52 protein-coding genes and 4 pseudogenes are annotated in these 50,224 nt (G+C 72.8%); 25 read left to right on the plus strand and 31 right to left on the minus strand.

Annotation, left to right across the window (positions count from 1 at the left end):
• Positions 1-452, minus strand: a 452-nt coding sequence (locus tag AB0P35_RS32285; protein WP_363518007.1) for a multicopper oxidase domain-containing protein, incomplete at its 3' end; no start/stop codon positions are given.
• Positions 453-661: 209 nt separating this feature from the next.
• A complete protein-coding gene (locus AB0P35_RS32290; RefSeq protein WP_363518009.1) occupies positions 662-1,066 on the minus strand; it encodes a hypothetical protein in 405 nt (134 codons plus the stop codon).
• A 218-nt stretch (positions 1,067-1,284) separates the two neighbouring features.
• On the opposite strand from AB0P35_RS32290, the gene AB0P35_RS32295 reads away from it, so the two are divergent.
• A complete protein-coding gene (locus AB0P35_RS32295) occupies positions 1,285-1,920 on the plus strand; it encodes an HAD family acid phosphatase (RefSeq protein WP_363518011.1) in 636 nt (211 codons plus the stop codon).
• A 56-nt stretch (positions 1,921-1,976) separates the two neighbouring features.
• Here the strand turns inward: AB0P35_RS32295 and AB0P35_RS32300 are convergent, their stop codons facing one another.
• Entirely contained in the window at positions 1,977-5,999 is a 4,023-nt protein-coding gene (locus AB0P35_RS32300; protein ID WP_363518013.1) for a hypothetical protein, read from the minus strand.
• 202 nt (positions 6,000-6,201) lie between these two features.
• Between AB0P35_RS32300 and AB0P35_RS32305 the strand changes: the two genes are divergently transcribed.
• The 4 genes and pseudogenes from AB0P35_RS32305 (at position 6,202) to AB0P35_RS32320 (ending at position 7,602) form a co-directional block, all read left to right on the plus strand.
• Positions 6,202-6,390, plus strand: coding sequence for a hypothetical protein (locus AB0P35_RS32305; protein WP_363518015.1), 189 nt, complete (start codon positions 6,202-6,204; stop codon positions 6,388-6,390).
• A 50-nt stretch (positions 6,391-6,440) separates the two neighbouring features.
• A complete protein-coding gene (locus AB0P35_RS32310) occupies positions 6,441-6,650 on the plus strand; it encodes a hypothetical protein (protein ID WP_095877894.1) in 210 nt (69 codons plus the stop codon).
• Positions 6,647-7,018, plus strand: a complete 372-nt coding sequence (locus AB0P35_RS32315; RefSeq protein WP_363518017.1) for a fic family toxin-antitoxin system, toxin component — start codon at positions 6,647-6,649, stop codon at positions 7,016-7,018. Before AB0P35_RS32310 ends, AB0P35_RS32315 begins: the two co-directional genes overlap by 4 nt.
• Before the next feature lie 103 nt (positions 7,019-7,121).
• Positions 7,122-7,602 (plus strand): annotated as a pseudogene (locus AB0P35_RS32320) (SDR family oxidoreductase).
• A 19-nt stretch (positions 7,603-7,621) separates the two neighbouring features.
• Here AB0P35_RS32320 and AB0P35_RS32325 read toward each other — a convergent pair.
• The 6 genes from AB0P35_RS32325 to cpt all read right to left on the minus strand — a co-directional run bounded on the left by AB0P35_RS32325 (position 7,622) and on the right by cpt (position 12,318).
• The gene (locus AB0P35_RS32325; RefSeq protein ID WP_363518019.1) at positions 7,622-8,728 is read right to left on the minus strand and encodes a cytochrome P450; all 1,107 of its coding nucleotides are present in this window, start codon (positions 8,726-8,728) and stop codon (positions 7,622-7,624) included.
• The gene (locus AB0P35_RS32330; RefSeq protein ID WP_363518021.1) at positions 8,725-9,639 is read right to left on the minus strand and encodes a hypothetical protein; all 915 of its coding nucleotides are present in this window, start codon (positions 9,637-9,639) and stop codon (positions 8,725-8,727) included. The genes AB0P35_RS32325 and AB0P35_RS32330 overlap by 4 nt, the downstream gene beginning before the upstream one ends.
• A gap of 16 nt (positions 9,640-9,655) precedes the next feature.
• Positions 9,656-10,843 carry a hypothetical protein gene (locus AB0P35_RS32335; RefSeq protein ID WP_363518023.1) on the minus strand — a complete coding sequence of 396 codons (1,188 nt, stop codon included), beginning with the start codon at positions 10,841-10,843 and terminating at the stop codon, positions 9,656-9,658.
• A gap of 115 nt (positions 10,844-10,958) precedes the next feature.
• Complete coding sequence (locus tag AB0P35_RS32340; RefSeq protein ID WP_363518025.1) at positions 10,959-11,114, minus strand: hypothetical protein; 156 nt, start codon at positions 11,112-11,114, stop codon at positions 10,959-10,961.
• Positions 11,115-11,315: 201 nt separating this feature from the next.
• The gene (locus AB0P35_RS32345) at positions 11,316-11,726 is read right to left on the minus strand and encodes a hypothetical protein (protein WP_363518027.1); all 411 of its coding nucleotides are present in this window, start codon (positions 11,724-11,726) and stop codon (positions 11,316-11,318) included.
• A 61-nt stretch (positions 11,727-11,787) separates the two neighbouring features.
• Positions 11,788-12,318: a chloramphenicol phosphotransferase CPT gene (cpt, locus tag AB0P35_RS32350; RefSeq protein ID WP_363518029.1), complete on the minus strand. Its 531-nt coding sequence runs from the start codon at positions 12,316-12,318 to the stop codon at positions 11,788-11,790.
• Positions 12,319-13,016: 698 nt separating this feature from the next.
• Here cpt and AB0P35_RS32355 point away from each other — a divergent pair.
• The 4 genes from AB0P35_RS32355 (at position 13,017) to AB0P35_RS32370 (ending at position 17,417) form a co-directional block, all read left to right on the plus strand.
• Positions 13,017-14,258 (plus strand): alpha/beta fold hydrolase, encoded by a 1,242-nt coding sequence (locus AB0P35_RS32355; protein WP_363518031.1) that lies wholly within the window; start codon positions 13,017-13,019, stop codon positions 14,256-14,258.
• 12 nt (positions 14,259-14,270) lie between these two features.
• Entirely contained in the window at positions 14,271-15,860 is a 1,590-nt protein-coding gene (locus tag AB0P35_RS32360; protein WP_363518033.1) for an alpha/beta fold hydrolase, read from the plus strand.
• Positions 15,861-15,906: 46 nt separating this feature from the next.
• A complete protein-coding gene (locus tag AB0P35_RS32365; RefSeq protein WP_363518035.1) occupies positions 15,907-16,806 on the plus strand; it encodes an aminoglycoside phosphotransferase family protein in 900 nt (299 codons plus the stop codon).
• Positions 16,807-16,904: 98 nt separating this feature from the next.
• Positions 16,905-17,417: a DUF5709 domain-containing protein gene (locus AB0P35_RS32370; protein WP_363518037.1), complete on the plus strand. Its 513-nt coding sequence runs from the start codon at positions 16,905-16,907 to the stop codon at positions 17,415-17,417.
• A 7-nt stretch (positions 17,418-17,424) separates the two neighbouring features.
• On the opposite strand, the gene AB0P35_RS32375 is transcribed toward AB0P35_RS32370, so the two are convergent.
• Positions 17,425-17,754: a metalloregulator ArsR/SmtB family transcription factor gene (locus AB0P35_RS32375; protein WP_257019611.1), complete on the minus strand. Its 330-nt coding sequence runs from the start codon at positions 17,752-17,754 to the stop codon at positions 17,425-17,427.
• A 353-nt stretch (positions 17,755-18,107) separates the two neighbouring features.
• On the opposite strand from AB0P35_RS32375, the gene AB0P35_RS32380 reads away from it, so the two are divergent.
• The gene (locus tag AB0P35_RS32380) at positions 18,108-19,172 is read left to right on the plus strand and encodes a protein kinase family protein (protein WP_363518039.1); all 1,065 of its coding nucleotides are present in this window, start codon (positions 18,108-18,110) and stop codon (positions 19,170-19,172) included.
• Between the two features lie 31 nt (positions 19,173-19,203).
• Here AB0P35_RS32380 and AB0P35_RS32385 read toward each other — a convergent pair whose 3' ends face one another.
• From AB0P35_RS32385 to AB0P35_RS32405, 5 genes and pseudogenes are all read right to left on the minus strand, one after another.
• On the minus strand, positions 19,204-19,608 hold the full coding sequence (locus AB0P35_RS32385) for a hypothetical protein (protein WP_363518041.1): 405 nt from the start codon (positions 19,606-19,608) through the stop codon (positions 19,204-19,206).
• A gap of 47 nt (positions 19,609-19,655) precedes the next feature.
• The gene (locus AB0P35_RS32390; protein ID WP_363518043.1) at positions 19,656-20,198 is read right to left on the minus strand and encodes a hypothetical protein; all 543 of its coding nucleotides are present in this window, start codon (positions 20,196-20,198) and stop codon (positions 19,656-19,658) included.
• Between the two features lie 54 nt (positions 20,199-20,252).
• Positions 20,253-20,690: a DUF4259 domain-containing protein gene (locus AB0P35_RS32395; RefSeq protein ID WP_363518045.1), complete on the minus strand. Its 438-nt coding sequence runs from the start codon at positions 20,688-20,690 to the stop codon at positions 20,253-20,255.
• An 82-nt stretch (positions 20,691-20,772) separates the two neighbouring features.
• Positions 20,773-21,651 carry a PhzF family phenazine biosynthesis protein gene (locus tag AB0P35_RS32400; protein ID WP_363518047.1) on the minus strand — a complete coding sequence of 293 codons (879 nt, stop codon included), beginning with the start codon at positions 21,649-21,651 and terminating at the stop codon, positions 20,773-20,775.
• A 95-nt stretch (positions 21,652-21,746) separates the two neighbouring features.
• Positions 21,747-22,112, minus strand: a pseudogene (locus AB0P35_RS32405) (RICIN domain-containing protein); the annotation flags it as partial.
• 134 nt (positions 22,113-22,246) lie between these two features.
• On the opposite strand from AB0P35_RS32405, the gene AB0P35_RS32410 reads away from it, so the two are divergent.
• A complete protein-coding gene (locus tag AB0P35_RS32410) occupies positions 22,247-22,387 on the plus strand; it encodes a hypothetical protein (protein ID WP_363518049.1) in 141 nt (46 codons plus the stop codon).
• A gap of 64 nt (positions 22,388-22,451) precedes the next feature.
• Here AB0P35_RS32410 and AB0P35_RS32415 read toward each other — a convergent pair whose 3' ends face one another.
• Positions 22,452-22,907 carry an Lrp/AsnC family transcriptional regulator gene (locus AB0P35_RS32415; RefSeq protein ID WP_363518051.1) on the minus strand — a complete coding sequence of 152 codons (456 nt, stop codon included), beginning with the start codon at positions 22,905-22,907 and terminating at the stop codon, positions 22,452-22,454.
• 94 nt (positions 22,908-23,001) lie between these two features.
• Between AB0P35_RS32415 and AB0P35_RS32420 the strand changes: the two genes are divergently transcribed.
• The 3 genes from AB0P35_RS32420 to AB0P35_RS32430 all read left to right on the plus strand — a co-directional run bounded on the left by AB0P35_RS32420 (position 23,002) and on the right by AB0P35_RS32430 (position 26,439).
• Positions 23,002-23,811 carry an LLM class flavin-dependent oxidoreductase gene (locus tag AB0P35_RS32420; protein ID WP_363518053.1) on the plus strand — a complete coding sequence of 270 codons (810 nt, stop codon included), beginning with the start codon at positions 23,002-23,004 and terminating at the stop codon, positions 23,809-23,811.
• On the plus strand, positions 23,808-24,242 hold the full coding sequence (locus AB0P35_RS32425) for a nucleoside deaminase (protein WP_363518055.1): 435 nt from the start codon (positions 23,808-23,810) through the stop codon (positions 24,240-24,242). Before AB0P35_RS32420 ends, AB0P35_RS32425 begins: the two co-directional genes overlap by 4 nt.
• Positions 24,243-24,438: 196 nt before the next feature.
• Positions 24,439-26,439, plus strand: coding sequence for a PASTA domain-containing protein (locus AB0P35_RS32430; RefSeq protein WP_363518057.1), 2,001 nt, complete (start codon positions 24,439-24,441; stop codon positions 26,437-26,439).
• A 43-nt stretch (positions 26,440-26,482) separates the two neighbouring features.
• Here AB0P35_RS32430 and AB0P35_RS32435 read toward each other — a convergent pair whose 3' ends face one another.
• The gene (locus AB0P35_RS32435; protein WP_363518059.1) at positions 26,483-27,109 is read right to left on the minus strand and encodes a TetR/AcrR family transcriptional regulator; all 627 of its coding nucleotides are present in this window, start codon (positions 27,107-27,109) and stop codon (positions 26,483-26,485) included.
• A 71-nt stretch (positions 27,110-27,180) separates the two neighbouring features.
• Between AB0P35_RS32435 and AB0P35_RS32440 the strand changes: the two genes are divergently transcribed.
• Positions 27,181-28,803 (plus strand): FAD-binding oxidoreductase, encoded by a 1,623-nt coding sequence (locus AB0P35_RS32440; RefSeq protein WP_363518061.1) that lies wholly within the window; start codon positions 27,181-27,183, stop codon positions 28,801-28,803.
• Between the two features lie 34 nt (positions 28,804-28,837).
• Here the strand turns inward: AB0P35_RS32440 and AB0P35_RS32445 are convergent, their stop codons facing one another.
• Both AB0P35_RS32445 and AB0P35_RS32450 read right to left on the minus strand, forming a co-directional pair.
• A complete protein-coding gene (locus AB0P35_RS32445) occupies positions 28,838-29,749 on the minus strand; it encodes an SDR family oxidoreductase (RefSeq protein WP_363518063.1) in 912 nt (303 codons plus the stop codon).
• Entirely contained in the window at positions 29,746-30,366 is a 621-nt protein-coding gene (locus AB0P35_RS32450) for a helix-turn-helix domain-containing protein (RefSeq protein ID WP_363518065.1), read from the minus strand. Before AB0P35_RS32450 ends, AB0P35_RS32445 begins: the two co-directional genes overlap by 4 nt.
• Before the next feature lie 284 nt (positions 30,367-30,650).
• On the opposite strand from AB0P35_RS32450, the gene AB0P35_RS32455 reads away from it, so the two are divergent.
• Positions 30,651-31,565: an ABC transporter substrate-binding protein gene (locus tag AB0P35_RS32455; protein ID WP_363518067.1), complete on the plus strand. Its 915-nt coding sequence runs from the start codon at positions 30,651-30,653 to the stop codon at positions 31,563-31,565.
• Between the two features lie 99 nt (positions 31,566-31,664).
• On the opposite strand, the gene AB0P35_RS32460 is transcribed toward AB0P35_RS32455, so the two are convergent.
• Positions 31,665-31,943 carry a hypothetical protein gene (locus tag AB0P35_RS32460; protein ID WP_363518069.1) on the minus strand — a complete coding sequence of 93 codons (279 nt, stop codon included), beginning with the start codon at positions 31,941-31,943 and terminating at the stop codon, positions 31,665-31,667.
• Between the two features lie 11 nt (positions 31,944-31,954).
• On the opposite strand from AB0P35_RS32460, the pseudogene AB0P35_RS32465 reads away from it, so the two are divergent.
• Positions 31,955-33,979 (plus strand): annotated as a pseudogene (locus tag AB0P35_RS32465) (LamG-like jellyroll fold domain-containing protein); the annotation flags it as partial.
• 854 nt (positions 33,980-34,833) lie between these two features.
• Here the strand turns inward: AB0P35_RS32465 and AB0P35_RS32470 are convergent.
• The 3 genes from AB0P35_RS32470 to AB0P35_RS32480 form a co-directional block, all read right to left on the minus strand.
• Positions 34,834-34,995 (minus strand): TetR family transcriptional regulator, encoded by a 162-nt coding sequence (locus AB0P35_RS32470; protein ID WP_363518071.1) that lies wholly within the window; start codon positions 34,993-34,995, stop codon positions 34,834-34,836.
• A 169-nt stretch (positions 34,996-35,164) separates the two neighbouring features.
• Positions 35,165-35,761, minus strand: a complete 597-nt coding sequence (locus AB0P35_RS32475) for an NAD(P)-binding domain-containing protein (RefSeq protein ID WP_363518073.1) — start codon at positions 35,759-35,761, stop codon at positions 35,165-35,167.
• A 40-nt stretch (positions 35,762-35,801) separates the two neighbouring features.
• Positions 35,802-36,620 (minus strand): 3'(2'),5'-bisphosphate nucleotidase CysQ, encoded by an 819-nt coding sequence (locus AB0P35_RS32480; protein WP_363518075.1) that lies wholly within the window; start codon positions 36,618-36,620, stop codon positions 35,802-35,804.
• A gap of 139 nt (positions 36,621-36,759) precedes the next feature.
• On the opposite strand from AB0P35_RS32480, the pseudogene AB0P35_RS32485 reads away from it, so the two are divergent.
• Positions 36,760-37,023, plus strand: a pseudogene (locus AB0P35_RS32485) (LysR family transcriptional regulator); the annotation flags it as partial.
• A gap of 48 nt (positions 37,024-37,071) precedes the next feature.
• Here the strand turns inward: AB0P35_RS32485 and AB0P35_RS32490 are convergent.
• Together AB0P35_RS32490 and AB0P35_RS32495 are read right to left on the minus strand one after the other, a co-directional pair.
• The gene (locus tag AB0P35_RS32490) at positions 37,072-37,356 is read right to left on the minus strand and encodes a hypothetical protein (RefSeq protein WP_363518077.1); all 285 of its coding nucleotides are present in this window, start codon (positions 37,354-37,356) and stop codon (positions 37,072-37,074) included.
• A gap of 342 nt (positions 37,357-37,698) precedes the next feature.
• Positions 37,699-38,832, minus strand: a complete 1,134-nt coding sequence (locus AB0P35_RS32495) for an NAD(P)/FAD-dependent oxidoreductase (RefSeq protein ID WP_363518079.1) — start codon at positions 38,830-38,832, stop codon at positions 37,699-37,701.
• 110 nt (positions 38,833-38,942) lie between these two features.
• On the opposite strand from AB0P35_RS32495, the gene AB0P35_RS32500 reads away from it, so the two are divergent.
• Positions 38,943-39,671 (plus strand): TetR/AcrR family transcriptional regulator C-terminal domain-containing protein, encoded by a 729-nt coding sequence (locus AB0P35_RS32500; protein WP_363518081.1) that lies wholly within the window; start codon positions 38,943-38,945, stop codon positions 39,669-39,671.
• 276 nt (positions 39,672-39,947) lie between these two features.
• Here AB0P35_RS32500 and AB0P35_RS32505 read toward each other — a convergent pair whose 3' ends face one another.
• Together AB0P35_RS32505 and AB0P35_RS32510 are read right to left on the minus strand one after the other, a co-directional pair.
• Positions 39,948-40,109, minus strand: a complete 162-nt coding sequence (locus AB0P35_RS32505) for a hypothetical protein (protein ID WP_363518083.1) — start codon at positions 40,107-40,109, stop codon at positions 39,948-39,950.
• A 29-nt stretch (positions 40,110-40,138) separates the two neighbouring features.
• Complete coding sequence (locus AB0P35_RS32510; protein ID WP_363518085.1) at positions 40,139-41,014, minus strand: LysR family transcriptional regulator; 876 nt, start codon at positions 41,012-41,014, stop codon at positions 40,139-40,141.
• Between the two features lie 122 nt (positions 41,015-41,136).
• On the opposite strand from AB0P35_RS32510, the gene AB0P35_RS32515 reads away from it, so the two are divergent.
• Positions 41,137-42,135: an NADP-dependent oxidoreductase gene (locus AB0P35_RS32515; protein ID WP_363518087.1), complete on the plus strand. Its 999-nt coding sequence runs from the start codon at positions 41,137-41,139 to the stop codon at positions 42,133-42,135.
• Positions 42,132-42,374, plus strand: a complete 243-nt coding sequence (locus AB0P35_RS32520; protein ID WP_363518089.1) for a hypothetical protein — start codon at positions 42,132-42,134, stop codon at positions 42,372-42,374. Before AB0P35_RS32515 ends, AB0P35_RS32520 begins: the two co-directional genes overlap by 4 nt.
• A 148-nt stretch (positions 42,375-42,522) precedes the next feature.
• Here the strand turns inward: AB0P35_RS32520 and AB0P35_RS32525 are convergent, their stop codons facing one another.
• Together AB0P35_RS32525 and AB0P35_RS32530 are read right to left on the minus strand one after the other, a co-directional pair.
• Entirely contained in the window at positions 42,523-42,852 is a 330-nt protein-coding gene (locus AB0P35_RS32525; protein WP_363518091.1) for a hypothetical protein, read from the minus strand.
• A 231-nt stretch (positions 42,853-43,083) separates the two neighbouring features.
• A complete protein-coding gene (locus tag AB0P35_RS32530; protein WP_363518093.1) occupies positions 43,084-43,446 on the minus strand; it encodes an avidin/streptavidin family protein in 363 nt (120 codons plus the stop codon).
• 534 nt (positions 43,447-43,980) lie between these two features.
• Here AB0P35_RS32530 and AB0P35_RS32535 point away from each other — a divergent pair.
• From AB0P35_RS32535 to AB0P35_RS32545, 3 genes are all read left to right on the plus strand, one after another.
• Positions 43,981-44,373, plus strand: a complete 393-nt coding sequence (locus AB0P35_RS32535) for a helix-turn-helix domain-containing protein (RefSeq protein ID WP_363518095.1) — start codon at positions 43,981-43,983, stop codon at positions 44,371-44,373.
• Between the two features lie 45 nt (positions 44,374-44,418).
• Entirely contained in the window at positions 44,419-44,691 is a 273-nt protein-coding gene (locus AB0P35_RS32540; protein WP_363518097.1) for a hypothetical protein, read from the plus strand.
• Positions 44,692-44,837: 146 nt separating this feature from the next.
• The gene (locus AB0P35_RS32545) at positions 44,838-45,632 is read left to right on the plus strand and encodes an STAS domain-containing protein (protein WP_363518099.1); all 795 of its coding nucleotides are present in this window, start codon (positions 44,838-44,840) and stop codon (positions 45,630-45,632) included.
• 680 nt (positions 45,633-46,312) lie between these two features.
• Here the strand turns inward: AB0P35_RS32545 and AB0P35_RS32550 are convergent.
• Both AB0P35_RS32550 and AB0P35_RS32555 read right to left on the minus strand, forming a co-directional pair.
• Positions 46,313-47,422, minus strand: a complete 1,110-nt coding sequence (locus tag AB0P35_RS32550; protein ID WP_363518101.1) for an SRPBCC family protein — start codon at positions 47,420-47,422, stop codon at positions 46,313-46,315.
• A gap of 3 nt (positions 47,423-47,425) precedes the next feature.
• Positions 47,426-48,268 carry a histone protein gene (locus AB0P35_RS32555; protein ID WP_363518103.1) on the minus strand — a complete coding sequence of 281 codons (843 nt, stop codon included), beginning with the start codon at positions 48,266-48,268 and terminating at the stop codon, positions 47,426-47,428.
• A gap of 425 nt (positions 48,269-48,693) precedes the next feature.
• On the opposite strand from AB0P35_RS32555, the gene AB0P35_RS32560 reads away from it, so the two are divergent.
• Positions 48,694-50,013: a GAF domain-containing SpoIIE family protein phosphatase gene (locus tag AB0P35_RS32560; RefSeq protein ID WP_095877776.1), complete on the plus strand. Its 1,320-nt coding sequence runs from the start codon at positions 48,694-48,696 to the stop codon at positions 50,011-50,013.
• The last annotated feature ends 211 nt before the right edge of the window (positions 50,014-50,224 follow it).

Consider the following 50,224-nt stretch of genomic DNA (forward strand, 5'->3'; position numbering starts at 1 on the left):
GACGTGCCGGTCGGCCCCTCCGTCGAGGCCGCCGCACGCGCCGAGGCGGCCGCGGGCCCGGGCCCCGGGGGGGGCCCGGGCGCCCCCCCCCGCCACCTCCGTTTCCCGGTCGGCAGCGGCGGGACCGGTGACACGGCGAGGCTCCGGTCGGTGCGGGTGACGTGAGTGGTCAACAGCGCCTCGTCCGGGTCCGGCGGAATCGGCGGAACGGTGATGTAGTGCTCCAGCACCGGCAGGTCCGCAGGTTTGCGGCCGCCGTCGATCCACCGCTCGTACTGCGCCTGGTAGCCGGCCGCGTCGATCGGCTGCCTGTTCAGCACCTGGAAGTTGACGAGGTGGACGTGCATCGGGTGGGCGTCGTGATTGGGATTGATGTACTCCCAGATCTCGGTGGAGCCCGCCTTGATGAAGTCCTGGGACGGCTCCATGAACGGCACCGCGTTGAACGTCATGGTGCTGAAGAGTTGAAACGTCCAAGGGATACCCGGGGCGGCGAAGGGAGCCGGCGCAGCACGCCGGGCCGGTCCGGGAAACACCACTCGTTGGGCCGATTCGTCCGAAGTCACTCGACCGGAATCGACGTTCTTCAGCGAGGTCTCCCGGCGGTCCGCCCGGCGCCCGGAACGGCGCCGGGCGGTGCCGGGCGGCGGGAACGACCGGTTCAGCAGCCGGTGTTGTGCACGCCCGGCGTCTCGAAGTCGCCCTGGCCCTCGGCGGCCAGGACGCCGTAGATGGTGCTGCAGCCCAGCTGCTGGTTCTTGAACTCGTAGACCTTGGTGTCGCCCTTCTTCACCGTGTAGGCGTTGCTGAGGTGCGTGGTGTTGCCCTTGCGGTAGCCGAACTTCACGGTGACCGCGGAACCGCCGGTCTTGCCGTAGACGAGCCGGACGGTGTGGCCGCCGTCGGTGATGGCCACGCAGAACGAGCCGTTGGACAGCGAGGTGCAGGACGGGCCCGCGGCGCGGGCGCCGACCGCCGACTCGTCGGCCGAGGCCGGCGCCGCCATGCCCGCGGCCGCGAGGAGAGTGGTGGCGAGCACGACGCCGGCCCGAGTGTGGTTACGCATGAGGAGAATCCTCTTCCTGCAGACAGCTGGATCGATCACCAACCACCTTACCTGCGGGTAACTACGCTCAATGAACCGGGCCCGGCGGAGAACTGACGCGCAGTGAGGAGAGGGGGGCACCCGGGGGTCGGATTCCGCAACGATCTTCGTCCGATGTCTACCCACCGGTAACCCTGATGGGCCATCCTGCTCCCACGTTCGAGCGAAGGAGCATGAGCATGGCAGGTAGGTCCGGGATCCGGTATCTCGCGGTGGTGGCGGCCACGGGGGCGGTGCTGGCCGTCGGTGCGGCGCAGCCGGCCGCCGCCGCGGAGCAGGCGCCGAGCGCGCCGGCCGCCGCGCAGAGCCTCGGCCGCCCGAGCGTGCCGTACGAGACCTGGCTGAAGGACGTCCAGGTCGTGGCCGACGCGGCGGGTGCCTATGTGCAGGCGAGAGTGCCGCAGGCACCGGTCGGGTACCGGCCGGCGGTCGTCCTCGACATCGACAACACCTCCCTGGAGACCGACTACACGCCGTCGTACCCGACGCCGGCGGTCGCGGCGGTGCTGAAGGTGGTGCAGGCGGCGCACGACCGCGGGGTGAAGGTCTTCTTCGTCACCGCCCGCCCGGACTTCGTGGACGCCTTCACCCGGTACAACCTGACCAAGGTCGGCTACCCGGTCGACGGGCTGTACGGCCGGTCGTTCTGGGACCTCTTCCAGGAGACGGGGGCGTTCAAGACCGCGAAGCGCCAGGAGATCGAGCGCAACGGCTACACGATCATCGCCAACATCGGCAACAACACCACCGATCTGGTGGGCGGTCACGCCGAGCGGACCTTCAAGCTGCCCGACTACGGCGGCGCCCTCTCCTGATCGGGTACGGGAGGCCGGCCGGCGCCGGGTGTGCGGCACCACGTCGAGGGCGCGCTCTAGCCGGGTCGGCCGGCCGACCGGGCGTCGGACAGGGCCGTCCAGCGGCGGCGGCTGCCCTGGGCGTGCAGGCGGGTGCCGATCCGGACGGTCTCCCGGGTCATGCCGGGTGCGCCGCTGAGTTCGGCGGTCGCCAGCAGGTGGGCCGCCGGGTCGTCGTCGCGCTTGCGGATGCTGGCCCGGATCAGCAGCCGCTGGAGCTGCTCGGGGCCCCGCCACGAGGCCTCCACCAGGGACTCCCACTGGGCCCGGTCGGCCCGGCCGGCGAGGAGGGAGACCGGCCGGTACCAGCGTTTGGTGAGGCCGGCCACGGAGCCGGTCGGCAGTCCGCTCAGCCGGTCGGCGACCGCGCCGAAGAGCAGCACCGCCTCGCCCGGCGAGCTGAGGGCGAGCCGTTCCAGCAGGCGTCCGACGACGATCACGTCGGCGACCTCGCCCGCTTCGGCGAGCCGCACCAGGGCGGCCCGGCGGGCGGCCGTCGCCCGCCGCGGGGTGTCCAGCGGGTGGTGCAGGCAGAGCAGGCCGGTCAGGCAGGCCCGGGCGACGCCTTGCGCCTCCTCGACCCATCGCCGGCTGTCGCCGGTGTGCCGTGGCGCGGTCACACCGCCGGCGAAGTCCCGCAGGTCGTCCTCGAACCGCCGCCACTGGTCGGTGGCGAGTTCGCCGCTCGGCGTGTGCTCGACGACCGTCCGCACGAGCATGAGCAGCGCCTTCAGCCGGAAGGGGTGTCCGCCCTTGGCGAGCGTCTCCCGGAGCCGTTCGGCCTCCGGCGGGTCGAGGACGCCCCGGGCGGCCAGCCCGGCCCGTAGCTGGAGCGGCTGACGGGCCATCTGGTCGCCGTAGGCGCCGGTCCAGGTCAGGTCGCAGAGCCGTTCGAGGGCGGCGGCGTGGCGGCGCAGCGCGGCCGTCAGCCGGGGGTCGACGCCCTCCGGAGCGCCGTCCTGAGTTCCGTTCCGGCTGACGCGCGGGCCGCCGCCGGTCTGCCGGTCGTCGGCGCCGGAGAGGCGGAGCGCCGGGCAGAGCCAGCCCGGGTCGAGGTGGGGGTCGATCATGCCGTCGGCGAAGAGCAGGTCGAGCAGTTCGGGGTGGTCGGGCAGCAGGCGCTGTAGGGAGTGGGTGACGATCCGGTCCACCCTGGTCTCCCGGTACGGTCCGGGCGCGGCCTCCCGGGCGCGGTCCTCGCGCCACAGCCGCAGGGCGTCCAGCGCGTGGCGGTGTCCGCTGGTGGCGGCGGCGACCAGGAGGGTGGCGGCGCCGGCGTCGTCCAGCCAGATCCGGCGCAGTGCGGCGGCGGACCGGGGGCGGCCCTCGCGACGCCGTTCGGCGCCGGCCGCGGCGGCGGGCCAGGCTTCGGCGGCGAGCCGGGCGGCGGTCGCGGTGTCCAGGTGGCGGCTCCAGGTGTGCACGGCCAGTCCGTGGGCGTCGTCGGTGGGCCGCGGGCGGTCCAGCGCTCTGAGCCGGCCGACCAGCCAGTCGCGGACGACGGCGGTGGCGGCGGGTTCCGGTCGGGCCGTCCGGGTGGAGGGTGTGTCGCCGCCGACGGTGTCGGCGGTGGGGCGGTCCGCGGTGAGGAGCGGCCGCAGGTAGCCGTCGGTGAAGAGCAGCCAGGTGGCCGGGCGGGCCTGGGCGAGGACGGCCGCCAGGTGCCGGGTGGCCTCCTCGGTGGTGGCGCCGAGGGCGAGTTCGCCGACCGCGCGGACCTTGGCGTGGGAGACCAGCGACTGCGGGTCGCGGGCGGCGTCGGCGAGGACGGCGGCCGCGTCCGGCATCCGGGCCGCGGGCCGGGCGAGCCAGCCGCTCGCGGTCAGCCGGCCGAGCGCGGACTGGAGTTCCATGCCGTCCTGGCCGGTGGGTGCGGCGCCCGGCCAGCGGTGCCGGACGATCGGGCGGGCCAGCCGGTACGGGCGTTCCGGCCAGTCGTGCCGCCTGGCGGCGAGGCGCAGCGCGCGGGCGAGGGGCAGGAGTTTGCGGGTGGGGTCGGCGAGGAAGGTCCGCAGTCGCGGCCACACCCAGTCGGGGCGCTTGTCGGCGAGTGCCTCCAGCAGCTGCAGGACGCGGGTGGTCTCGGCCTCCTGGCGGGTCAGCAGCCAGGCCCACAGGCAGACCGTGCCCTCGCAGCGCGTTCCGCGGCAGCGGCCGGGTGCGGCGGGGCAGCTGCCGTCCACGACGGCGACGACGCTGTCGGTGAAGCTCTCGGCGAGCCTGGTGAGCACCTCGACCAGCGGCCAGCGCAGTGTGCGTTCCCCGCCGCGCCACAGTGCGACGAGTTCGGCGGCGAGCCGCTCGCCGTCCCGGTGGCAGGTGGCGGGCAGGGCCTCCAGGTAGACCCGGGCGAGCTCGGTGGGGAGGGCGGCCACCAGGGGGGTGAGCACCGCCCGGAGTGCGGGCCCGGGCGCGGGCAGCCTCGCGTACACCCGCAGCAGCAGGGCTCGCAGCCCGTGCAGTTCGTGGTCCTCGCCGCGGCCCTGCGCGGTCTCGGCGGCGAGTTCGGTCAGCACCGCGGTGCACTCCTCGGCGGCCCGGCCGCCGCCGCGGCCCGCCTGGACGAGGGCCTGCTCCGCGACGGCGAGGCGGAACTGGTCGTGCGGGTGCTCGCGCAGCCAGTCGAGCAGCAGCCGGATCGGGTCGCCCGTCCCGCCGGCGGTGAGGCGGCAGAGCCGGCGGCCGGCGGCGAACTCGAACAGGGTCTGGTGGGTGTAGGCGTACTGGCTGTCCGTGCCGGACTCCTGGCGGTCCAGCACACCGCGGGCGACCAGCCCGAGCAGGTCGGCCCGTGTCCGGGCCGCGTCGTCCGCGGAGCCGGTGCCCGTTGGCGGACCGGTGCCGATCCTGGTCTCCGGGATCTCCAGCCGACCGTCTTCCAGCATGAGTTCGGCGAGGCTCTCGCCGGCCTCCGACAGATCGGCCGTGCCGGGGCCCTCGGCCGAGGTGCCGGCGCGCCGGTCCTGCCGGACGCGGTGCTGCCAGTAGAGGTCGTAGAGCGCCGTCGCGTCGATCTCCCGCACGTCGGGCGGCCTGGGGGCGAACACCTCGAAGAGCATCCGCAGGGTCAGCGGGGCCTGGCACACCTCCCGCATCGGCAGGCCCTTCACGGCCGCGCCGGTGACCGTCCGGCAGATCTCGTCGACGGAAACCTCGGGCTGCCCGCCGTAGAACCAGCGGGCGTGCGAGCGGACGGCCGCCTCCTGCTCGCGCGGACTGTACGGACCGAGCTGCTTCCAGACGAGGTCGAAGTCCTCGACGGCGGGCCGCAGGATGCGGGCCTCGCGTTCGCGGCAGGTGAGCAGCACGGGCAGGCCGTGCTCGGCGGCGAGCGCGAGGACGTCGGCGAGCAGGGCGAGCCCGGTCTCCTCGGCGACCAGCAGATCGGTGGTGTCGAGCAGGAACACCGCCCGCCGCGCGAGGTGCCGGCAGGCCGCGCGGAGTACCGCGAGGGGCAGTGGCGCGCTCTCGCCGCCGTGCTGCCAGAGGTCTCCGGCCCGCAGGAAGTAGGGCCGGGGCCCGTCGGAGTCGGCGGCGAGCTGCCCGTGCAGCCGCCACAGCAGGGTGGTCTTGCCGGCGCCCGGTGCGCCGGTGACGCAGCCGGAGCCGCCCCGGCGCAGCAGCGCCAGCAGTGACCACTCCAGGTCGCGGGGGACGGCGAGGGCGTTGAGGTCGAGCACCGCCTCGCCGGGGGCCGAGCCGCCCTGGTGGCCGGCGGCGGCGACGGCGAGCCGGCTGTAGCGGTCGAGGGCGGCGACCTCCGCGGGTTCGGCGGCGGGCGCGGTGTCGCGTTCGGTGAGCAGGCGCCGCAGGAGCGCGGAGTCGTCCCGGTGCAGGCCGATCCGGGCGGCCAGCTCCATGGCGCGTTCGTACGGGATCGCGAGGTCGCCGGTCTGGTGCCGGGAGACGGTCGCGGCCGACACCTGCAGCAGTGCGCCTGCCTGCTGGACGCCGCCGGCGGCGCGCACCATGAGTCTGATCGCGTCCGTGAGCGCCGTCCGCTCGTCGAACCGCCTGCGCGCCACCCGTCCGGTCGCCATCGCCCCCCTCTGCCCCTCCGGTCCGGCCTCCGATTGTGCACCGGTTTTGCACGGCACTTCCGACGGGTCGTCAGAATGCCTGCTCAGAGGCCCGGGCGAGCCGTGCGATGTGCAGTGTGCGCGGGAGATCGGTCGGTCCGTCCGCCGCCCGGAGGCTCGGGGATGTCCACCTGACAGACCCTCCGAAGGCGGGGAAGAACCCATGGATCCGCAGACCGTCCTGCTCGCCCTGATCGAACTCGTCGCCCGCCGGCTCGACCACGAGCTGCTCACCGGGCTCGCCGCCCTCGGCGCGGCGGCGATGGCCGCGACCGTCGCGCTGCTGCGCTGCCGTCCCGTCGACCTGCCGGAGGTGCTCCGCGTCCTCGTCCGGCTGTTCCGCAGGAACTGACCGACGGCGCCCCCTCCCCCTGCCTGCTATCACCTGCTACCTTCACTCGTATGGCGAAGACCCAGGTGAACCTCCGCATGGACGAGACCGTCGCCGAGATGGCCAAACACGCCGCCGAGACACGGCGCATGCCGGTCAACGACTACGTGGCCCAGTTGATCCGCGACGACAACGAGAAGCTGCGGCACGTCTTCCTGGCCGGTGCGCAGCACGTGCTGGACGAGTACGGGGACCTCCTGGACGGGATCGAGGCGGCGTGATCCTGCACGTCGACCTCGCCTGGATCCTCGAGGTGGCCGAGCGGGCCGGGGTGGGTGATCCGGCACCGGTGGACTACGGGGTGGCGATCGCCGCCGTCGAACGGCACCGCGCGGTGGTCGCGGGGCACGACGTCTACGACGGGCCGTTCGCGCGGGCCGCGGCGCTCGCCCACACGCTGGGCCGGCTGCCGTGGCTGGAGCGCTCCAACCTCCGGGTGGCCGTGGCCGTCGCGCACGGCTACCTGCTCGCGAGCGGGGTCGCGGTGAAGCTGGACCAGGATCGCGTGAGCGCCGTCGCCGGTGAACTCCGGCGCCCCGACTCCACTGCGGCCGACCTCGCCACCGCCCTCCGGACCTGGACGGCCTGATCCCGGCACGGCCGCCCGCACGTCGACCTTCCGGCAGTCGACTTGACGGTGCGTCGAAGTAATCGCTTGCTTCGCGGACGGCCGTCCCGAACGATCTCGCTCCATGGCGAGCACCGCTGTGCGGCACGCCTCGCCCCTCCCCCGCTCCGTCGCGTTGGTGACCGGCGTCGGCCGCACCGTCGGCATCGGCGCGGCCGTCACCCGACAACTCGCCGCCTCCGGCTGGGACGTCGGACTCACCCACTGGACCCCGTACGACCGGCGCATGGGCCTGGGGCGCCGAGCCCGGGGCGACGGACGCGATCACCGCCGCGCTCGCGGAGCACGGCGCGGCCGGCTGGGCGGTCGAGGCCGATCTCGCCGATCCCGGCGCACCGGCACGCGTCTTAGACGAGGTCGAGCGAAACGTCGGCTGGATGTCCGACGAGGTGCGGGACGAGGTGCTCGCCGGAACCCCGCTCGGCCGCCTCGGCTCCCCTCAGGACACCGCGCATCTGGTGGACTTCCTGTGCTCGCCCCGCGGCCAGTGGGTCAACGGTCAACTCCTGGTGAGCGACGGCGGGTTCAGCCGCCGTACCGGCTGATCCGGGGCTCCGGGGGCGGTCACGCCCAGTCGGGCAGCAGCGAAGGGCTGCGGGACTCCACCATCGCCGGGGCGCTGGACAGCCGGCCCGTTCCGCCGCCGTGGAGGCGGAGCGCGGCCGAGACCTGTGCCCGGGCGAATCCCGCGGCCGGGCAGCGGCGCGCGCCCAGGCCGAACGGCATGAACCAGTACGGCCGGGAGGTGTGCCGCCACCGGTCGGGCCGGAACGACTCGGGCTGCTGCCAGCCACGCCCGTGGCGGTGGATCAGCCACGGGCTCACGACCACGAGGTCCCCGAGGTCGAACGGCAGGACTCCGCGCGTCTCGACGACGGTGCGCGCGATCATGAAGCTCGGCGGGTACAGCCGGAGCACCTCGTCGACCGCCGAGGGCGGCGCGCCGGGCCGTACCCCGAGCGAGATGGCGCTGAGCGTCGCCGCGGTGGTGCTCCCCCAGCCGGCCAGGACCATCGCCCGTAGCTCCTCGGCGATCCGATCGACCGTCCATCCGTCGGCCGCGAGAGTGCGCAGGAAGGCGGAGTCCGACCCCGACACGAGTCCCGTCACGTACCGCAGCAGGCCGTCGCCGGGAACGCCGGGGCCGCTGGCGCCGGTCGGGCCTGAGCGTCCGGCCGGGGCCGGACGTTCCAGGACGGACCAGGTGCGGTGGACGAGCGAGCGGAGGAGAGCGCCGTCCACCGAGCCGGGGGCCTGCCCGGTGACCTGGGCGAGCATCGCCGAGGCCACCGCCTCGGTCACCCGGGCCGCGGGGGCCGGGAAGCCCCCGTGCGGCAGCGCGGCCCGCAGGTGGCCGATCACCGCGTCCCGATCCCCCGCTGCCGCGGTCATCGCCCGCACCAGCCGCCGCTTCACACCGCGCACCCGCTCGCCGTGCATCGCTCCGACCCCGCCCAGCAGCCGCTGGGAGTGCTCGGGGCGCGACTTCCGGCCGACCGAGGACGTGAGGAAGAGGCGGGCCGGCGACAGGTCGCCGACCAGCCAGCCGGGGCGGCCGCCGAAGTCGCAGCGGACCATCGGTTCCACCGGGCCGGTGCCGTACGCCCTGATCGCCTCGAACAGCTCCGGGCGGTGGGCCAGCGACAGGTCCGGGAAGCTGCTCGGCGTCACGCCGCGTCCGCCTCTCGTCCGGCCCGGCCCGGACGTCCCAGCCGGTGGTCGTCCCCGGGGCGGTGCGGCAACGGCGTCTCGGGGAGACCGCCGACCTTGAACCGCAGCAGGGTCCGCGTGCTGGGCCGGGGAATGGCCGGGCCCCGGTGCAGCGCCGCGTGGTTGTCGAAGACCAGCACCCGGGCCGGGGCGACCACGGCCTCGTACCACTGCGGCACGGCGGCGAGCCGCCGTTCAAGCTCCCGGCCGGCCGCGGCGCCCGGGGTGCCGCCCGCGAGGAAGGCGTCGAGGGCCGGCCGGAACCAGCGCGGGACCTCGCCCCGGACGGGCGCGTGCAGCGGGGCGAGCCCGGGGTAGCGCGTCCGCCAGGAGACCTCCTCGCGCCGCATGACGGAAGGCAGGGCGCCGCCGTCCGCCCCGTCCTCGTCGACGAAGGCCCAGGGCAGGACACTCGTCGCCGGCTCCTGCAGCTCGGGGTCCTCGCGCAGCAGCCCGAGGATCGTCCACCGATTGGGCCGGGCCCAGGGCGTGCTGTCGGTGTGCCAGGTCTGCTCGTAGCGGTCGACGCCCCCGGTCGGGACCTCGGAGACCGGGCCGCCGAGCGTCGCGCTCGCCGGGTGGTCGTGGCGGCCGAGGAGGTCGCCGAGGACCGACACCACGGCGAGCGTGAGACCCGGGCCGGGGAGCGTGACGGCGGCGCAGCGGGACGGGCCGGCGAGCGTGTCGGCGAGGGACGTGCGGAAGTCCGCGCTCTTCGCGGCGGCGTCCAGGTCGGCGAGCAGGCCGGTGTCCCGGGCGGCGCGCAGCCCCTTGAGGAGGGTCCCGGGCGTGTCCGCGGGCCAGTCGGCGAGCAGGGCCGCCCATGCGGGTGGCACCGGCACGGCGGGGACGGTCAGGGGTGCGAGCGGCATCGGTGGCGCCCCGCCCTCAGCCGAAGTGCCGGGCGAGGAGACGGCGTACCCGGTCGATGCTCTCCGGGCTCGCCTGGCGGGTGATGAACACGTCGAGCTCCTCGTCGTGGGTCAGCTCGCCCCAGGCGCCGTCGAGGGTTCCGGCCAGCCCGGTCAGGAGGCTGAGTCCGAGCGAGGGGTAGGCGGAGTCCGTGGCATGGGCGAGGAAGAAGGCGAGGCTCCGCTGGCGTGTGGTGTACGGGTCGCGCTCGCGGTAGTTCTCGAGGCTGAAGTGCGGGTGGCAGGCGTCGAGCAGGAGCTTGGGTGTCTTCCACACCGGCATGATCACCCGGTGTGCGCCCAGCGGGCGGACGGGGTAGCGCAGCGGCCGGTTGCCGTTCATCACCATGAACAGGGCCTCGGCGAGCAGGTCCTCTCGGTTGTAGCCGAACGCCAGGTCCGTGGCGCCCCGTTCGCGTGCCAGGGTCCGTGCCGTCCGGAGGATCAGGAAGGTGCCGAAGAAATGCAGGGCCTCGTTGGTGAACGCCTCCCGGAAGTCCGCGTACAGCTCGTCGAGACTCGTCGTGATGCCCAGCAGCGCGGAAATGTCGGACGGCTGGAGAACGCGGTGCTCGATCCCGAGGTCCTGGCACAGCACTCCGGCCCGGACGGCGGCCGCCGGCGAGAACACCGCGCCGAAGACCAGCGTGAAGGCCAACAGCTTTTCCCGCGGCACCGTGTTCGCGAGGCCGTAGGCGAGGGCATTGCTGTCGCCGCCGCCGGATATTCCGAAAACGCATCCGGATTCCGCGACGGCATAGCTGCGGTCGAACTCCCGCACCTGGTCGATGACCATGGTGCGGGCCTCGGCGGCTCCGACCGTGGTGACCACCTCTCGGGCCGTCCCGTCCGGCCGGGTGCGCATCGCGCGGAATCCGACACCCTCCTGTTGCCCGCCGCGCTCGGGAGGATCGGTCGGCAGGATCGTGGGGAAGAGCGTGTTGCGGATGGCCCGGACCACCAGCTCGTCCGCATCGGTCGGCAGGTCGGCCAGCTGGGTCGACAGCGGCACCGGTGTGGCCTCGCCGCCACGTACCAGGTACGGCTGGAACATGGTCTCCGGCAGGCGGTTGGCGGCGAGCAGCGCACCGATCGTCAGGTCCGCCAGGCCCAGGGGCCTGGTGCTGAGGACGTCCTCCAGGTGGATGGGAAGGCGGTCGGGCACGGGCACGCTCCTCTGCTCGGTCACTCCGACGGTCGGTCGCTCCGGCGGTCGGGCCCGACGCGGGGCGGTGCCCGGCGGTGCGGGCGGTACGCCCCGCGCGGGGGACGGTCAGGCCTCAGACCTGGGCGGTGAGTGCCGAGGCGCAGAGCACGAATTCGACGCCCTCGGCCGTCATCCGGTCCATTCCCAGCTCGGGAAGCGTGGCGAACACGATCTCCGCCGGCTGCTCGACCTCCAGCATTTCCTCCGGCCGTGCCGGACTGATGGGCATGAGTTTCCTCCCGAAATATTACGGTGTCGTACGGACAAGGAAACCTAACACGGAGAAAACCGGCGCACCAGACCGCCCGTGAACATCATTCCGATGTGACGGGAATGAAATTCCGGAATTCTCGGGGCCGGAGATGAAGGCGTGCACAATTGGACGGGCCGCCGCGCGGGAGTCGCGTGGGAGGGGTGGTGCGCGGCCGTATCAGCCCGGGCCGGCCGCGGCATCCCCGGCCCGGACGAGAGCGTCCACCTGCGCGCGCAGCGCCGGCGACCAGCCCTGCGGATCGGCATCGCAGCGGTCGCACTTCTCCCGCCAGCGGGCGAACCCGTCGGCGATGTCGTCGGCCGAGTGCACCCACTCGCCCTCGCCCGCCCTGCCGTGCCACAGCAGGCCGGGCCGGTCCGGATCCCGGCAGAGGTCGAAACCGTGCAGGTACTGCAGGGCCGTGACGACCAGCGGGGCGAGGTCGACGAACGCCCCCTCGCCCTCCACCCAGGGGGCCGCCCACGCGTGCACGGCCTCGCGGGTCACCTCACCGGCGATCAACGCCCGCCACTGCCCTGCCACTTCCGCACGGCCGGGCGGGAGCGGCGGCGCCTTCGGATCGCTCATGCCCGAACACTTCCGGCCGCACGGACCGAGGTCCACCGAAATCCGGCGGCCAGGCCGTCGATCACTTCACATGCGTGGCGATGGTCCGTGCGCACTCCATCGCCTCGGCCTGCGTGGTGTCCACCTCCAGGTCATAGGCCACACCCTGGTGGACCACCTCTGCCTGGGACGCGGCCATCCCGATGGTCCGATCGCCCCGTGCGACCTCACGGCCTGCGGCAACCGGTCCGTCACACCTGACGCCGACCCAGAGCACCTGCAGGTCGCCCAAGGCCTTCTGCCAGCCCTGCTGTGAGTCCGCTCCGCCGAGGAAGACCTCGTCAACGATGACCCGGGCGCCCGCACGGGCCATTGCGGCGATCCCCTCGATCCATGCCGCTTCCATCGTTCGGAACTCCGGCCCGACGATCACCTCTCCGTCCGGAGCGAACTCGATCCCGCCGTCCGACCCCTGCATGGACGCCGGCATCGCCTCGACCAGCGTGTCCGTTCCGAGGGCCAGCCACGGGTCCGGCAGGACGGCCTGCAGGCACCGCACGATCCCGGACTTCCCCGAGCTGGAGCCACCGTTGAGAACGATCACCTGAGTCATCACAGCGCCACAGTAGAGGCACCGGGGCCACGAAACTCCGTCACCGGCTCCTCCGCACCGAACGAACGCCGGAACTCACTCACCCCCACCTGACACTCCGACACACCTCTGGCCCGGCCCGGCAAACACCACGGGACGACCCGGGGCAACGCGACCTGCTCCGATTGGAGCCCACCAGTGGTCGACGTCTCCCCACGGCCGCAGGCTGGCCTACGTAGTGCCTGCCCGAACCATGCCGCGGCGGGCCGAACCACGCGGCGTCGGGCCGGCCGGGGCGGCCGGGGACGTCAGAGAGACGGGATCACATGGCCGAACAGGGCATCAGCCCGGGCGTCCTGCCGTCCGTTCGCGGAATCGGCAGGTTCGTGCGAATGCGGGCGCAGCACCGGTCCGCACGACGACGCTGCCGGGGCACGCCCACCGGGGTGGCGCTCGTCGCAGCCGGTCTCACCGTCCTGGGTGTGATCGGCCCGACACCGAGCAGCGCCGTGTCACCACCCGTCCGTGAGTCCCTGTCAGGAGGTGAGGCGCGGTTCGTTCCCGGTCCCTGCCCGGAGACGCCCGAGCCGGTGCCCGGGCACTGCGGCGTCCTGGAGGTGCCCGAGAACCGCTCCCACCACGGCGGGGGGACCATCCGGTTGGCCGTCGCGATCATTCCGGCCACGTCCGCGACGCCGGCCGCGGACCCGGTGGTGTTCATGGAGGGGGGTCCCGGCGGCGACGCGCTCGGGGCCATCCCCTTCCTGGTCGCCTCCGGCGTGAACCGGGAACGCGATCTGATCGTCATGACCCAGCGCGGAGGGCTCTACTCGCAGCCGAACCTCGCCTGCCCGGAGATCGACCGGTTCAACGCGGACTCCGTGGGGCTGCGCTACGACGCGCCGTCGACCGGACGGCTCCTGGTGCGCGCCGCGAAGGAGTGCAAGGACCGTCTGACGGCCGACGGCATCGAGCTGAGCGCCTACAACACCACCGAGAACGCCGCGGACTTCGCCGACCTGCGCAAGGCGCTGGGCATCAAGCGGTGGAACGCCTACGGGTACTCCTACGGCACCGACCTGGCCCTCACCTATCTGCGCCGACACCCCCAGGGGATCCGCTCGGTGGCGATCGACTCGGTCGCACCTCCGCAGATCGTGAGCCTGCCCTGGACCTGGGACAGCGCCCGGGAGGGGATCGGCGCGATCTTCGCGGCGTGCGAGGCCCAGCCCGGCTGCAGGAGCCGCTACCCGGACCTCCCGCGCACGCTGACCGAGCAGGTCCGCCGCCTTGAGGCGCACCCCCTCACGCTGACGGTGCAGCCACCGGGGGGAGGAGACCCGGTGAAGGTCGTCCTCGACGGGGGCGCGCTCGTGAACCTGCTGGTCGCCGACGGTGGCGCCATGCCCGCCGTCGACGTCCCCGCGGCGCTCGACGAACTCGCCCACGGGAATCCGGAGCGCTTCGCGCAGGCCCGTGCCAGCGGCGCGACGCCCGTCATCGGCGAGTTCGCCCACGGCCTGACGCAGTCGGTGGCCTGCGCCGAGTGGGTGCCGGGCTTTTCGGAGTCCGACCTGCTGAAGGCGGGGCGCCGGGCCTTCCCCGGGTGGCCGGACACGGTCCTGGCCCATGCCCCGCAGCTCCCCTTCGAGCACGACGTGTGCCGCGTCTGGAACGTCCCGGACCGCACCGCCGTCCAGCGGGTGGCCACCGCCAGCAACGTACCGACGCTCATCGTCTCCGGAACCTTCGACGCGAAGACCGGGGCGAGCTGGGGAGCGTACACGGGCCGGACGCTGCCCCGCTCGACCGCCGTGCGGATTCCCGGAATCGGCCACTTCGTGGTCCCCCAGTCGCCCTGCGCGCAGAGCGTCCTGGCCTCCTTCCTCGCACGTCCGACCGCGCCCGACACCGGTTGCGTGGCAGGACTCGCGCCGAAACCGTTCACCATCACCCCCTGACCCGGAGACAACATGACGTCCACCCGCCCACCCCACCACCGGCGTCTCGTGCGGCGGCTCCGGACCACGCTCTCCGGAGCCACTGCCGGTGTCCTGCTCGTCGGCCTCGCCGCGCTGCCCGCCCGGGCCGAGGCCGGCGCCGAGGAACCGCTCGGCACGGTCGTCCGGACGGCGGGCCACGCCCGGTTCACCCCGGGCCCCTGCCCGAGGACGGCGGACCCGACGCCGGCCCTGGAGACGGCCCGCTGCGGAACGCTCACCGTGCCCGAGAACCGTGCCCGGCACACGGGCCGGAAGATCACCCTCGCGGTCGCGATCGTGCCCGCCACACACAGACGGGCGCCCGACCCGATCGTGTGGCTCGCCGGCGGTCCCGGCGACGACGCGAACTCCGAGATCCAGCTGGCGCTCAGCGGCGGACTGAACCGCGACCGGGACGTGATCTTCATGTCCCAGCGCGGCACCTACTCGGCCGACCCGGCACTCACCTGCCCGAACGTCGACGAGTTCAACGCGCGCGCCCTCGGCCTCGTCTACGGCGCGCCGTCCACCGGGCGCCTGCACGTCACGGCGACACGGGCCTGCCGCGACCGGCTGGTGGACCTCGGGGCCGACCTGAGCGCCTACAACAGCACCGAGAGCGCCGCCGACTACGCAGACCTGCGCGTCGCACTGGGCATCCGGCGGTGGAACGTGTTCGGCATCTCCTACGGCACCGACCTGGCCCTCCTCTACATGCGCCTGCACCCGGAGGGCATCCGTTCGGTCGGCATCGACGGCGTCCTGCCGCCGTCCCTCGCCAGCGGAGCCGTGACCTGGAAGGCCGCGCGCGAGGGCTTCGACGGCATCTTCGACGCCTGCGCGCAGCAGCCCGCCTGCAACGACCGCTACCCGCACCTGAAGGCCACCTTCGAACGCCTCGTCCGTGCACTTGAGGCCCGACCGGTCACCACCACCGTCACCGTGCCGGACCACCCGGAGCCGGTGAAGGTCGTACTGGACGGCGGCACCCTGGTGAACTGGCTGACCTTCGCCAGCCACCTGGCCACCGGAGTGCCCCGCTCCATCGACGAGCTGGCCCACGGCAACCCGCAGCGGATCGCCGAGCAGCTGGCGGGCGGCAAGCTCAGCCCGCAGGCCATCGGCAGGCTTTCGCACGGGCTCGCCTACGGTGTCTTCTGCAGCGAGTGGACACCGTTCGAGAGCGAGGCCGACGTGATCCGGGCCGGGCGGCGCGCGTTCCCGTCGTTCCCCGAGTCGGTGCTGGCCAACGCACCGGGACTCGCCTGGCTCCACGCGGACTGCCGCGCCTGGGACGTCCCCGCAGCCCCGCGTTCGGTCCGGGACGTGACGCGCAGCGACATCCCGACCCTCGTCCTGTCGGGCGGGTTCGACTCCCAGACCGCACCGAGCAGCGGGCCGTACGCCGCCCGCACGCTGAGCCGGTCCACCGAAGTCACCGTCCCCTACGTCGCCCATGTGGTCTTCGCCGACTCGTCGTGTGCGCAGACGATCACCCGCTCGTTCTTCGACACTCCGACCGCGCCGAACACGGGATGCCTCGCAGGTCTCCAGCCTCCCGAGTTCGACATCGCGCCGTAGGACGCATCCCGGCCGACTCTTCCGGTCAGCACACTAGGGTGCTCGGATGGTCGGGATTCCGGAGACGTTCGTGCGGACGACGGTCGAGCGCGAGGGTGAGCCCGGCCGGGCCTGGGTCGCGCATCTGCCCTCGCTGGTCGACGAACTTCTCCAGACCTGGAACTGCACGCCCTCCGGGCCGGTGGGGCACGGCGGGGTCGGGATCGTCGTCCCGGTGCGCTCGGCCGGCGGGGCGGCGGTCTTGAAGGTCTCCTTCCCGCACCCGGGGAACGTCCACGAGCCGGACGCCTTCGCGATGTGGGGCGGCCGCGGCGCGGCCCGGCTGCACCGGCGCGACGACGCCCGCTTCGCCATGCTGCTGGAGCGGGCCGGGGCCGGCACCCTGGCCGAGCACGGCGACGTCGAGGAGGCCGTGGCCGTGGCGGGCCTGCTCGCCCGCAGGCTCGCCGTCCCGGCACCGCCCGGGCTGCCGCGCCTGCGCGACCTGGCTCCGGAATGGGAGGCGGGCCTCCGGAGGGACGCCGGGCGGCTGCCGCGTCCGCTGCCCCGGTGCGTCGTCGAGGCCGCGCTCGCGACCGTCCGGGAGCTCGGCCGGGACCAGCCGGAGACGCTCGTCCACGGCGACCTGCACTTCGGCAACGTGCTGCGGGCCGAGCGCGAGCCCTGGCTGGCCATCGACCCCAAGGGGTACGCCGGCGACCCTGCCTACGACGCGCTCACGCTGGTGCGGAGCCGTTTCGAGGACCTGCTCGCCGCCGACGACCTGGAGGCGGCCGTCCTGCGTCGGCTGGCCGTCTTCGCCGACGCCGCCGGGGTGGATCGCGAACGCGTTCGCCGCTGGGTCCAGGCCCGCGCGGTGATGGCCGCCCACTGGGGCCGCGCGCACGACGATCCGGCCTGGCTGCTCGCGATCACGGACCGTGTCGCGGAGCTGCTCGTCCGGTGAGCACGCCGCCCGTCCCGGCGGGTGCAAGGCGGCCGGCGCCGGGTACACGCGCCCACCGGGGAGTACGGTCGGGAGCAGGGCACGAACAGGAGGTCACGATGGGCGGCAACGGCAGAGCGGACGGCGTCTACCAGCCAGCGGACACCGGCGACGAGCAGGCCGACGCCACCGCACTCGACCTCGCGAACGCGCTGGACGAACGCACCTACGACGACATCCTCGACGAGGGCTGGTCGCCGCCCGAGAGACCCCTCGGTGTGCGGCAGGCCGGCACCACGGCCGCCGAGCAGCGCACCGGTGAGACTCTGGACGAACGGTTGGCCCGCGAGCTGCCCGACCCGGCGGCGGACGGTGGGGCCGGGCCGGGCGACAGCATCGGCGACCTGGCGGACGGTGAGGGGGAGCCGGTGGACCGCGAGGCGGGTACCGAGCGGGCCGGCCGGCTGGTCGCCCCCGGCGAGGGCGCGCACCCGGACACCGAGGGCCTCTGGGCCGACGATGTCGGAATCGACGCGGGTGCGGCGGGCGCCGAGGAGGCGGCCATGCACATCGTGACGGACGCGGACCTCGACGCCGAGGTCGGCCCGGACGGTGCCCCGTCCGAGTTCTGAGGCCGGGTCAGTCGGCGGGGCCCGAGCGGAGGTCGCCGAGGAGTTCGGCGCGGTCGGTGATCACGTCGGTGAGGATGGAGCGGGCGACGGCGAGGAGTTCGGCGACCTCGGGGCTGGCGATCCGGTAGATCACGGTGGTGCCGTCGCGTCGCGAGGTGACGACGCCGGCTCGGCGCAGCACGGCGAGTTGCTGGGAGAGGTTGGAGGCTTCGACGCCGACTTCGGGGAGGAGTTCGGCGACGGCGTGCTCGCGCTGGCTGAGGAGTTCGAGGACTCGGATGCGCACCGGGTGGCCGAGGGTTTTGAAGAACTCGGCCTTGATCTGGTACAGCGGCACGGCCGTGACAGAGGGTTGCCGCGTGGTACCGGGTGGCATGGGGTCACCGTCCGTGTCGAGGATTGTTCGGGGGTCGGTTCGACTGTAGCAACGCAGGTCGAAGGACCGGGTCGCGGCGGACGCGCGGGTCGGCCGGTTCCGGGTCCGGGACTCCGGATCGCTCTCGTGACCGTATCGGTCCGACGGGCCCCCGCGCCGCAACACATGGACTTGCACATATGCGCAACTGTCCAAGTGGCCGCACGGGGACCTCCGGGCCGTCAGTTCCGCGTGGCGGCACATGAGAGGGTGGCGGGAGCCCCGGCTCCGTCGCACGGTGCCGGCAGGGGGCGGGCGACCGGCTGGAGGCATCGGTGGAGAGTTCCGACCTGTCGCGCGGTGGACGGCTGGCCGCCCACGGCGCGGCCTCGACCGCGCTGGCCCTGTGCAGCGACCGCGGGCTGCGCGAACTGGTGGACGCGGCCGTGCCGCTGGGCTCCGGCATCGGTGGGCGGTCGGCGCTGCTGGAGGTGGCCGGCACGCCGGTGTTCGTGAAGCAGGTGCCGCTGACCGATCTGGAACTGCGGCCGGAGAACGTCCACTCCACCGCGAACCTGTTCGGGCTGCCCGCCTTCTGCCAGTACGGCATCGGCGGGCCGGGCTTCGGGGCCTGGCGGGAGCTGGCCGTGCACGTCATGACGACGAACTGGGTGCTCGCGGGCGAGCACGAGGGCTTTCCGCTGATGTACCACTGGCGTGTCCTGCCGGGCCCCGGCCTGCCGTTGCCCGAGGAACTCGCCGACGTGGAACGGACCGTGGCCTACTGGGGCGGCGGACCGGGGGTGCGTCGCCGGATCGAGGCCCTCCGGGACTCCCGCGCGAGCGTCCTGCTGTTCCTGGAGTACATCCCGCAGAACCTGCACGACTGGCTGGGCGACCGGGTCGCGGCCGGCGGCGAGGAGGCCGGGCAGGCCTGCGCGATGGTGGAGCGGGAGCTGGACGCCGGCATCTCGTTCATGAACGCCCACGGGCTGCTGCACTTCGACGGCCACTTCCAGAACATCCTGACCGACGGCCGGCGGCTCTTCTTCGCGGACTACGGCCTCGCCGTCTCCTCCCGTTTCGAGCTCTCCCCGGACGAGGCCGCCTTCTTCGAGCGGCACCGCAGCTACGACCGCTGCTACACCGTCACCCACCTGGTGCGATGGCTGGCGACAGCCCTGTACGGGCACGGCCCGGACGGGCGGGACGCGTTCGTCCGCGCGTGCGCCGAAGGGAGGACGCCGCAGGGACTGCCGGCGGAGATCGAGTCCCTCCTCGTCCGCCATGCCCCGGTCGCCGACGTGCTGGGCGCCTTCTTCCGCGACCTCCAGCGGGAGAGCCGGACGACGCCGTACCCGCTGGAGGCGATCCGCCGGACCGGCCGGCCGATCACCTGACGTGTCGCCACATCGGTGACGGCAGTGGCGCCTACTCGCCCGTCGCTCGCGGGTGGCTCTCACGGCCGTGCCCTGTCACGGCGGCGATCACGGTGGCGACGGCGGCGGTCGCCACCAGGCTTGCCACCGCGACCAGGCCCGCGCCGATCACGAAGAGGCCACTGGAGTCGTCCGACCAGTCGTAGCAGGCGGCCGCGGTCAGGCCGGCCGTGGTACCGAGGACGGCGGCCGTGACGTGGCGCCGGGACGCGGCCCGACCGACCGCAACCAGCAGGGTCAGCAGCAGACCGATCACCTGCCAGGCCTCGTAGGGGCCGCTCACCGACCCGTCGGGGTGCACGTCGCGGTGCTGGTCCCAGCCCAACCAGGCGGCCCAGGCCGCGACCGGTACGAGGAACAGCACGAGGGCGGGGGCGAGTCTCTTCGACGGCGTCATGATCCAAGCGTCCCGGCCGGCCACGGACGTGGGCAGAGCGCGCGTACTCACCTCCCCCTGAGTAGCCCGACCGGGCCGGCGACCGGGCGAGCGGTTCGTTCAAGACGGCGCTGCGCAGCCCCGCCGAGACTGCTCGCATCGATCTGCGCGGCGACTGCGGGCAGTGGGGCTCCGCATTCGGTCAGGGCGTCCAGTGCGGCGCGCAGCCGCGGGTCCAGTTCGGCCGACCGGAGCCCACCGGCGCGGCGGAGCTCCTGCTCGTCCAGGCCGCGCAGGTCGGGGGCCACCGTGACGCCCTCCCGACAGGCGGCCCGCAGCCGGTCCGCGAAGGCGCTGTGCGGATCGACGAAGCAGGTGAGCACGCCCGGGGTCGGCGCCATCCGGTGCCGCACCATCGGCGGCACGATCACCGCCGGACCGCGGTGACCGGCCCCGGAGGCGTCGACGATCAGCACGTCACCCGCCGCCACCGCAACGGCGACCTGGAAGGCGGCGTGCCGGTGGAAGGATCCGTCGGTCAACGGCCCCCGGTAGAGCGCATACCCCTCCCCGACGGCGAAGTACGGCGTCGGCGCCTCCCCGGTCTGCATGCCCTCGATGCTGTCAGACCCACGGGGTGTTGCGGCCGCGAACGGGTCGGCACGCTACATCTCGAAGAGAGCCTCCGCCTGCGGCGGGGGCGGGGGACCGAGGACCGCTCGAACGCGGCCGACGCTCTGTCGCCACCGGGGACCGTTGACGGACTCGTCCCACAGTTCGGCGAGGTCGGACTCCTCCGTGAGAACCCGGTCGAGGGCATCGGCGGCAAGGAGCCGGAGGTCGGCCGCGAAGGTCGGCAGGGTCTCCTCGGGACCGAAGACCGTCGTGACGGGTTCACCGCCGGGGCACTGTGAGGCCACGAGAGCGGCGGCGGCGACGGCCTCGACACCGTCTCCGTAGCCGAGAACGTCCCGATTCCGGGCGGCGCGGATCAGCGTGCCCCGGATGAGCCTCTCCCGGTCGCCCGGCGCCGTGTCGTCCAGGGTGTTCGCCCAGTCCGCGGCCGTGTCGTTCTCGAAGGGGCCGATGTCCCAGGTGCCCATGGTTCTCCTCGCATGTCCGTCCACGGATCCTCGCACCGGCCGCCGACAGTGGCGAGGGCGGCGGGGCCGAGTTCCTCCGTCGTCACGCCGGACGGACGATTCGTGCCGTCGTGGCCGCGCCGCCGATGTGGATCAGTGGGCCGTGCGGGCCCGGCCGTGCGGCGGCGGCGATGGTGGCGGGCATGCCGAGGGCGTCGCCCATGTCGACGGTGAGGTCGGTGACGCCGGTGCAGGCGAGGTGGGCGGCGAGGCATGCGGTGCTGTTGACGTTGGCGATGTCCTCCGGGACGCCGATCGACGGGGCGAACATGCGGGCGGCCAGGCGGCCTTCGGCGGCCGGGACGCAGTGGACGTAGCAGCCGAGCAGTCCGAGGCGGTCGCAGGCGGCGCGGAGCCGGTCGAAGTCCGGGGTGAGTGCGGCGAGAACGGTTCGCGAGGGCACGGGGACGAGCAGCCGCGGCCGGCCCAGGGCGGCGATGCGGGCACCGGGCGCGAGGGTGTCGGGGGTCAGGCCCAGAGCGTCGAGGACGGCGGCGTGTTCGTCGGCCGCGGGTTCGCGCAGGTCGACGGGCCCCGGGTCGAAGGTGGCCGTGTACCGGCCGCCGGTCCGGACGGCGTGGCCGGTGAACACGCGGCCCGGCGTACGGACGGTGGCCCGGAACTCCTGGACCCCGGCGCGTTCGGCGAGGAAGGCCAGTGCCGCGACCGTCCCGTGGCCGCACGCGGGCAACTCGCCCGCCGCGGTGGAGAAGCGCAGCGACACCTCGGGGCCCGCGGGTCCGCCGTCCACAGCCGAGACGTAGACGGCGTGCGAGGTGCCCGTCCGGGCGGGCACGGTGCGGCGTGCGTCGTCGCTCAGGTCGGCCTCGCCGAGGTCGGCCTCGTCCAGCACGGCGGTCGGGCTGCCGCCGCGGCCCTCGCGGAGACACGCCCGCACGATCGCAACAGTGGCATCGGGCACGGGACAAGGACAGCACCCGAGCCCGGCCGTCGGTAAGGCCGACCCGGGTGCGGTGGTGCGGACGCGGCGGTGCGGACGCGGCGGGCCGTGAACCTCTAGTTCAGGGTGAACTTCTGGGCCGCGGCGCCGTTGCAGTCCCAGATCTGCAACCGCGTGCCGTTGCCGGTCGCACCGTTCGGCGCGTCCGGACAGCGCCCCGACTGCGGGTTGCGCAGCGAACCGTCCGCCTGCTGCACCCGCGTCTGCCCACCGACCCCGTTGCAGTCCCACAGCTCGACCTGCGCGCCGCTGGCGGTGCCGTTGCCGTTGATGTCCAGGCAGCGGCCGAGCGTGCTCAGCGAGTTGTCGGCGTTGTGGTACCAGTGCTGGTCCAGGGCCCAGGACTGGCAGTCCCACAGCTGGACGGCGGCCGAGTTGCCGCCGGTGTCGTCGGCCGCGACGTCGACGCACGTGCCGCCCGGGACGGCGGTGACGTATCGACCCCGATCCGGAGTTCCGCACCTACTACCACCTCTTCGCCGCCAGGCGGCCCTGGCAGCACGGCTGTATCGACGATCTGCTGCGCGACGTTTCGGACGACAAAACGGCGGACGTCTTGATCACCGACGTCCGGCTGCGTCGCATCCATCACCCCTACGACGGCGGCGCCGACGTCTTCCTCACGACGGCGGAGGAACGGGATCGGATGCGTGATCGGCACGCCGACTGGCTCTCCGGCCACCCGGGCGGTCCGTGACCCGCTCGATCCCCTACCGCCGTCCCGGGACCCGGACGGTACGTCACACGGTGCCGGCCGCGGATCAGGGCAGGTCGGGCCGGTCGGGGCCGCGGTAGGGCAGGGTCCGGCTGTAGACCACGCTGGTGGTCGTGCTGCCGAAGCCGGCCAGTTCGTCCATGAGTGTCTCCAGGTGTTCCATGGAGGTGGCGGCCACCTTGAGGGTGTAGCAGTCGTCGCCGGTGGTGCGCAGGCATTCCAGGATCTCCCGGCGCTCGTCGAGGAGGCGGCGCAGCGGCTGGTGGCGGTTGCCCGGGTACTTGAGGCGGACGACGGCGAGCACGGGGTAGCCGACCTTCGTGAGGTCGACCACGGCGTGGTAGCCGGTGATGACGCCCTGGGCCTCCAGGTGGCGGACGCGTTCCGTGGTGGCGGAGGCGCTGAGGCTGACGCGCCGTCCGAGTTCGCTCAGGGAGATCCGGGCCTCCCGTTGGAGCTCGCCGATGATCGCCCAGTCGGTGTCGTCAAGATTGTCGGCCATTCGGCGAATCTACCGTGGATTCGGTGATCAAACGGCATGAACGCCGGGAGAAGTCCGTTCTCGGCCTCCCTGCCGCCGGGATAGCCTCGCTGTCATGCAACTGGGCGTCAACGTACCGAACTTCGGGCCCGGCACCGATCCGGGTGTGCTGCGCGAGTGGGCGCGGGTCGTGGAGGGGCTGGGCTTCGACCTGCTGATGGTCTCGGACCACGTGACCGTCACGCCGGACGTGGCCGAGCGCTACCCGGAGCCGTTCTTCGAGCCGTTCACCACGCTGTCCTGGCTGGCCGGTGTGACCGTGCGGCTGCGGCTGGGCACGACGGTGCTCGTACTGCCGTACCGTCATCCGCTGCTGGTGGCCCGGATGGCGGCCAACCTCGACATGCTCAGCGGCGGCCGGCTGGTGCTCGGGGTGGGTGTCGGCTGGGCGCGCCGGGAGTTCGATGCGCTCGGGGTGCCGTTCGCCGCGCGGGGTCGGCTGACCGACGAGTACCTGGCGGTCCTGCGCGAGGTGTGGCCTGCCGGGGCCGCGGGCGGGGTGCCGGTCTGGGTGGGCGGCAACAGTGAGGCGGCCGTCCGACGCGCCGTCAGGTTCGGCGACGCGTGGCATCCGCTGCGGGTCGGCCTGCCCCGGCTCCGTGCGGTCGCGGCGGAGCACTCCCTGCCCGGGCTCGCGCCGCGGATCGCCCTGCGGCTGACCTCCGAACGGGTCGACGACCCCGAGCGGCCCGCCGGCGTCGGGAGTATCGAGCAGGTCCTGGACGATCTCGACGCCCTCCGCCGGCTCGGCGCCGAGGCGGTCCTGCTCGACCCGTACCACGGGGACCCGGAGGAGACCCGCCGCCCGCAGGAGGCCTGGCGGGCGCTCAGTGCGGTCGCCGAGCACCGGAGGACGGCATCGTGATCACCTCCGCCGACGAGGCACTGTTGCGGCGCGCGATCGCGATCGCGACCCGCGCCGTCGTCCTGGGCGATGCACCGTACGGTTCCCTTCTGGCCGGCCCGGACGGCACGGTGCTCGCCGAGGCCCACAACACGGTGCGGCGCGACAACGACATCAGCGCCCATCCGGAGCTCAAGCTTGCCCGGTGGGCGGCCCGCGAACTCGATCCCGGCACGGCGGCGCGCACAACGCTGTACACCAGCTGCCAGCCGTGCGGGATGTGCGCCGGCGGCATCCTCCGCTCCGGGCTGGGCCGCGTCGTCTTCGCGCTCTCCACCGAGCAACTCGTCGAACTGAACCCGGAGTCGGGTGCCTGGCCGGTGGTGGCGCAGGACGGTCCGGCGCTGTTCGCGGAGGCCCGCATCCCCGTCGAGGGATACTACGGGCGCTGACGACCGGGCGCTCGCGCGACCACGGGTTACCGGTTCGACGCGCCGACGGGCGGCACGGTACGGTCGCGCCTGACATGCACAGACCGCCGGCCGGGCGGCCGGAACCCGTGGGTGACGGCCGGTCGAGGACCGTCGCCCGCGACACGATCGGCGGGGCCTCGCACCGGGCGGCTGCAGGGGGACGAGGCGGGGGCCGATGGACGTCGGGAAGACCGGGAACGCGGGGGCGCTGGGGGCGGTCGGGCAGGGACGTTACGTCCTGCAGTCACCGCTCGGCGAGGGCGGCATGGGTTCGGTGTTCCGCGCCCACGACACGGTGCTCGGCCGTACCGTCGCGGTGAAGACCCTGCACGCGGACCTGGCGCGCGACCCGTCGTTCCGCGAGCGCTTCCGGCGGGAGGCGCAGCGGGTCGCGGCGCTCAACCACCCGGGCATCGTGGCCGTGCACGACACCGGGGAGGACACCGGGCCGGACGGCGTGGTGCCGTTCATCGTCATGGAGTACGTGCCGGGCCGCTCGGTGCGCGAGCTCGTCCGGGAGCGGGCGACGGATCCGGCCGGACGGACGGTGCCGCTGGACCGTGCGCTGGCCGTCACCGAGGCCGTGCTGGAAGCGCTGGACCATAGCCACGGGCAGGGGCTCGTCCACCGGGACATCAAGCCCGCCAACGTCATGACGACGGACGACGGCACGGTCAAGGTGATGGACTTCGGCATCGCCCTGGCGCTGCAGTCGGACGCCACCGCGATGACCCGCACCGGAACGGTCCTCGGCACGCCCCAGTACCTCTCCCCCGAGCAGGCGCGGGGGAAGCCGGCCGATGCCCGCTCGGACCTGTACTCGGTCGGCTGCATGCTGTTCGAACTGGCCACCGGCAGGGTGCCGTTCGACGGGGAGTCGACGATGGGTGTGCTGTACCAGCACGTCCAGCAGCCGCCGCCGGTGCCGTCCGCCCTCAACGCGTCGCTGTCTCCGGGCGTCGACGCGGTGGTGGCCCGCGCCCTGGTGAAGGACCCCGACGGGCGGTACGCGAGCGCCCGCGCGATGGCGGACGACATCCGCCGGCTGCGCGCCGGTCGGGCCCCGACGGTGGTGGACGGGCTGCACGCCGCCTCCACCGTCACGGCCGGAAGCGTCACGGACGAGGACGTCACGGCCGGGACCGGTCAGGGCGGCACCCCGGGCGGAGCCGCTCCCGGCCGCGGCACGGGGGACTGGTTCACCATACGAACCGGTTCGGCGGACGGTGTCACGACGGACCCGTTCACGGTGGGCCTGCGGTTCGCCGCGCAGGTGCGGCGGGAGCACTCCCGCCGGGTCGCGCGGTATCTCACGGTGTTCGCCCTGGCGGCGGTCCCGGTCGCCGCCATCGTGGTGGCGGCGAGCGTGCTGGGCGGGCAGTTCCTGTTCCCGGGGACCGCCTCCCACACCCCGGACCCGCGCGCGACCGGGCCGTACCTGGGCTGCGATCGGTACGTGTCCCGGGACGGCAGCTTCAGCCCGCCCTCGTTCACCGGCATGTCGGCGGCCGAGGCGCAGACCTGTGCGGAGATCGCCGGCCTCACGGTGGACCGGAAGACGGTCAGCGGCACCAAGAGCAACAAGGACACCGTCACCCGGCAGGAGCCGGACAGCGATCGGACGGTGAAGCGGGGCGCTACCGTCACCATCTGGGTGTCCCAGGGCGGCGATCCGCGGGCGAAGGGCGATCTCGCGATGTGCGAGCTCGAGGAGCGGCACGGCAAGATCTCCACCCCCTGGTTCAAGGGCCGGACGGCGGCCACGGCCCGGGTCTGCGCCGAGATCGCGCACCTGAAGCTGGAGGAGGTCGCCAAGATCCAGGACCCGAACACCCCCGCGGGCCAGGTCTCCCGTCAGGAGCCGGAGTCCGAGGACATCGCGGTCGGCGGCACCGTCAAGGTCTGGATCTCGACCGGCGGCGACCCCCGCGCGGTGGGCGACCTGTCCGGCTGCGACCGCTCGACCGGGGAGAACCCGGTGGCGCCGCTGCTCGAGTACAAGTCCGTGGAGACGGCGCGCGCCTGCGCGGAGATCGGTCGGCTGAAGCTGGAGGAGCAGTCCGTGTCGGACAGCGTCTGGCCGCGCGGCCAGGTCGTGAAGCAGGAGCCGGACAGCGGCAGCCGGATCGACCCGGGCACCACCGTCAAGGTCTGGATCTCGACCGGCCCGTCCTGACGCCCCGCCGCGGCCGCCGTGGTGGGCCGAGCCGCGCCGGCGGTCAGGCGGGTCCGAGGGCGCCGCGGGCGGCGGCGAACAGGCGGTCGCAGCGCTGTGCCATGGCGTCCGCGGTCTGATCGGGGTGTCTGATCCACCAGCGGACCAGGGCGGTGGCGAGGCCGCGCCAGGCGTGGGCGAGCGCGTCCGCGTCGAGGGGGTCGGCGGAGCCCGTGCGGCCGAGGACGTCGAGGGTGCCGGCGGCCGCCATGTCGTCGACGGCGGCGCGGTAGTGGGCTGCGCGGCGGGCGGGTTCGCTGTCGGCGGGCAGTGAGGTGTCGTAGAGGACGAACCAGGCCTCGCGCTGTCCTTCCAGAGCGGTGAAGACGTTGTGCAGCACGCGCAGCGGGGTCTGCGGACCGGTGCCGCCGTCGGCGTCCATGGCGGTGCGGACGGCGGCCAGCAGGCGGTCGCCGACGGGGGTCAGACAGGCGAGGTAGAGGTCCTGTTTGGAGCCGAAGTACTGGTGCAGCAGGGTCTTGGTGACGCCGACGCGGGCCGCGACGGCGGCGACGGAGGTGGCTTCGTAGCCGCGGTGGCCGAACTCCTCGGTGGCCGCGGCGAGGATCTGCCGTTCGCGCTCGGCCCGCGGGACGCCCTTGGTGCCGGGCCGGGAAGGGGGGATTGCCATGCCCTGGATCTTACCCTACGGTAATTTACCGCTTGGTAAGTTCACCGTCGCAGCCGGAGGGACGACCCGTCATGTCCGAGGCCACCACGCCCCGCACGCACCGCACCCGCATCCGCTCCTGGTGGGGCTGGGGCTGGGCCGACGCCCACCCGGACGACGCCGAGTGCATCGCGACGGGTGCCCTCGTCCCCGGCACGCTCGCCCGCCCGCTGCCCCTGCCGAAGGTCGCCGACCTGCGCATCGGCCCGCCGGCCGTGCAGGCCCCGCGCAGCCTGGCGCCCCTGGTCACCGCCGATCCCGAGGACCGGGCCGCCCACGCCATGGGCAAGGCCTTCCGGGACGTGGCCCGTGCCCTGCGCGGCCGCCCCGGCCGGATCCCCGACCTCGTCGCCCGCCCGTCCCGCGACCAGGACGTGGCCGACCTGCTGGAGTGGGCAGGCGGGCACGGCGTGGCAGTGGTCCCCTACGGCGGCGGCTCCTCGGTGGTCGGCGGCGTCGAGTACCGCGGCGACGCGCACCGTGCCGTGCTCTCCCTCGACCTCACCGCCATGGACCGGGTGCTGGAGATCGACACCGTCGGCCGGTCCGCGCTCGTCCAGGCGGGGATCCTCGGCCCGGCCCTGGAGGACCGGCTGCGGCCGCACGGCCTGACGCTGCGCCACTTCCCGCAGAGCTTCGAGTTCTCCACGCTGGGCGGCTGGCTCGCCACCCGGGCGGGCGGACACTACGCGACGGGCCCGACCCACATCGACGACTTCACCCAGTCCCTGCGGGTGGTCACGCCGGCCGGCACCGGCACCTCCTGGCAGCTCCCGGCGTCCGGCGCCGGGCCCTCCCCCGACCGGTTCTTCCTCGGCTCGGAGGGCACCCTCGGCGTCATCACCCAGGCCTGGATGCGCCTGCAGGAGCGCCCCCGCCACAAGGCCTCCGCCGCGGTGGCGTTCACCGACCTCCGGGCCGCGCTGGAGGCCGTCCGCGCCGTCGCCCAGTCCGACCTGGCGCCCGCGAACTGCCGGCTGCTCGACGCCGGCGAGGCCGCGCTCTCCGGTGCCTCCCGCGACGGGTCCGCCGTCCTCGTCCTCGGCTTCGAATCGGCCACCGCGCCGGTCGAGCACCGGCTCGCCCGGGCCGTGGAGCTGGCCCGCGCCCACGGCGCAGTCACCCCGCCCGGCGGCACCGGACCCGGCACCCGGCCTGACGCAGCGTCCGACGCCGCGGTCGGCGCCTGGCGCACCGCCTTCCTGCGGATGCCGTACCTGCGCGACGGCCTCGCCCGGATGGGAGCCGTCGTGGAGACCTTCGAGACGGCGGCCACCTGGGACCGGATCCCGGCCCTGATCGAGGACGTCCGCCGCGAGGTCGGGGCCGCCGCACAGGCGGCCACCGGCCACCCCGCGGTCGTCAACTGCCGCCTCACCCACGTCTACCCCGACGGCGCGGCCCCGTACTTCACCGTCGTCGCCGCCGGCCGGCCGGGCGAGGAGGTGGCCGTCTGGGACGACCTCAAGGCCGTGGCGGCGGAGGTGCTGCACCGCCACCGGGCCACCACCACCCACCACCACGCCGTCGGCCGCGACCACCGCCCCGGCTACGACCGCCAGCGCCCGGAGCCCTTCGCGCTGGCCCTGCGCGCCGCCAAGAACGCCCTCGACCCGCACGGCATCCTCAACCCGGGCGTCCTGCTGGACGCCTGACGTCACCGCATACCCGGGGCCGCCGCCCGCCGTGTCACAGCGGGTCTCCGAGCGGCCCGTACTCCGCCTCCAGGTTCTTCGCCCAGTGGGCGGCGAAGTCGGGCTGCGTGCCGTCGACGTCGGTGAAGCCGTACTCCCGGTACAGGCCCCAGGTGGCCAGGGCGCGGCCGGTCTTGGCCATGACGCCGGGGTCGGCGGCGAGCGCGGCCACCGCCCGGCCCAGGTAGGCCGGGGTCTCGGAGTGGGCGAAGTTCGGATCCTTCGCCGCGCCGTCGATCCAGTTCGCCTCGGTGACGCCGAAGTGCTCCAGCATCGCCTCGGAGCGCAGGAAGCCGGGGGTGATCGCCACGGCCGCGACGCCGTGCGGCTTCAGCTCGGCGGCCTGTGCGACGGCGAGCCGGACGACCGCGGACTTCGCCATGTCGTAGAAGAAGGACCCGCGGTAGCGGGCGGTGTTGCCGTCGGTGACCTCCACGACCAGGCCGCTGCCGCGCGCGACCATCAGCGGCAGCGCGAACCGGCTGGTGACGATGTGGCTCTCCACCGCCCGGCGGAGCAGCCGCAGGCCGGCGTCGAGGTCCTGCTCCCACAGCGGGTGCGCCCAGTCCGTCAGCGGGTCGCCGCCCCAGACCGAGTTGACGAGGACGTCGAGCCGGCCGTCCTGCTCGGCGGCGATCCGCTCGACCAGCGCCCGGACCTCCTCGGGCCGGCTGTGGTCGGTGCGGACGGGGATGCCCAGGCCGCCGGCGGCGGTGACGCGCTCGGCGGTCCCCTCGATGGTCTCCGGGCGGTCGAGGTCGGAGCGGCCGGCGCTGCTGCTGCGGCCGGTGACGTACACCGTGGCGCCGGCGGCGCCGAGTTCGACGGCGATGCCGCGGCCGCCGCCGCGGGTGCCTCCGGCGACCAGGGCCACCTTTCCGGCGAGCGGGCGCGGGTCGGTCGTCATGCTTCCTCCGGGGTGTCGTGGTGGGGGGCGGGGGCGAGGTGCGCGGCGAGCACGGTGCGGAGCTCGGGCGCGATCCGCTCGGCGAGAGTGCCGCTACGCTCCAGCGCCCAGACCAGGCCGGCACCGGCGGTCATCGCCTGCACGGAGCCGGCCAGGGCGGCGGTGTCCGTCCCGGCGCGGAGCTCGCCGGCGGCAACGGCGTCCGCCAGGAGCCGTTCGACCGCCCGGTGCTGCGCGCGGTGCGCGGTCAGGGCGTGCTCGTGGAGCTGCGGATCCGTGAGGTCCGCGCACAGGAGGCCCAGATGGTTGGCGAACCGCTCAGGCGTGTCCATGGGGGCCAGCCACTCCGTGACCAGCGCCGCCAGCGCGTCGAGTGCCGTCTCGTGATCGCCGCGCAGGCGCTCGGGCATCGCGTCGGCGTCCTTCGCGGACTGCCGGGCGAGCGCCGCCAGGAGTCCGCTCTTGGAGCCGAACCGCTGGACGAGGGTGCCGGGCACCAGGCCGACCTCCCGCCCCACGGCGGCCAGCGTCAGCCCGGCCGGGCCGACCCGGCCGATCACCTCGGCGGTCGCGCGCAGGATCGCCAGGTCGTCGATCCCGCGGGGGCGTCCTGCCATCCTCTGCTCTCCTCATTAATAAATGCCTGTTCATTTATTAGAGCGCGCCGACCGGCCCGCGGCAAGCCGAGCCGGCGCGACGGACCCCGGCTGTCGTGTCCACGGCCGTACGAACTATCATCGGCCCGTACAGCGTCCCCTCGGTGGCCGCCGGGCATCACCCGGTCGGCCTCGGCGGCCGAGGACGGCGCATCTCACCGGAGCGGGGCCAGTGAGAGACTTCGGCACAGCCTGTCATCGTCGCGTCCCGAACTTGCCACGCTCTGCAACGACCTGGGAAAACGATGACTCCTCTGTCCGCGCGCGGCCGCGCTGCCGCCACCGCCGCCCTGTCCTCCGTCCTGCTGTTGAGCGCCTGCGGTGCGGGCGGCTCCGGCAAGAACGAAGCGGATCTCCACGACCAGCTCCCCGAGGCCGTCCAGAAGGCCGGCGTGATCCGGATCGGCGCCTCCCTGACCGCCGCACCGGTGGTCTTCCGCGGCTCCGCGGGCCAGCCCGACGGCCTCGACCCGGACCTCGCCACCGCGATGGCCAAGGTCCTCGGCGTCAAGCTCGAGTTCCAGGACGTCGGCCCGTTCAGCAACGTGCTGCCCGGACTGCTCGACAAGAAGTACGACATCGCGATGTCCGGCATCACCGACAACCTCAACCGCCGGCAGGGGCTGGACAAGAACGGCAAGCAGATCAACGACGGCGTCGACTTCGTCGACTACTACATGGCCGGTATCGGCATCATGGTCGGCAAGGGCAACCCCGCGAAGATCGCCAAGGTCGACGACCTGTGCGGGCACGGCGTCACCGTCAAGAAGGGCACCACGCACAACGACCTCGCCCAGCGCCAGAAGTCGGTCTGCGATCAGCTCGGCAAGCCGCTGCAGGTCCTGGAGACGGCGGACGACGCCGCGGCCATGGACAACCTGCGCGCCGGCCGGGCCGACGCCTACGTCACCGACTACCCGAAGGCCCTGTACAACTCCCAGGCCGTCGCCGGCGGCCAGGCCTTCGACATCGCCGGACCGCAGCTCCAGCCCAAGCCGTACGGGATCGCTGTGCGCAAGAGCGACTCGCGTCTGCGCGACGTCCTGGCGAAGGCGATGCGGCGGGTGGTCGCCGACGGCACCTACGACGAGATCCTGACCCGGCGGCAGCTCACCGTGGGCGCCATCCAGAGCCCGGTGGTCAACGGAGGCACCAGCTGAGCCGGCTCCGCGCCCGCCCCGGCCGGTAGCGCCCCCGGCGCGGTCCGGGCCCCGTCCCGCAGTGCGGGACCGGGCCCGCGGCCCGGCTGCCGGATCCGGCTACGCGGCCGGCGTGAGGACGCCGTCCTCGTCCAGGTGGTAACTCCCGCTCGACAGACCCTCGACGGACTTCTTGTCGAGCCACTGCCGGGAGATCCGCCGCAGCACCTTGGACTTCCGCTCCCAGACCATGGAGCGCCCGGCACAGGCGATTCGGACCATCAGCTTGTGCGGGCCCGGAATGGCGGCGTACAGGTCGGGCACCGAGAAATGCAGCAGCGGCCCGGCCGACTCCGGGGTGTTCGCCTGCCTGTCGTACTCCCCGTGGACGATGAACACCGGCACCCGGGGTCAACGGCACTGAAGTCGCCGAGCACACCGGCGGCTACACCGGCTTCGGCGCGGACATCACCGACGCGCTCAAGGGCACCGGCCCGCAGGAGATCGTGGTCGCCGTCACCGACACTGCCGGGGCGAACCAGCCGATCGGCAAGCAGTCGAACTCCCCCGGCGGCATCGTCTACACCCAGTCGTCCGGCATCTGGCAGACCGTCTGGATGGAGCCGGTCGCCACCACCTCGATCGACAGCCTCACCACCACCCCCGACATCGACACCGGCACCCTCGCCGTCACCGTCAACTCCCCCGGCGCGCCCGCCGGGACGATCGTCAAGGCGGTCGCCAAGGACGCCAGGGGCACCACCGTCGGCTCGATCAGCGGCCCCGCCAACACCCTGCTGCGCCTGCCGGTGGTCGACCAGCACCTGTGGACGCCCGACGACCCGTACCTCTACGACCTCAAGGTCACCCTGACCGGCGGAAAGTCCACCGACACCGTCAAGAGCTACTTCGGCATGCGGAAGATCGCCCTCGCCGACGTCGGCGGCTATCGGAAGATCGTCCTCAACGGGAAGCCGATCTTCTCACTCGCCCAACTCGACCAGGGCTTCTGGCCGGACGGCCTCTACACCGCGCCCAGTGACGCCGCGATCGCCTTCGACCTGAAGGCGCAGAAGGACCTGGGCTTCAACGCCGTCCGCAAGCACATCAAGGTCGAGTCGCCGCGCTGGTACTACCAGGCCGACAGGCTGGGCCTGCTGGTCTGGCAGGACTTCGTCTCCGGCGACTACAGCACCGCCGCCGGGCAGCAGGAGTTCATCGACAAGGGCATGGCCGAGATGACGCTGCTGCACAACTCGCCGTCGGTGATCGGCTGGATCGTCTTCAACGAGGGCTGGGGCGAGTGGGACCGCACGGCCACCGGCAACCTGACCGAGGCCGTCCGGGCGGCCGACCCGTCCCGGCTGGTCAACGCCCACAGTGGGGTCAACTGCTGCGCCTCCAAGGGTGATTCCGGCAAGGGCGACATCATCGACCACCACGACTACGGCAACACCGACCCGGCGTTCCCGGACGCCACCCGGGCCGCGATGGACGGCGAGCACGGCGGCTTCACCCTCCGCTCCCCCGGCCACCTGTGGCCCGGCGCCCCGACGGTGATCTACAGCGGCGTGGCCGACAAGGCCGCGCTCACCCAGAAGTACGTGCAGAACACCGAGACCTTCTACCTGGCGGCCGCCGGCGCCGAGCTCTCCGGCTCGGTCTACACCCAGGTCACCGACCTGGAGAACGAACTCAACGGCCTCTGGACGTACGACCGGCGGCAGATCAAGGTCGACACGGCGCAGGTCCGCGCCGTCAACCTGAAGGTCATCGCGGCCGGTGCGAACGCCGGCGCCTGCTCCGAGCTGCACGGCGGCGGCTCCTGGGCACTCGACGAGGGCAGCGGCACCACCGCCGCCGACCAGGGCCCCAACAAGGCCGACCTCGCCCTGACCGGCGGCACCACCTGGGCGCCGGGCGTCAGCGGCAGCGCCCTGAAGTTCAACGGCCAGAGCCAGTACGCGCAGACGGCCGGCCCGGTGCTCGACACCACCAAGAGCTACTCGGTGTCGGCCTGGGTCACCCTGGACGCGCTGCCCGGCAACTACGCCACCGCGGTCAGCCAGGACGGCCGCCGCATCGAGAACCCCTTCTACCTGCAGTACGGCCAGGGGGCGTTCGCCTTCAGCCTGCCCGGCGGCAACCGCGCCCGGCTGCCGATCACCCCGCAGCTCGGCCGCTGGTACCACCTGGTCGGCGTGCACGACGCGGCGAGCGCCACCATCGGGCTGTACGTCGACGGCACCCTCGCCGCCTCCGTCCCGGCGGGCCCGGCCGACGTCGGCACCGGCCCGCTCGCGGTCGGCCGAGCCAAGTACAACGGCCAGAACGGCGACTTCTGGAACGGCTCGGTCGACCTGGTCCACGCCTACGACCGGGCCCTGACCGCGGCGGAGGTGAACGCCCTGCACACCGCCGAGCGGCCCGCCTGACCCCGCACGTACCCGACCCCGGCAGCGCACCCGGCTGCCGGGGCCGGGGCGCGGATCCGCACGCCCTGGCAGCGCTCACGGCACCCGGGAAGCCCCCTCCCCAACGCTCGGGAGCCCGGCATGCGTTGCCCTGACCTGATCCCACGCCGGCCGGTGTTCGCACCGGCACGCCCGTCCGTTCCGGCCGATGCTCCCGCCGGCTGGATCTACGAATGCACCAGGGCCGGCACAGCCACGGACGACTGACGCTCGCACCGATGACCCCCGCGGGCGCCCAGACAATTTGACCGAAGGGATTGGGGGCGCCCCCCCTTGCGCCCCCCGTCGAACGGCCGCACCGCGGCCACCTTCTTGACCGGAATCGTCGATGGCCGGACGTCCCGCGGTACAGTCGTCCGCCAGCCTGGGGTTGGCAGCACGACGTCCGTCAGGCAGCGACATGGCTATGCCATCAAGAGGCGGGCCCCGTCCCCACCTGGGGCTGATCGCTGCTCTTCGGCAGTTCGATGGTCCGGGACGCCTCACGGGCTCGGTCAGACCACGGCGTGGGCCGCAGCGTGGTGCTGTCGAGACGAACGACGGCGCGAGCACCGTGCGCGTGCGTGGTCCTGCCCTCGTCCGAACACACCCGATAGCCTGCGGTGGCCGAAGCGCTGCCCCTGTGCTCCATCCACAGGTGCACCGCGCACTGACCAAGGCCCATCACAGGGATGAGTTCCTCGGGCACTCCGGCCTCGCTCAGGGCCTGCAGGGTCTCCTCGATCACCAGCTGGCTGCCGGGCCCGGTGCCCGGATGGTGGCTGGCGTCCTTCGCCAGCTGCGGCAGCGCGGCGTACGCATCCCATGACGCAGGATCAGATCGACGAGCCGCGCACGCCAGGTCCCTGCCGCCGGTAGCCGTGTATGCCCTGGACCAGCACATGGTCCACGATCGCGAGCATCAGCTCGGTGCGGTTGCGGTAGTGGCGGTACAGGCTGGATGAGTCGGTACCCAGCTCGGCGGCCAGCTTGCGCATGCCCGTTCCGCGTCGGATTGCGTGAGGTGGCTGTTCAGGAACAGCCGCCTGTACCGCCTGACGTCAACCCCCTTGATCCACGAGCCTTTGGTGGCAAGCTTCTTGCCCCAGGCCCACAGTGGAGGATCCGGCGAGGTGATTCCTCGCAGGGCGGTGCGCTGGGTACGGGTCAGCGGGCGATTGAGATCGCGAAGGGTGTGAATCCGGTGGACCGGATGACGTGCGGGACGAAGAGGATCGCGGCCTCTGTGGCGCGGGCGGTCTGGATCCCGCCGAGGTCGCTGATCCAGTCCTTGTGCCAGCCGAGGTCGGTGAGCAGTTCGCGGACGGTCTGCTTGGCCTGGGGGTCCTCGCCGGAGAGGAACGCGGTCGGCGTCTGGGTGAGCGTGGCCGGTGCGGTCATCACCGGGAAGAGCATGGTGTTGAGTGTCTTGACGACGTGCGTTTCGGGGAGTGCGTCCTGGAGCTGTTCGGCGAGGCTTGAGCCGGGGTAGATCAGGTCGGCGGGCAGTCCGTCCGGTCCGTCGGTGGTGGCGTTGGAGACGTCGACGAGGATCTTGCCGCGCAGTTCCTCGTGCAGGGCGACGAGCCGGTCCAGGGATCCGGCGCCCGGGGTGGCGTTGATGACGATGCGGGCCGTGCGGGCGGCGTCGGCGGCTGCGCCCGGCGTGCGGTCGGCGACGGTCACCTCATGCCCGGCCCGGGTGAGGGCTGTGGCCAGGTTGCCGCCGACGCGGCCGTTTCCGAGAACGGCGATCGTGGTCATGGTGATGTGGTCCTTTCGTGGGTGCGGTTGTGGTGCGCGGTCAGCGCGAGAGCGTGGCGACGGCTTCGGCGTGGACGCCGGGCGCGGCGGCCAGGAAGCTTTCGCTCTGCGGGGTCCAGGGGCGGCCCTCGGCGTCGGAGATCCGTCCGCCGGCCTCGGTGACGAGCAGCGCCCCGGGCAGCAGGTCCGCGCGGGCGCCGGCGAACTGCCAGAAGGCGTCGGTCCGGCCGGCGGCCACGTTCAGCAGGTGCAGGGTCGCGGGCACGGAGGTGCGGACGACGAGCGCGTCGAAGAGCATCGCGGTGATCGAGGAGCCGACGCGTCGCACGACCTTCTCGTCCTCGTCCGGCCGGGCCTGGCTGGTGGCCACGATGCTCAGGCCGAGGTCCGCAGTGGGGGAGACATGCAGCGGCCGGCCGTCGAGGTGGGCGCCCGCGCCGGTGAGCGCGGTGTAGGTCTCGCCGGTCAACGGCAGGTGGACCACGGTGAGCACGGGCTGGTTGTCGCGCACGAGGGTGGCGGTCACCGCCCACTCGGGCAGGGCGTGCAGGTGGTTGACGTTACCTTCGGCCGGATCAACGACCCACCATTCGCCGGGCGGCAGCGCCCCGCCGTCCAGCTCGTCCTCCACCCAGCCGGCGTCCGGGCGCAGGCTCGTGAGGCGCGGGCGCAGGATGTCGAGGGCCGTCTCGTCGTTGGCGGCGAGGGCGCGCATCAGCTCTTCGCGGGTCTGGTAGCGGACCACCTCGCCGAAGCGCTCGCGCAGCGCCGAACCCGCCTCACGCACGGCGTTCGCGGTCTGGGCGAGCAGGTCGGCGTCGGAGGCGGCGACTGCGGTGGTCTGAAGCATTTCGGACATGGTGGTACTCCCGTCTGAGGAGGGGTGCTGAGGCCGGTCGAGGGCCGAACTGCGCGTTACTTCTTGCGCTTTCGCCTCAACGGTATGCAGCCCGGCAATTAACTTCAACTGCATGTCAGGCACGCCAAGGATTACTCGCATGCAATTGGATCTGAACCTGCTCGCCGCGCTCGACGCGCTGCTGGAGGAGGGCAGTGTGGCCGGGGCGGCGGCGCGCCTGCATGTCACCGCCCCCGCGATGAGCCGGAGTCCGGGCCGGATTCGGCGCACGACCGGGGATCAGATCCCGGTGCGCACCGGCCCCACGATGACTCCGACGCCGTATGCGATCGCCGTCCGGGAACAGGTGCACGAGCTGTTGCACCAGGTCCAGGGGGCGCTGGCACCGAGCGAACTCGATCTGGTACACGACGACGCCGTCATTTGGCAGCGACATCTGCACCGCTGCTGATCACCAACTGCCGCCGGAACCAGTCGACCAACGCTGTTCCTGGAGATCGACGAAGTCGCACACGGGTTCACCGCTCGGGGCCGCCCGTCCGGCCAAACGAGAGCCGGCGCTGGAGTCCATCAGGTCGTCGACGGCCCTGGCGACGGCGCCCTCGGCAACGTGTTCGCGATCCAGCGGATCACCGCGGAGAACACCACCCTCAAGCAGCGCGTTCGTCAGCTCGCCACCGACAACCGCACCTTGGAGGAACGCCCGAAGGCCGTTCGCTCCAACCTGCGCTTCCAAGACCGCCGCGTCGCCGGCCTGGAGGTCAGACTCGTCGATCCGACCGCGATCACTGGACCTCGACGCTCCGCTTCGTCCGAACCTGCGGTCAGGCCACCGGACCCAGCGGCCAGGCCGGGTCGGCGAACGACCGGGTTCGCGGCACGAGAGTGCGTTCGGCGGTCGCGTGTTCAGCAGTGCGATCGGTCGGGGTGGCGCAGCAAAGCGAGCGTTCCGAGTGAGAGGCCGGCGATCAGCAGCAGGTCCGCCAGGCCGACCGGCTCTTCGTCGGAAGCGCGCCCGTGCCGTCGGCGCGGCGGCAGCGTGTTCCCGTTGACTCCATCCCCCCTCCGGCGATCTCGCTCACTCGGTCGACTCCTGGCCGATGAGCAGGTCGAGCAGGCTGGCGGGGGCGTCGTCGCCGAAGATGAGCTGGTGGTTCTTGTCGGATTCGGCGGCGAACTGGGCACTGCGGGGGAAGAGGGCCTGCTCGTACTCCGCAAGGGCGGCTTCGACGTCGTCGGGATGTGCGGCGATGGCTTTGCCGAGTTCGGCGCCGTCGAACATGGCGAGGTTGGCGCCCTCTCCGGCGAACGGTGACATGAGGTGGGCGGCGTCGCCCAGCAGCGTCACTCCGGGAACGCGGTCCCAGCGGTGGCCGATCGGCAGGGCGTTGATCGGGCGCGGAGCGAGGGCGGTTTCCCCGTCCGTGATGAGTGCGGTGAGTTCAGGTGCCCATCCGGTGAATTCTGCCGCGACGTGGGCTGCCGCCGTTTCGGGGCTGGCGAGGATGGCGGCGATCCAGTCCTGCGGCTTGTTGAGCGCGACGTAGGTGTGAAGAACGGCGTCGGCCTCGCGGTGGCCGAGGATTCCCTTGCCGGCTGCGACGGCGAACAGGGAACCGTCGCCGGCGGCCTTGGCCGCTGCGGGGTGGCGCTGGTCGGCGTCGTACAGGTAGGTCTCGATGAACGACGTGCCGACGTACTCGGGCTTCGCGTCGGAGAGCAGCGGCCGGATCCTCGACCAGGCGCCGTCCGCGCCGACGAGGAGGCCGGTCGTCACGGTTGGCCCGTGGGCGAAGGTCAGCTCGTGCCTACCGTCTCCGAGGGGGCGGACACCGGTGAGCTTGTGTCCCCACTGGATCGTCTCGTCGGGCAGCGAGTTGATCAGGATCCGACGCAGTTCTCCGCGGAGCACCTCGGGGCGACCGCCTGTGCCGTCGTCGGGCTGGTCGAGCAGGACCGCGCCGTGCTGGTCGAGCACGCGCAGGGCCTGGCCGCCTTCGTGGATGATCGCGCGGAACTCGTCGGTGAGGCCGGCCGCTTCGAGGGCGAGCCGCCCGTTGTACTCGTGGATGTCGAGCTGACCGCCCTGCGTGCGGGCGTCCGCCGATGTCTCGGCTTCGTAGATGGTCGCGGGGATGCCGTGCAGGTGCAGGACTCGTGCGAGGGTCAGGCCGCCGAGCCCGGCGCCGACGATCGTGACGGGAGTGGTCATGGTGGTTTCCCTTTCGCTTGGACACCGCTCTACTGCGATACGGTGTTCGCAGTATCGGCATCACGATAGCACTACTGCGAACAGTGGGCGCAGTAGTGAGGAGGAAACCGATGAACGACGCTCACACGGTGATCTGGAACCGGCCGGAGCGGGCCGCCAAAGGCCCCGCACCCTCACGCACCCGGGCGGAGATCACCGCCGCCGCCATCGCGATCGCCGACGCCGAGGGCATCGAGGCACTGTCCATGCGGCGCGTCGCCAAGGAACTGGGAACGGGCACGGCCTCGCTCTACCGCTACCTGGCGTCCAGGGACGACCTGCTCGACCTCATGCTCGACGCCGTAGCGGCCGAGGACGGCGGCCTGCCTGCCCCCACCGGTGACTGGCGCAGCGACCTGCGAGGCCTGGCCCATCGTTCCCGGGCCACCTTCCACCGGCATCCCTGGATGACCTCCCTCGCAGCAGGGCGCCCATCGCTTGGACCGAACTCCCTCGATGCCATCGAACACGCACTCGCCGCCCTCGATCCCCTCGGCTTCGATATCGACGTCATGATCACCGTCGTCGACACGCTGCAGGCCTTCGTCCGCGGTTACGCGATCGGCGAGCTCGCCCAACAGGAAGCCGTCCGACGCTCCGGAGTCGGCATCCAGGAATGGATGGACGCCCACGCGCCCTACCTCGACAAAGTCGTCAAGAGCGGGCGCCATCCACTCCTCGCCCAGGTCATTCGCGATGCCGAGCTGCCCCACGCGGCCGACAGGGCCGAGCGCGGGTTCGAACTGGGACTCGAACGACTCCTCGACGGATGGGAGGCCAACCTCCCGGTCCGGCCCTGACGGTCCGGCAGCGTCACCTGGCGGTTCATCGGGGAACTCCACACCCCGACGCCGGCCTCCGCGCGCCGAACCCGCGACGCAACGCGATTCCCCGAAACGACCCGCCAGGGCTTGCACGGATCGGCGGACGCCCCGTCGTATCTGCTTGTTGGCCAGCTCGGCGAACCAGCCCCGGGGGGAAGTCGATCCACTACTTCAAGCCCTCCCCCGAGGCGATCCGGGACTGACCGGCCTCCTCGCGCCCGGCGATACGCGGCGCTGACTCACCTGTCTGGGTCAAGCGAGCGCGCCGGGCCCGGTGGTGGGCTGGAACACCGTGAAGTCCCAGTGCGGGGCGTCCTGGGCGATGTCGGCGACGGCCTGCTCCGGCGACGGCATCCACGGCACCAGGTGGGCCAGGTCCTTGCGCAGGATGCGCACCCCCTGGCCCTCGCGCATCGCCTTGCTGTAGGAGAAGGCGAGCCCGGTCAGGCTGCCGGGGCGGTCAGGACGGCCTTGGCCACCAGCCGGAGATTCCTGATCATCGGATTCGGGTCGCCCTTGCGGCTGGCCAGGACGACCTGGCTGGAGGGAGCGCCCTCGATCGGGACGGTGACGAGGTTGGGACGCAGTGAGCTACGCCGATCGCCGACCGGCAGCACGGCGATCGCCCTGCCACTCGCGACGAGTTCGAGCTTGTCCTCGTAGCTCTCGATCGGCGGCACGCCGACCCCGAGGATCCGGTAGGAAGTCCAGTCCGCGGTCTCGAACGGGCACGGCGCCGCCTGCTCGCCGGCCAGTTCTTCCGCGGTCACCGACGGGCGGTCGGCCAAGGGATGGCCGCGCGGGACCACGAGCATCCGGGGCTCCTCGTACAGAGGGGTGGTGAAGACGTCGTCGGCGGCGAGCGGCAGCGGGGCCCGCGCGATCAGGGCGTCGACGCGCTTGTCGGACAGCGCCCCGACGTCGCGGCAGCTCAGGTATCGGGTGGTGATCTCGGCGTCCGGGTAACGGCGGCGCAGTTCCCGTACGGCGGCAGTGATCACCAGGTCTTCGACGTAGCCGATGGCGATCCGTTCAATCTCGGCTTGTTCACGCACGGCCAGTTCGGCCTGGCGGGCGGCCTGCAGCAGGGCCTGGGCCCGGGGGAGGAACCTCTGGCCTGCCGGAGTGAGCCGGGTGCCCTGGGGTACGCGGTCCAGCAGTCGTGTGCCGAGATGCTTTTCCAGCCGTTGGATCTGGCGGCTCAGCGCAGGCTGGGCCACGTGCAAGTCGGCGGCGGCCCGGCCGAAGTGCTGGTGCGCCGCCACCACGGTGAAGTAGCGCACCAGCCGCAGTTCCAGGTCCTGTCCGAGATCGTTCACCCTTGCAGCGTACGCGTCATGCCGTTTCGGAATGATCAGGTTGCCGAATCGGTCTTGGACGGCGATGCCGCGGTGGGCCTTGACTCAAGGAGCAACGTTTCCCCAGGAAGGCGACAGACGCGATGAAGGCGATCCAGTTCCGTGAAGCGGGCGGGCCGGAAGTTTTGCAGTATGACGAGGTGCCGGTTCCCGAGATCGGCCCGGGTGAAGTGCTCGTCCGGGTGCACGCGGCGGGCATCAACCCGCCGGACTGGTACCTGCGTGAGGGGATGAAGGTCATGCCGGCCGAGATGAGGCCGGCGCTGGAGTTCCCCCTGATCCCGGGAACGGACATGTCGGGCGTGGTCCAGGCGGTCGCTCCGGACGTGCTGGGGTTCGCCGTCGGCGACGAGGTCTTCGGCATGCTGCGGTTCCCCGGATTCGACGGCCGGACGTACGCCGAGTACGTGGCCGCCCCGGCTTCGGACCTGGCTCACAAGCCGGCCGGTATCGACCACGTGCAGGCGGCCGGGGCGCCGATGGCCGTGCTTACGGCCTGGCAGTACCTGGTTGATCTCGGCCACGACGTGCCGTCTGTCTTCACCGGTCAGGTGCACCAGCCGGTGCCGATCACGCCAGGGATGACCGTGCTGGTCAACGGGGCCGCCGGTGGAGTGGGTCACTTCGCCGTGCAGCTGGCGAAATGGAAGGGGGCGCACGTGATCGCGGTGGCCTCTGGGCGGCACGAGCAGTTCCTGCGCAAGCTCGGCGCCGATGAGTTCATCGACTACACCAGGACGCAGGCTGCGGACGTGGTCAGCGGTGTCGACTTGGTGATCGACACCGTCGGTGGCCCGGACAGCTCACGCTTCCTGACTGTGCTCAAGCGCGGCGGCACCATGCTTCCGGTGTTCTTCGCCCAGTACGACCCGGAAGAGACGGCGCGCCTGGGCATCACGGTCTCGAACATTCAGGTGCGGTCCAACGGCCCCCAGCTCGCCGAGATCGGGCGCCTGTTCGACGAGCGCAAGCTGCAGGTCGGGGTGGACAGCACCTACCCGCTGCCCGAGGCGGGCAGCGCACACGCGCGAGCCGCGCAGGGCCACCTCCAAGGCAAGATCGTGCTGACGGTGGTCTCGTGATCGCCGAACTCCAGCAGGCGGTGGCGTACGCCCACGCCCTGGACGAGCTGCATGTGCCCGAGCTGGAAGCGGTTCTGACCGAGGACACCACCTGGACCTCTACGATGCCCGGACAGGGAGTGCTCGGCCCGGTCGCCGGACGCGCGCCGGTGCTCGACTTCATCTGTGACGGGCACACGGCCCAGACCGGAAGGGTGCGGCACCACCTGGGCCCGGCAGCCGACTGCGGGCTCCCGTAGATGCGCCGGTGAGCCTCGGCGAAGCAGTCCGGGTGCGCGAAGCCCCGGCGCGGCGCGACCGGGGCGACGGTCGCGGCGTGCGGGTCGGCGAGGAGCTCGGCGCGGGCGAACCGGACGGCGTGCACGTGGGTGAACGCGCCCGGGCGACTCACTGCGGCGGCCGGCGTCTGCGCCGGCCGGGGGCTGGCCATGCGAGGTCGGGGATCGTGCTGCCGAGCAGCGGGCCGATGTCCTCGTCGGGGACGGGCTGCCAGTCGGCGGCGTCGTGGCAGACATAGGGGCCGAGCGGTCGTCCCGCACCGTCCGGGCCGGTCACGACACGGCGCCAGCCGAAAGCGGTCTCGCCCGCACCGGCACGGTCCTCGAACCCGGCAGGTGCCCGGCCGACATGGGCAACGAAGAACACATCGACCTCGCGGGACGCCCCGCCGCGGTCCTGCCGGTACACGCCGCCCGGCTCGAAGAAGCCCTCGCCCATGGGCCACACCTCCCATCCGCCGTCCGGTCAGCCAAGACTGCCCCACTCAGCCGTCCCGCAGCCACTACTCCTCACGTGTCGGCCCGCCCGGATCCCGGGCAGTGTGGAGGCACAGCGCGCTTCCGGTTGCTGCGCCGGGGCTGGTCGGGGTGGTGGGGCGCAGGGCGGCGGGTGCGTAAGGCCCGGCTGCCCGGTGTCGGCGCCCGCCGTCCCGTCGCAGGCGGGTCCCGTTCAGCTGATGGGCGGCTGCCGGGAGAAGGACTCCTGGCCGACGACCGTGGCCTTCCACGCCTGGTCGGCGCCGCTCGCCGTCGTGAACAGCCAGCTCGCGAGGATTCGCTCCTCCTCGGGCAGGTACTGCCCGCTCCAGCCGGTCACCGACGCCGCCCGGCCCCGGCCGTCGCGCCAGGCCACCGTCCAGCCCAACGCCGCACCCGATCCGCTCGAAGCCGCGTCGTAGCGGCCCACCAACTCCCGCCGGCCACCCGGCCCCGCCCCGGGCTCGAACGTCCCGGCCAGATTGCCCGCCCCATCGGCCACCAGCAGCAGATGAGACCCGAACTCGTTGTACCAGTCCCCGGCGAAACCCGTCACAAGCCATCTCCCGTCCCGCGCCGCCACCGACGGCCGCCGTTCCATCCCTCCGCCCGAATCCTCACACCGTCAGTCCTGCCCGACCCGCGGCACTACTGCACTTGAGGGCCGGACCCCATCGCCCACCGAACGGCGCGGCAGGCGATCTCGACGAGGAAGCAGGAGAGCGGCTGGGAACGCCGGCACAAGAGCGGCCCCGGGGCAGGCATGAACCAGGGCTCCTTCGACCTCGGGCGGCTCTACCGCGCCCGAAGCCATCGTGCCCGGCCGGCAGGACTGCACCGCGGCTCGTCGAGGGCGAGCCTCGCCTCGGCCGGCCGCGCTGTTGTCCGGCGAGAGCAGCGGGCCGCCCGTGCGTCCCCGCGCGGGGTGGTCGGTGGCGGGGCGGGCCCGACGTGGGCGGCATCCTGCGGGGGGCGGCGATCCGCCCAGCCGGCCCCAGGGCCGACCGGCAGCGGTGCTGGTGCCCGAGCGGAGTCGTCCGACCACGGTTTCGGGTATGGCAAAACCGGAATTCGGGTTCATACTTGTGGTGTGGCGGACGAGCACGAGCCCCGTACGAGCTGGACGTTCCTGACCCAGCACGCCAGGGTGCTGCTGATGATCTCGCGCGACCCGCAGGTGCGCGTGCGCGATCTCGCGACCGCGTGCGGAGTGACGGAACGGGCCGTGCAGGCGATCATCACCGACCTGGAGAGCGCCGGCTACCTGACCCGCACCCGGCATGGCCGCCGCAACCACCACCGCGTCACCCACCACACGCATTTCCGGCATCCCGCCGAGGCCCGCCACGAGATCGCCGGATTCCTGGAGCTGTTCGCCGACCTCTCGCCGCCCACCGGCACCGACGGCGGACGCGACACCCGCCCTCGCGACCGGCACGGCCACGACCACGACCACGACCACGACCACGACCACCGTTCCTGAACCAGCCACCGAACGGATCCCCCCAACGCGCAGGGGACGGCACCGATGACCGACGACCACACGATCACGAGCGACGACGCCCTGCCGGCGGCGGCCACCACCAAGCTCGCCGAGCTGAAGGACCTGGCCTGCGCCGCGGCGGCCCGCTGGAACGACGGCGACCGGAAGGGCGCGCTCGACGCCATCGGCGCCGCCATACCGGCGGCCGCCGCAGCTGCCACCGCCCTGAACATCCTGCTCGAACTCGACCGCGCCGCCGAACAGGCCCGGGCCAAGGAGCACGGACCCCACGACGGCGTCACCAGACGGTGGGGATGAGACCCGGCACCCGGTGACCCGACCGCACATCGCCGGACTGCCTGCGGCGAACGGCCCGGCCCCGCCACCCGCACCAGCGGCCACCGACCGCTGGACGGGCCGAACCCTCTCACACGACAGCCGACCCGACCGGAAGGGAGCGCGCCGTGACCACCCGACACCTCCCGCCGCCCGCCCCTACCCGCCGCGCCGCACCCGTACTGCGGATCACCGCGACGGCCGTCCCGAGCACGGTGTTGATCCTCCACCTCGCCGGCGAGATCGACCAGGACCAACGCGCCGCGCTGGAGGACGCGCTCGGCACGGCCGTGGAGGCCCGCCCGCCGCAGCTGATCGTCGACCTGTCCGGCCTCACGTTCTGCGACTCCACCGGCCTCAACGCCCTGCTCAAGGCCCGCCTCGCCGCACAGGCTGCCGACATCGACCTCCTGATCACCGCACCCCCCCGCCCACGTCGAAAGGCTGCTGAAGATCACGGGCACCGACCGCCTCTTCACCACCCGCGACAGCGTCCGAGCCGCCCTGAACGGCCAACCGACGGCCCGGACAGTCCCGCAGGAAGGCGCGCCGCCATGTCGAGCGAGCTGAAGACGAGCACGAGACACATCGGCCGGGCCGTGGTGTGCGTGTTCGCCGGCGACCTGCACCAGGGCACCGCCGACGAAGCGCAACAGGCGCTGGACAGGGCGCTCGGCGACCTCCCGACCGTGCTCGCGGTCGACCTGAGCGGCGTGGAGCTGCTCGCCTCCGGCGGCCTCAACACCCTGCTGCGGGCGCGAACGGCGGCAGCCGACCGGGCAGTACCCACCGTCCTGGTCGCACCCGCCGCCCCGGTGCGCCGCGTGCTGGAGGTCACCGACGCCGCAGGCCTGTTCCCCGTCTACGCAACCGCCGAGGAAGCCGCCCGCCACGGCGAGGAACCGTCCGCCCCACGTGCGTAGAGCGCACAAAATCGGGGCAGCCGCCCGGGCCGGAGACTCTTCGCCCCTCGACCGGGAACCGTCACGTGTGCCCAACCCGGTGGTGCCGGACCGGCGTCGACCGGACTTCCCGCCCGGCAGGGCGGCGGAGTGCGTGAGCGAGAGGCCGGACTTCACCCGGGCCGCTTCGCCGAGCCCGGTGGAGCCGCACCGGCCGCAGGTGTCGCACGGGCACGCGGCCGGGTCGCGGTCCGACGCCTGCCGCCCCCCCCCGGATGCCGGCTCTGCGGCCGAACCGGATCCGCGACGAGCACGCTGGACCGCGCTGGCCGCACCCGACCCGCTCCTGGACCACACTGGCCCCGGACGGGTCCGAGGGAACGACGTCACCCGCACGGCACGCTTCACGACCGGGTCCGTGGCTGCCCGGCCTGCGAGTAGCAGACGCTCGTCGACGACCGCCCTGCCTCAGTCCGGAAGAACGCCGTGACCAAGAAAACCCCGAAGCCGCCCACGACGGACAGCACGGCCGTTCCCCGCAGAGAAGACACCCTGACCCCGCGACCGGCCGCGCAGGACAGCCGGCCGGCTCCGTGCCCGCCGGCCGCGAGCGAGAAGACGTTCAGGCCGACCACGCGCACCAGTACTCAGCAGCCGCGTCCGGGCCGTGTCGGTGGACAGAAGCTCGACCGCTACGACGGTCAGCGGCGGGCGCGGTCGTCGTCCTCCTCCTCATCCGGTTCGAGGTCCTCGGCCTCTCCGTCGTCCTCGTACTCGTCCCCCGCAGCGTCCTCTTCGTACTCCTCCTCGTCTCCGTACTCGTCCTCGGTGTCACCCTCCGCAGGCTCTTCCTCGTCGTCGTACTCGTCCTCGCCCTCGGTGTCGTCGTACTCCTCGCCTTCGCCCTCGGTGTCGTCGTACTCCTCGCCTTCGCCCTCGGTGTCCTCGTACTCCTCGTCGTCGCCTTCCTGGTCCTCCCGCTCCCGGGCGGCCTCCTCCTCTTCCATGGCCTCGTCATGGGTCTTGACGACCTCGCCGTCGCGGATCTCGCCGCGCCAGCCCTCCGCCTCGTCGTTGGTGAGGGAGACGTAGCGCTGGAAGTTCTTGAAGTCCAGCCGCAGCCGCCGGCCCTGGGCACGCCAGATGTTCCCGGTCTTCTCGAAGAACCCCGCGGGGTAGTACTCGACGACGAGAACGATGCGGGTCAGCGTGGGAGTGATCTCGTGGAAGCTCACAGCGCCGCGGGTGCTGCCCTTGGCACCCTGCGACGTCCACACGATGCGCTCGTCCGGCACCTGCTCCTGCACGGTCGCCTTGAAACTCCGCTTCGAGGGGCCGACCTTGACCTTCCAGTCGGTGGTGACCTCGTCGCCCTGCGAGACGCTCTGCACGCCCTTGGCAAAACCACTGAAGTCCTCGTACTTGGTCCAGTGGTCGTACGCGGTGCGCACGGGCACGCCGACGTCGAGGGTCTCGATCATGTTCATCGGCTTCTTGCCGGACTTCCGCCCGGGCTTGCCGCCCCCGCCGAACGCCCCCATGACCTTGTCGACGAAGTTCTCCTTGATGCTCTTCGCCTTCTCACCGAGAAAGGCCTTGATCGGCGACTCGCCCTGCAGGACACGGGCGCCCACCTTCGGCAGCACACCCCCGTTCTCGGCAACCTCCCCGAGCTGACCCGTAAGATCGGAGACCTTGTCGCCCGCCTTCTCGACCAGGTGCTCCACCTGGGCCCCGAGATAGTGGACGGCCTCCTCACGCAGCTTGTCGAAACCCGACTTCTCGGGCGCCTCACGGTCCGTCGTGGCCATGGCCTACCTCCTACGGGTGGAGCGCGTGGAGGACGTGCCGGACGCGGTCTTCTTCGCCGCACTCTTCCTGGCCGGGGCGTCCGCCTTCGGGCCCGCAGTCTTCTTCGCCGGGGCCTTCGCCGACCCGGTACGGCTCGCCGAACGCTTGGCGGCGGGAGCGGTCTTCGCCGGCGCCTTCTTGGCAGCCGGGGCCGCCTTCTTTGCCGCAGTCTTCTTGGCCGGCGCCGCGCGACCCGTCGAACCTTCGGCGGCGGAGGCGCTCTTCGCCGGCGCCTTCCTGGCCCGGGCCTTCTTCGCAGGCTTGCGTTCGGGCGAGGGCTCGGCCTCGGCCCTGCGCGCCGACCGCGAGGCACGCCCCGCGCCGCTCGTGGCCGCCCGCCTCCGCGCAGTCCGCCTCCGCGACGGTTCCTCCTCGTCCTCCGGCTCCTCCGGCTCCTCCGGCTCTTCCTCGCCCTCCGGTTCCTCGGGCTCTTCCTCGTCCTCCGGCTCCTCGGGCTCTTCCTCGTCCTCCGGCTCCTCGTCCTTCTCCTTCGGCTTGCCGATGTTGAGCGTGCGCTCGTGCAGGGATTCGGCGAACTCGCCGACGCGTCGGTTGGCCGCAGCGACCAACGCCTTCTTGCCCGTCTCCAGGAACTCCCCCTTGACCTGCTCGCTCAGCTCCGCGACCTGCGGAACCTCACCCAGTTTCTTGAGCCCTTCGGTGGCGAGCTGCCGCGGGTCGAGCCCGACCCGCCGTCCGGCGATGTAAGTCGCCACCGCGAAGGCGAGCCGCCCCTTCTTCGCCCGTCCGAGCACGTATCCGCCGGCGACGGCGGCGCCCAGAGCGACCTTGGTGGTGGTGTTCATGAAGTCATCCCTTCGGCCCGTGCCCCTTCCCGATCGGGCACCGCGTCCAGGGGCACACACGCGGTGCGAGGGCCCGCACCCGCGACGGGAGCATTTGCTCCGGGCCCGCCACCACGTTCCCGGCGAGCGCCGGACACACGCGACGCGGCCGGAGGGCCTGATCCACCTCGGCACGCGGGACGTCATGATGTCCCGTCACTCCCGACGACGGGGACCGAACGCGACTCGGGCGCGTCATCGGGGGCAGGCGACCGTCCACCGTCTCCCCATCCGCCCCAACCCGAAACGACGGGGCAGCCGCGCACGTCCGCTCGAGGAGAAGGGCGAACTGCTCGCCTACCAGCGGATCCGCCGCTACAGCGGCGCAGCGTCCTGTTGCGACGGCGGTCCGGGTCCTTGCGACCGCTGTGGGGCAGGGTACATATGTGGATGAATACGACGTGGACGAGGCGCTGCAGCAGGCGCTCGACCGGCTGACCGCGCTGGCGCACATCAGCTCGGCGCTGGCCGGCACCCTGGACGCGCGGGCCGGGCTGGAGCGGGCCTGCCGGATTCTCGCGCAGCGCCTGGGCGACTGGTGCGCGATCGACCTGCTCGCCGACGACGGGCGCCTGGAACGGATCACCGCCTCCCGCCGCGGCACCCCGCCGCGGGACGACGGGCGGTCGGTAACCGCGACGCGGCCGCCGGAGGCCGCGACCGGCCCGCTCGCCCGGGTGCTGCGCGGCGCCGGCCCGCTGCTGCTCACCGAGGCCGATCTGCGCCCCGTGCTCCGGCACGATCCGTGGGACGCCGCCGAGGACCGCGCCCTGGCACAGCAGGAGGCCGCGTGCGCGGTGATCGCACCGCTGCGCTCCCGCCGGGAGGTCCTCGGCGCGGTGACCGTCGCCCGCACCGGCAACCGGCCCCCGCTCACGGATTCAGACCTGCCGCTGGTCGAGGACATCGCCCATCGCATCGCCCTCGCGATCGACAACGCCCGGCTGCACCGGGAGACCGAGCACATCGCCGAACGCCTCCAGCGCTCCCTGCTTCCCGCCGTCCCCCAGCCGAACCACCTCACCCTGGCCGCACGGTACGCGCCCGCGCACGGCACCGCCGAGGTCGGCGGCGACTGGTACGACGCCTTCGTCCTCCCTGCCGGGCGGACCGCACTGATCATCGGCGACGTCACCGGCCACGACCTGCATGCGGCTGTCACCATGAGCCAGCTACGCAACATGCTCCGCGGCATCGCCTGCGACCGCCAGGAACCGCCCGGCCGGATCCTCCACCGCCTCGACCTCGCCCAACACGCCCTCTACCCCGGCACGACCGCGTCCTGCGTCTATGCCGTCGTCCAAGGGCCCGAGGGCGGGCCGTGGCAACTCGACCACGCCAGCGCCGGCCACCCGCCGCCGCTGCTGGTCACCCGCGACGGCGACACCCGCTTCCTCGAAGGCAGCGCCGGCGTCCTCCTCGGCGTCGACACCGCCCTGCCACGCCCCAGCGCCACTGATCCGCTGCCGCCGCTGTCCACCGTCCTGCTCTACACCGACGGCCTCATCGAACGCCGCGGCGAGAACCTCGACCGCGGCCTGGCCCGGCTGCGCCAGCACGCCGCCGCCCTCTCCCGCGAGGCCCCCGACACCCTTTGCGACGAACTCCTCACCGGCCTCGCCCCCGACGCCACCGACGACATCGCCCTCCTCGCCCTGCGCATCCCCACGGCCGGCGCAGGCCGATTCGCACGGCCACACCACTGAGCACCGGCCGACGCTGCCGGCATGACCACGCCCGGGCGAGACCGGCGTCCCGGAGACCAGCGGCGGTACGCTGCCGGGGCACTGAGAAGCCCTGGGAGGGGGGGCCCCGACGGGTGCGGCCACCCCCGGGGGTGAATCGGCGCGGGGTGGTGCACCCCCAGCCGGGGGTCATAGTCGAGCACGGCGCCCTCCACCAACGGGTGCAAAAAGG

The sequence above is a fragment of the Kitasatospora sp. NPDC085879 genome (assembly GCF_040686255.1).
In the GTDB taxonomy this organism is placed as follows: domain Bacteria; phylum Actinomycetota; class Actinomycetes; order Streptomycetales; family Streptomycetaceae; genus Kitasatospora.

What these genes read in the sequence shown, in the direction of transcription:
- AB0P35_RS32470 (WP_363518071.1), bottom strand. Translation starts at nt 34,995, where the DNA reads ATGCGCAAGCTGGCCGCCGAGCTGGGTACCGACTCATCCAGCCTGTAC.
- AB0P35_RS32555 (WP_363518103.1), bottom strand. Translation starts at nt 48,268, where the DNA reads ATGAACACCACCACCAAGGTCGCTCTGGGCGCCGCCGTCGCCGGCGGA.
- AB0P35_RS32295 (WP_363518011.1), top strand. Translation starts at nt 1,285, where the DNA reads ATGGCAGGTAGGTCCGGGATCCGGTATCTCGCGGTGGTGGCGGCCACG.
- AB0P35_RS32365 (WP_363518035.1), top strand. Translation starts at nt 15,907, where the DNA reads ATGGTCGGGATTCCGGAGACGTTCGTGCGGACGACGGTCGAGCGCGAG.
- AB0P35_RS32505 (WP_363518083.1), bottom strand. Translation starts at nt 40,109, where the DNA reads ATGCGCGAGGGCCAGGGGGTGCGCATCCTGCGCAAGGACCTGGCCCAC.
- AB0P35_RS32415 (WP_363518051.1), bottom strand. Translation starts at nt 22,907, where the DNA reads ATGGCCGACAATCTTGACGACACCGACTGGGCGATCATCGGCGAGCTC.
- AB0P35_RS32500 (WP_363518081.1), top strand. Translation starts at nt 38,943, where the DNA reads ATGAACGACGCTCACACGGTGATCTGGAACCGGCCGGAGCGGGCCGCC.
- AB0P35_RS32345 (WP_363518027.1), bottom strand. Translation starts at nt 11,726, where the DNA reads ATGAGCGATCCGAAGGCGCCGCCGCTCCCGCCCGGCCGTGCGGAAGTG.
- AB0P35_RS32495 (WP_363518079.1), bottom strand. Translation starts at nt 38,832, where the DNA reads ATGACCACTCCCGTCACGATCGTCGGCGCCGGGCTCGGCGGCCTGACC.
- AB0P35_RS32455 (WP_363518067.1), top strand. Translation starts at nt 30,651, where the DNA reads ATGACTCCTCTGTCCGCGCGCGGCCGCGCTGCCGCCACCGCCGCCCTG.
- AB0P35_RS32515 (WP_363518087.1), top strand. Translation starts at nt 41,137, where the DNA reads ATGAAGGCGATCCAGTTCCGTGAAGCGGGCGGGCCGGAAGTTTTGCAG.
- AB0P35_RS32475 (WP_363518073.1), bottom strand. Translation starts at nt 35,761, where the DNA reads ATGACCACGATCGCCGTTCTCGGAAACGGCCGCGTCGGCGGCAACCTG.
- AB0P35_RS32445 (WP_363518063.1), bottom strand. Translation starts at nt 29,749, where the DNA reads ATGACGACCGACCCGCGCCCGCTCGCCGGAAAGGTGGCCCTGGTCGCC.
- AB0P35_RS32390 (WP_363518043.1), bottom strand. Translation starts at nt 20,198, where the DNA reads ATGCAGACCGGGGAGGCGCCGACGCCGTACTTCGCCGTCGGGGAGGGG.
- AB0P35_RS32290 (WP_363518009.1), bottom strand. Translation starts at nt 1,066, where the DNA reads ATGCGTAACCACACTCGGGCCGGCGTCGTGCTCGCCACCACTCTCCTC.
- AB0P35_RS32340 (WP_363518025.1), bottom strand. Translation starts at nt 11,114, where the DNA reads ATGCCCATCAGTCCGGCACGGCCGGAGGAAATGCTGGAGGTCGAGCAG.
- AB0P35_RS32310 (WP_095877894.1), top strand. Translation starts at nt 6,441, where the DNA reads ATGGCGAAGACCCAGGTGAACCTCCGCATGGACGAGACCGTCGCCGAG.
- cpt (WP_363518029.1), bottom strand. Translation starts at nt 12,318, where the DNA reads ATGACTCAGGTGATCGTTCTCAACGGTGGCTCCAGCTCGGGGAAGTCC.
- AB0P35_RS32300 (WP_363518013.1), bottom strand. Translation starts at nt 5,999, where the DNA reads ATGGCGACCGGACGGGTGGCGCGCAGGCGGTTCGACGAGCGGACGGCG.
- AB0P35_RS32370 (WP_363518037.1), top strand. Translation starts at nt 16,905, where the DNA reads ATGGGCGGCAACGGCAGAGCGGACGGCGTCTACCAGCCAGCGGACACC.
- AB0P35_RS32420 (WP_363518053.1), top strand. Translation starts at nt 23,002, where the DNA reads ATGCAACTGGGCGTCAACGTACCGAACTTCGGGCCCGGCACCGATCCG.
- AB0P35_RS32525 (WP_363518091.1), bottom strand. Translation starts at nt 42,852, where the DNA reads ATGGGCGAGGGCTTCTTCGAGCCGGGCGGCGTGTACCGGCAGGACCGC.
- AB0P35_RS32385 (WP_363518041.1), bottom strand. Translation starts at nt 19,608, where the DNA reads ATGACGCCGTCGAAGAGACTCGCCCCCGCCCTCGTGCTGTTCCTCGTA.
- AB0P35_RS32355 (WP_363518031.1), top strand. Translation starts at nt 13,017, where the DNA reads ATGGAGGGGGGTCCCGGCGGCGACGCGCTCGGGGCCATCCCCTTCCTG.
- AB0P35_RS32395 (WP_363518045.1), bottom strand. Translation starts at nt 20,690, where the DNA reads ATGGGCACCTGGGACATCGGCCCCTTCGAGAACGACACGGCCGCGGAC.
- AB0P35_RS32430 (WP_363518057.1), top strand. Translation starts at nt 24,439, where the DNA reads ATGGACGTCGGGAAGACCGGGAACGCGGGGGCGCTGGGGGCGGTCGGG.
- AB0P35_RS32480 (WP_363518075.1), bottom strand. Translation starts at nt 36,620, where the DNA reads ATGTCCGAAATGCTTCAGACCACCGCAGTCGCCGCCTCCGACGCCGAC.
- AB0P35_RS32305 (WP_363518015.1), top strand. Translation starts at nt 6,202, where the DNA reads ATGGATCCGCAGACCGTCCTGCTCGCCCTGATCGAACTCGTCGCCCGC.
- AB0P35_RS32360 (WP_363518033.1), top strand. Translation starts at nt 14,271, where the DNA reads ATGACGTCCACCCGCCCACCCCACCACCGGCGTCTCGTGCGGCGGCTC.
- AB0P35_RS32450 (WP_363518065.1), bottom strand. Translation starts at nt 30,366, where the DNA reads ATGGCAGGACGCCCCCGCGGGATCGACGACCTGGCGATCCTGCGCGCG.
- AB0P35_RS32330 (WP_363518021.1), bottom strand. Translation starts at nt 9,639, where the DNA reads ATGCCGCTCGCACCCCTGACCGTCCCCGCCGTGCCGGTGCCACCCGCA.
- AB0P35_RS32435 (WP_363518059.1), bottom strand. Translation starts at nt 27,109, where the DNA reads ATGGCAATCCCCCCTTCCCGGCCCGGCACCAAGGGCGTCCCGCGGGCC.
- AB0P35_RS32540 (WP_363518097.1), top strand. Translation starts at nt 44,419, where the DNA reads ATGACCGACGACCACACGATCACGAGCGACGACGCCCTGCCGGCGGCG.
- AB0P35_RS32440 (WP_363518061.1), top strand. Translation starts at nt 27,181, where the DNA reads ATGTCCGAGGCCACCACGCCCCGCACGCACCGCACCCGCATCCGCTCC.
- AB0P35_RS32550 (WP_363518101.1), bottom strand. Translation starts at nt 47,422, where the DNA reads ATGGCCACGACGGACCGTGAGGCGCCCGAGAAGTCGGGTTTCGACAAG.